At 60.1% G+C, this 55,866-nt stretch carries 52 protein-coding genes, 1 tRNA gene and 2 pseudogenes (2 of these 55 only partly in view); 31 read left to right on the forward strand and 24 right to left on the reverse strand.

Translation table 11 applies throughout. The features are described 5' to 3' along the window. A protein-coding gene (mnmC, locus tag DYL59_RS13615) for a bifunctional tRNA (5-methylaminomethyl-2-thiouridine)(34)-methyltransferase MnmC2/FAD-dependent 5-carboxymethylaminomethyl-2-thiouridine(34) oxidoreductase MnmC1 (protein ID WP_135289652.1) crosses the window boundary here: on the reverse strand, nucleotides 1-34 show its 5' end (the start). The gene continues 1,955 nt to the left of window position 1, outside the view; the window shows 34 of its 1,989 coding nt (coding positions 1-34); it begins with the start codon at nucleotides 32-34; its stop codon lies off the left edge, out of view. A gap of 141 nt (nucleotides 35-175) precedes the next feature. Here mnmC and pap point away from each other — a divergent pair, with 141 nt between their 5' ends. The 3 genes from pap to DYL59_RS13630 all read left to right on the forward strand — a co-directional run bounded on the left by pap (nucleotide 176) and on the right by DYL59_RS13630 (nucleotide 4,134). Next, nucleotides 176-1,693, forward strand: coding sequence for a polyphosphate:AMP phosphotransferase (gene pap / locus DYL59_RS13620; RefSeq protein ID WP_135289653.1), 1,518 nt, complete (start codon nucleotides 176-178; stop codon nucleotides 1,691-1,693). Nucleotides 1,694-1,784: 91 nt separating this feature from the next. Next, a complete protein-coding gene (locus DYL59_RS13625) occupies nucleotides 1,785-2,969 on the forward strand; it encodes a thiolase family protein (protein ID WP_135289654.1) in 1,185 nt (394 codons plus the stop codon). Between the two features lie 208 nt (nucleotides 2,970-3,177). Further along, a complete protein-coding gene (locus DYL59_RS13630; RefSeq protein ID WP_135289655.1) occupies nucleotides 3,178-4,134 on the forward strand; it encodes a DMT family transporter in 957 nt (318 codons plus the stop codon). Here the strand turns inward: DYL59_RS13630 and DYL59_RS13635 are convergent. Then, entirely contained in the window at nucleotides 4,131-5,513 is a 1,383-nt protein-coding gene (locus tag DYL59_RS13635) for a class II fumarate hydratase (protein ID WP_135289656.1), read from the reverse strand. The two genes, DYL59_RS13630 and DYL59_RS13635, sit on opposite strands and share 4 nt — an antisense overlap. Nucleotides 5,514-5,694: 181 nt before the next feature. Here DYL59_RS13635 and DYL59_RS13640 point away from each other — a divergent pair, with 181 nt between their 5' ends. The 7 genes from DYL59_RS13640 to DYL59_RS13670 all read left to right on the forward strand — a co-directional run bounded on the left by DYL59_RS13640 (nucleotide 5,695) and on the right by DYL59_RS13670 (nucleotide 13,388). Continuing rightward, on the forward strand, nucleotides 5,695-6,213 hold the full coding sequence (locus DYL59_RS13640; protein ID WP_058424992.1) for a DUF2059 domain-containing protein: 519 nt from the start codon (nucleotides 5,695-5,697) through the stop codon (nucleotides 6,211-6,213). A 6-nt stretch (nucleotides 6,214-6,219) separates the two neighbouring features. Further along, the gene (locus DYL59_RS13645; RefSeq protein WP_038847405.1) at nucleotides 6,220-6,516 is read left to right on the forward strand and encodes a BolA family protein; all 297 of its coding nucleotides are present in this window, start codon (nucleotides 6,220-6,222) and stop codon (nucleotides 6,514-6,516) included. A 118-nt stretch (nucleotides 6,517-6,634) separates the two neighbouring features. Then, the gene (trhO, locus tag DYL59_RS13650; RefSeq protein ID WP_135289657.1) at nucleotides 6,635-7,576 is read left to right on the forward strand and encodes an oxygen-dependent tRNA uridine(34) hydroxylase TrhO; all 942 of its coding nucleotides are present in this window, start codon (nucleotides 6,635-6,637) and stop codon (nucleotides 7,574-7,576) included. A gap of 36 nt (nucleotides 7,577-7,612) precedes the next feature. Further along, nucleotides 7,613-8,215 (forward strand): DsbA family protein, encoded by a 603-nt coding sequence (locus DYL59_RS13655; RefSeq protein WP_193557550.1) that lies wholly within the window; start codon nucleotides 7,613-7,615, stop codon nucleotides 8,213-8,215. Continuing rightward, on the forward strand, nucleotides 8,208-10,010 hold the full coding sequence (locus DYL59_RS13660) for an ABC transporter ATP-binding protein (RefSeq protein ID WP_135289659.1): 1,803 nt from the start codon (nucleotides 8,208-8,210) through the stop codon (nucleotides 10,008-10,010). Before DYL59_RS13655 ends, DYL59_RS13660 begins: the two co-directional genes overlap by 8 nt. 71 nt (nucleotides 10,011-10,081) lie before the next feature. Beyond that, a complete protein-coding gene (locus tag DYL59_RS13665; protein ID WP_135289660.1) occupies nucleotides 10,082-12,544 on the forward strand; it encodes an EAL domain-containing protein in 2,463 nt (820 codons plus the stop codon). A 79-nt stretch (nucleotides 12,545-12,623) separates the two neighbouring features. Next, nucleotides 12,624-13,388, forward strand: coding sequence for an iron-containing redox enzyme family protein (locus tag DYL59_RS13670; RefSeq protein ID WP_420359285.1), 765 nt, complete (start codon nucleotides 12,624-12,626; stop codon nucleotides 13,386-13,388). A gap of 21 nt (nucleotides 13,389-13,409) precedes the next feature. Here DYL59_RS13670 and DYL59_RS13675 read toward each other — a convergent pair whose 3' ends face one another. From DYL59_RS13675 to DYL59_RS13690, 4 genes are all read right to left on the reverse strand, one after another. Further along, complete coding sequence (locus tag DYL59_RS13675; RefSeq protein WP_135289662.1) at nucleotides 13,410-14,336, reverse strand: GGDEF domain-containing protein; 927 nt, start codon at nucleotides 14,334-14,336, stop codon at nucleotides 13,410-13,412. Nucleotides 14,337-14,644: 308 nt separating this feature from the next. Continuing rightward, nucleotides 14,645-15,919, reverse strand: a complete 1,275-nt coding sequence (locus DYL59_RS13680) for an MFS transporter (protein ID WP_135289663.1) — start codon at nucleotides 15,917-15,919, stop codon at nucleotides 14,645-14,647. Nucleotides 15,920-15,973: 54 nt separating this feature from the next. Further along, entirely contained in the window at nucleotides 15,974-17,128 is a 1,155-nt protein-coding gene (locus DYL59_RS13685) for an acyl-CoA dehydrogenase family protein (protein ID WP_135289664.1), read from the reverse strand. Between the two features lie 69 nt (nucleotides 17,129-17,197). After that, nucleotides 17,198-18,067: an IclR family transcriptional regulator gene (locus tag DYL59_RS13690; RefSeq protein WP_135289665.1), complete on the reverse strand. Its 870-nt coding sequence runs from the start codon at nucleotides 18,065-18,067 to the stop codon at nucleotides 17,198-17,200. Nucleotides 18,068-18,317: 250 nt separating this feature from the next. Here DYL59_RS13690 and DYL59_RS13695 point away from each other — a divergent pair, with 250 nt between their 5' ends. From DYL59_RS13695 to DYL59_RS13705, 3 genes are read left to right on the forward strand one after another with little or no spacing between them, the layout of a single operon-like run. Beyond that, nucleotides 18,318-19,103 (forward strand): enoyl-CoA hydratase, encoded by a 786-nt coding sequence (locus DYL59_RS13695; protein ID WP_135289666.1) that lies wholly within the window; start codon nucleotides 18,318-18,320, stop codon nucleotides 19,101-19,103. 2 nt (nucleotides 19,104-19,105) lie between these two features. Next, nucleotides 19,106-20,635: a 3-hydroxyacyl-CoA dehydrogenase gene (locus DYL59_RS13700; RefSeq protein ID WP_135289667.1), complete on the forward strand. Its 1,530-nt coding sequence runs from the start codon at nucleotides 19,106-19,108 to the stop codon at nucleotides 20,633-20,635. Nucleotides 20,636-20,661: 26 nt separating this feature from the next. Beyond that, the gene (locus DYL59_RS13705) at nucleotides 20,662-21,894 is read left to right on the forward strand and encodes a CaiB/BaiF CoA transferase family protein (RefSeq protein ID WP_135289668.1); all 1,233 of its coding nucleotides are present in this window, start codon (nucleotides 20,662-20,664) and stop codon (nucleotides 21,892-21,894) included. On the opposite strand, the gene lldD is transcribed toward DYL59_RS13705, so the two are convergent. Next, on the reverse strand, nucleotides 21,891-23,021 hold the full coding sequence (lldD, locus tag DYL59_RS13710) for an FMN-dependent L-lactate dehydrogenase LldD (RefSeq protein ID WP_135289669.1): 1,131 nt from the start codon (nucleotides 23,019-23,021) through the stop codon (nucleotides 21,891-21,893). The two genes, DYL59_RS13705 and lldD, sit on opposite strands and share 4 nt — an antisense overlap. 100 nt (nucleotides 23,022-23,121) lie before the next feature. On the opposite strand from lldD, the gene DYL59_RS13715 reads away from it, so the two are divergent. Then, nucleotides 23,122-24,018 carry a LysR family transcriptional regulator gene (locus tag DYL59_RS13715; RefSeq protein WP_135289670.1) on the forward strand — a complete coding sequence of 299 codons (897 nt, stop codon included), beginning with the start codon at nucleotides 23,122-23,124 and terminating at the stop codon, nucleotides 24,016-24,018. Nucleotides 24,019-24,078: 60 nt separating this feature from the next. Further along, nucleotides 24,079-24,154 (forward strand) — tRNA-Asn (locus DYL59_RS13720). A gap of 648 nt (nucleotides 24,155-24,802) precedes the next feature. Here the strand turns inward: DYL59_RS13720 and DYL59_RS13730 are convergent. Next, entirely contained in the window at nucleotides 24,803-25,717 is a 915-nt protein-coding gene (locus DYL59_RS13730; protein WP_135289672.1) for a LysR family transcriptional regulator, read from the reverse strand. Nucleotides 25,718-25,825: 108 nt separating this feature from the next. Between DYL59_RS13730 and DYL59_RS13735 the strand changes: the two genes are divergently transcribed. Next, nucleotides 25,826-26,905, forward strand: coding sequence for a tartrate dehydrogenase (locus DYL59_RS13735; protein WP_135289673.1), 1,080 nt, complete (start codon nucleotides 25,826-25,828; stop codon nucleotides 26,903-26,905). Between the two features lie 71 nt (nucleotides 26,906-26,976). Here the strand turns inward: DYL59_RS13735 and DYL59_RS13740 are convergent, their stop codons facing one another. Further along, the gene (locus DYL59_RS13740; protein WP_135289674.1) at nucleotides 26,977-27,930 is read right to left on the reverse strand and encodes a LysR substrate-binding domain-containing protein; all 954 of its coding nucleotides are present in this window, start codon (nucleotides 27,928-27,930) and stop codon (nucleotides 26,977-26,979) included. Nucleotides 27,931-28,057: 127 nt separating this feature from the next. Between DYL59_RS13740 and DYL59_RS13745 the strand changes: the two genes are divergently transcribed. From DYL59_RS13745 to DYL59_RS13765, 6 genes are all read left to right on the forward strand, one after another. Then, entirely contained in the window at nucleotides 28,058-29,179 is a 1,122-nt protein-coding gene (locus DYL59_RS13745) for an MFS transporter (RefSeq protein ID WP_238340680.1), read from the forward strand. Next, the gene (locus tag DYL59_RS31660) at nucleotides 29,176-29,421 is read left to right on the forward strand and encodes a hypothetical protein (protein WP_238340681.1); all 246 of its coding nucleotides are present in this window, start codon (nucleotides 29,176-29,178) and stop codon (nucleotides 29,419-29,421) included. The genes DYL59_RS13745 and DYL59_RS31660 overlap by 4 nt, the downstream gene beginning before the upstream one ends. Nucleotides 29,422-29,477: 56 nt before the next feature. Beyond that, nucleotides 29,478-31,019: a UxaA family hydrolase gene (locus tag DYL59_RS13750; protein ID WP_135289675.1), complete on the forward strand. Its 1,542-nt coding sequence runs from the start codon at nucleotides 29,478-29,480 to the stop codon at nucleotides 31,017-31,019. Between the two features lie 35 nt (nucleotides 31,020-31,054). Then, a complete protein-coding gene (locus DYL59_RS13755; protein WP_135289676.1) occupies nucleotides 31,055-32,536 on the forward strand; it encodes an NAD-dependent succinate-semialdehyde dehydrogenase in 1,482 nt (493 codons plus the stop codon). Nucleotides 32,537-32,570: 34 nt separating this feature from the next. After that, nucleotides 32,571-33,371, forward strand: coding sequence for a 4-hydroxy-2-oxoheptanedioate aldolase (hpaI, locus tag DYL59_RS13760; protein ID WP_135289677.1), 801 nt, complete (start codon nucleotides 32,571-32,573; stop codon nucleotides 33,369-33,371). Nucleotides 33,372-33,505: 134 nt separating this feature from the next. Beyond that, a complete protein-coding gene (locus DYL59_RS13765; protein ID WP_135289678.1) occupies nucleotides 33,506-33,964 on the forward strand; it encodes an Hsp20 family protein in 459 nt (152 codons plus the stop codon). Nucleotides 33,965-34,016: 52 nt separating this feature from the next. Here the strand turns inward: DYL59_RS13765 and DYL59_RS13770 are convergent. Beyond that, a pseudogene (locus DYL59_RS13770) lies at nucleotides 34,017-34,495 on the reverse strand (cation:dicarboxylate symporter family transporter); the annotation flags it as partial. Between DYL59_RS13770 and DYL59_RS13775 the strand changes: the two are divergent. After that, nucleotides 34,480-35,019: pseudogene (locus tag DYL59_RS13775) on the forward strand (substrate-binding domain-containing protein); the annotation flags it as partial. The pseudogenes DYL59_RS13770 and DYL59_RS13775 sit on opposite strands and share 16 nt — an antisense overlap. Nucleotides 35,020-35,155: 136 nt before the next feature. Here the strand turns inward: DYL59_RS13775 and DYL59_RS13780 are convergent. From DYL59_RS13780 to DYL59_RS13810, 7 genes are all read right to left on the reverse strand, one after another. Continuing rightward, entirely contained in the window at nucleotides 35,156-35,335 is a 180-nt protein-coding gene (locus tag DYL59_RS13780; protein WP_135289679.1) for a hypothetical protein, read from the reverse strand. Next, nucleotides 35,332-36,078, reverse strand: a complete 747-nt coding sequence (locus DYL59_RS13785; protein WP_135289680.1) for a zeta toxin family protein — start codon at nucleotides 36,076-36,078, stop codon at nucleotides 35,332-35,334. The genes DYL59_RS13780 and DYL59_RS13785 overlap by 4 nt, the downstream gene beginning before the upstream one ends. A 370-nt stretch (nucleotides 36,079-36,448) precedes the next feature. Next, on the reverse strand, nucleotides 36,449-37,315 hold the full coding sequence (locus tag DYL59_RS13790; protein WP_135289681.1) for a trypsin-like serine peptidase: 867 nt from the start codon (nucleotides 37,313-37,315) through the stop codon (nucleotides 36,449-36,451). After that, a complete protein-coding gene (locus DYL59_RS13795; RefSeq protein WP_135289682.1) occupies nucleotides 37,315-38,547 on the reverse strand; it encodes a hypothetical protein in 1,233 nt (410 codons plus the stop codon). The genes DYL59_RS13790 and DYL59_RS13795 overlap by 1 nt, the downstream gene beginning before the upstream one ends. Before the next feature lie 319 nt (nucleotides 38,548-38,866). Next, nucleotides 38,867-41,278, reverse strand: coding sequence for a TonB-dependent siderophore receptor (locus DYL59_RS13800; protein ID WP_135289683.1), 2,412 nt, complete (start codon nucleotides 41,276-41,278; stop codon nucleotides 38,867-38,869). Between the two features lie 75 nt (nucleotides 41,279-41,353). Continuing rightward, on the reverse strand, nucleotides 41,354-42,304 hold the full coding sequence (locus DYL59_RS13805; protein WP_135289684.1) for a FecR family protein: 951 nt from the start codon (nucleotides 42,302-42,304) through the stop codon (nucleotides 41,354-41,356). Beyond that, on the reverse strand, nucleotides 42,301-42,822 hold the full coding sequence (locus DYL59_RS13810) for a sigma-70 family RNA polymerase sigma factor (RefSeq protein ID WP_135289685.1): 522 nt from the start codon (nucleotides 42,820-42,822) through the stop codon (nucleotides 42,301-42,303). Before DYL59_RS13810 ends, DYL59_RS13805 begins: the two co-directional genes overlap by 4 nt. 152 nt (nucleotides 42,823-42,974) lie before the next feature. Here DYL59_RS13810 and DYL59_RS13815 point away from each other — a divergent pair, with 152 nt between their 5' ends. Continuing rightward, nucleotides 42,975-43,892 (forward strand): LysR family transcriptional regulator, encoded by a 918-nt coding sequence (locus tag DYL59_RS13815; protein WP_135289686.1) that lies wholly within the window; start codon nucleotides 42,975-42,977, stop codon nucleotides 43,890-43,892. Nucleotides 43,893-43,910: 18 nt separating this feature from the next. Here DYL59_RS13815 and DYL59_RS13820 read toward each other — a convergent pair whose 3' ends face one another. Beyond that, on the reverse strand, nucleotides 43,911-44,555 hold the full coding sequence (locus DYL59_RS13820) for a TetR/AcrR family transcriptional regulator (protein WP_135289687.1): 645 nt from the start codon (nucleotides 44,553-44,555) through the stop codon (nucleotides 43,911-43,913). Nucleotides 44,556-44,678: 123 nt separating this feature from the next. Here DYL59_RS13820 and DYL59_RS13825 point away from each other — a divergent pair, with 123 nt between their 5' ends. Continuing rightward, the gene (locus DYL59_RS13825) at nucleotides 44,679-45,896 is read left to right on the forward strand and encodes an MFS transporter (RefSeq protein WP_135289688.1); all 1,218 of its coding nucleotides are present in this window, start codon (nucleotides 44,679-44,681) and stop codon (nucleotides 45,894-45,896) included. A 94-nt stretch (nucleotides 45,897-45,990) separates the two neighbouring features. Beyond that, nucleotides 45,991-46,782 carry a DNA/RNA non-specific endonuclease gene (locus DYL59_RS13830; protein WP_135289689.1) on the forward strand — a complete coding sequence of 264 codons (792 nt, stop codon included), beginning with the start codon at nucleotides 45,991-45,993 and terminating at the stop codon, nucleotides 46,780-46,782. 3 nt (nucleotides 46,783-46,785) lie between these two features. Here DYL59_RS13830 and DYL59_RS13835 read toward each other — a convergent pair whose 3' ends face one another. The 3 genes from DYL59_RS13835 to DYL59_RS13845 all read right to left on the reverse strand — a co-directional run bounded on the left by DYL59_RS13835 (nucleotide 46,786) and on the right by DYL59_RS13845 (nucleotide 48,280). Next, the gene (locus tag DYL59_RS13835; protein ID WP_135289690.1) at nucleotides 46,786-46,965 is read right to left on the reverse strand and encodes a DUF1289 domain-containing protein; all 180 of its coding nucleotides are present in this window, start codon (nucleotides 46,963-46,965) and stop codon (nucleotides 46,786-46,788) included. Between the two features lie 39 nt (nucleotides 46,966-47,004). Then, a complete protein-coding gene (locus DYL59_RS13840; RefSeq protein WP_135289691.1) occupies nucleotides 47,005-47,166 on the reverse strand; it encodes a DUF2986 domain-containing protein in 162 nt (53 codons plus the stop codon). Nucleotides 47,167-47,239: 73 nt separating this feature from the next. Beyond that, nucleotides 47,240-48,280 carry an alpha/beta hydrolase family protein gene (locus tag DYL59_RS13845; RefSeq protein ID WP_135289692.1) on the reverse strand — a complete coding sequence of 347 codons (1,041 nt, stop codon included), beginning with the start codon at nucleotides 48,278-48,280 and terminating at the stop codon, nucleotides 47,240-47,242. Nucleotides 48,281-48,541: 261 nt separating this feature from the next. On the opposite strand from DYL59_RS13845, the gene DYL59_RS13850 reads away from it, so the two are divergent. From DYL59_RS13850 to DYL59_RS13870, 5 genes are all read left to right on the forward strand, one after another. Beyond that, on the forward strand, nucleotides 48,542-49,051 hold the full coding sequence (locus DYL59_RS13850) for a hypothetical protein (RefSeq protein ID WP_135289693.1): 510 nt from the start codon (nucleotides 48,542-48,544) through the stop codon (nucleotides 49,049-49,051). 100 nt (nucleotides 49,052-49,151) lie between these two features. Continuing rightward, nucleotides 49,152-50,504 carry a hypothetical protein gene (locus DYL59_RS13855; RefSeq protein WP_135289694.1) on the forward strand — a complete coding sequence of 451 codons (1,353 nt, stop codon included), beginning with the start codon at nucleotides 49,152-49,154 and terminating at the stop codon, nucleotides 50,502-50,504. Between the two features lie 503 nt (nucleotides 50,505-51,007). After that, the gene (locus tag DYL59_RS13860; protein ID WP_135289695.1) at nucleotides 51,008-51,874 is read left to right on the forward strand and encodes a hypothetical protein; all 867 of its coding nucleotides are present in this window, start codon (nucleotides 51,008-51,010) and stop codon (nucleotides 51,872-51,874) included. A 214-nt stretch (nucleotides 51,875-52,088) separates the two neighbouring features. Continuing rightward, nucleotides 52,089-52,802 carry a hypothetical protein gene (locus DYL59_RS13865; RefSeq protein WP_135289696.1) on the forward strand — a complete coding sequence of 238 codons (714 nt, stop codon included), beginning with the start codon at nucleotides 52,089-52,091 and terminating at the stop codon, nucleotides 52,800-52,802. 9 nt (nucleotides 52,803-52,811) lie between these two features. After that, nucleotides 52,812-53,309: a hypothetical protein gene (locus tag DYL59_RS13870; RefSeq protein ID WP_135289697.1), complete on the forward strand. Its 498-nt coding sequence runs from the start codon at nucleotides 52,812-52,814 to the stop codon at nucleotides 53,307-53,309. Nucleotides 53,310-53,373: 64 nt separating this feature from the next. Here the strand turns inward: DYL59_RS13870 and DYL59_RS13875 are convergent, their stop codons facing one another. The 3 genes in view from DYL59_RS13875 to DYL59_RS13885 are tightly spaced (at most 20 nt apart) and all read right to left on the reverse strand, a layout consistent with a single transcriptional unit that may run on beyond the window. Further along, nucleotides 53,374-54,624 (reverse strand): flavin-containing monooxygenase, encoded by a 1,251-nt coding sequence (locus tag DYL59_RS13875; RefSeq protein ID WP_135289698.1) that lies wholly within the window; start codon nucleotides 54,622-54,624, stop codon nucleotides 53,374-53,376. 20 nt (nucleotides 54,625-54,644) lie between these two features. Beyond that, complete coding sequence (locus tag DYL59_RS13880; RefSeq protein WP_135289699.1) at nucleotides 54,645-55,091, reverse strand: type II 3-dehydroquinate dehydratase; 447 nt, start codon at nucleotides 55,089-55,091, stop codon at nucleotides 54,645-54,647. Nucleotides 55,092-55,104: 13 nt separating this feature from the next. After that, nucleotides 55,105-55,866, reverse strand: partial view of an NAD(P)H-quinone oxidoreductase gene (locus DYL59_RS13885; RefSeq protein ID WP_135289700.1) — the 3' portion only. The gene runs 219 nt beyond the window's last position; 762 of the gene's 981 nt are visible here — the last part of the coding sequence; its start codon lies beyond the right edge, outside the window; it ends in the stop codon at nucleotides 55,105-55,107.

Raw genomic sequence — 55,866 nt, forward strand, 5'->3', positions numbered from 1 at the left:
CCCAGTCGAGCTGGGCGTGGGTGATGGGGTTCATGGGCGGCTCGGTAAAGACAAGGCCGCCATTCTAGCCGATCAATGGGCGATGAATTGACCCACGGCAAGGGCGGGTGGAATTTCCTCCCGCGTGTCGGTGCCTAATCCGCTAGTCTTGAGCCATCTTGAAACGGAGCTGCCCATGTTCGAATCCGCCGAAATCGGTCACGCCATCGACAAAAACACCTACGACGCCGAGGTGCCCGCCCTGCGCGAAGCCCTGCTGGAGGTGCAGTACGAACTGCAACAGCAGAAGCGCTTCCCGGTGATCATCCTGATCAACGGTATTGAAGGCGCGGGCAAGGGCGAGACCGTCAAGCTGCTGAACGAATGGATGGACCCGCGCCTGATCGAGGTGCGCACCTTCGATCAGCAGACCGACGAAGAACTGGCCCGGCCCCCCGCGTGGCGCTATTGGCGGCAACTACCGGCCAAGGGCCGCATGGGGATTTTCTTCGGTAACTGGTACAGCCAGATGCTGCAAGGGCGGGTGCATGGGCAGATCAAGGACGCCCGTCTCGACCAGGCCATCGCCGGTGCCGAGCGCCTGGAAAAGATGCTCTGCGATGAAGGCGCGCTGATCTTCAAGTTCTGGTTTCACCTTTCCAAGAAGCAAATGAAGGCGCGTCTCAAGGCCCTGGCCGACGATCCGTTGCACAGTTGGCGCATCAGCCCGCTGGACTGGCAGCAGTCCCAAACCTACGACAAGTTCGTGCACTTCGGCGAACGTGTGCTGCGCCGCACCAGCCGTGACTATGCGCCCTGGCATGTGATCGAAGGCGTCGACAGCAACTATCGCGAACTCACCGTGGGCAAGCTGTTGCTCGAAGGCATGCAAAACGCCTTGAAACTGCCTAAAGGCAAGGCCAGTGGCATGAACCCGGCGCCGTTGATTGCCTCGGTGGACAAGAAAAGCCTGCTGGACAGCCTCGACCTGACCCAGCGCCTGGAGAAGGACGATTATGAGGAACAACTGATCACCGAGCAGGCGCGTTTTTCCGGCCTGATGCGTGACAAACGCATGCGCAAACACGCCTTGGTCACGGTATTCGAAGGCAACGATGCGGCGGGCAAGGGCGGTGCCATTCGCCGGGTGGCAGCGGCGCTGGATCCGCGCCAATACCACATCGTGCCGATTGCTGCGCCCAGTGAAGACGAGCGTGCGCAACCTTACTTGTGGCGGTTCTGGCAGAAGATCCCGGCGCGGGGCATGTTCACTGTGTTTGACCGTTCGTGGTACGGCCGCGTGCTGGTGGAACGCATCGAAGGCTTCTGCACCGCGGCGGACTGGATGCGCGCCTATGGCGAGATCAACGACTTCGAAGAGCAACTGCGCGATGCGGGGGTGATCGTGGTCAAGTTCTGGCTGGCCATCGACAAGCAGACCCAGCTGGAGCGCTTCCAGGCCCGTGAAAACATCCCGTTCAAGCGCTTCAAGATCACCGAAGACGACTGGCGCAACCGCGACAAGTGGGACGACTACCGCGCGGCCGTGGGCGATATGGTCGACCGCACCAGCACCGAGATCGCGCCCTGGACGTTGGTGGAAGCCAACGACAAGCGCTGGGCGCGGGTCAAGGTGCTGCGCACCATCAACCTGGCGTTGGAGGAGGCGTTTGCCAAGTCCGACAAGCACGACAAGAAAGGCAAGAAGAAGTAGGCCTATATGCGGGGTGAATGATCGTCGCGGTTGGAATCAGCTGGATCTATGCTCGATCCATCTCCCAACAACGACAAGATCGAGGTAGCCCATGCGTGAAGTAGTGATCGTCGACAGCGTGCGAACCGGCCTGGCCAAATCCTTTCGCGGCAAGTTCAACCAGACCCGTCCGGACGACATGGCGGCCCATTGCGTCAACGCGCTGCTGACCCGTAACGGCATCGACCCGGCGACGGTGGAAGATTGCATCGTCGGTGCGGGCTCCAACGAAGGTGCCCAGGGCTACAACATCGGTCGCAACGTGGCGGTGCTGTCGCAGTTGGGCACGGGCACGGCGGGCATGACCCTCAACCGCTTCTGCTCCTCGGGCTTGCAGGCCATTGCCATTGCGGCCAACCAGATCGCTTCGGGTTGCAGCGACATCATCGTCGCCGGTGGGGTGGAGTCCATCAGCCTGACCATGAAAAGCGTCAACACCGACAACCTGATCAACCCGCTGCTTAAAGAACAGGTGCCGGGCATCTATTTCCCTATGGGCCAGACTGCCGAAATCGTCGCGCGTCGCTACCACGTCAGCCGCGAAGATCAGGACCTGTACGCCCTGCAAAGCCAGCAGCGCACCGCCCAAGCCCAGGCAGATGGCCTATTCAATGACGAAATCGTGCCGATGGCGGTCAAGTACAAGGTCGAGGACAAAAACACCGGTGAGGTACAAGTGCTCGATGGCGTGGTAGACCGCGACGACTGCAACCGCCCCGACACCACCCTGGCCAGTCTGCAGGGCTTGAAGCCGGTGTTTGCCGAGGACGGTTCGGTGACGGCGGGCAACTCCTCGCAACTGTCGGACGGTGCGTCCATGACCCTGGTGATGAGCCTGGAAAAAGCCCTGGAACTGGGGCTCAAGCCCAAGGCGTTTTTCCGCGGCTTTACCGTGGCCGGTTGCGAGCCGGACGAGATGGGCATCGGCCCGGTGTTCTCGGTGCCCAAGCTGCTCAAGGCCAAGGGCTTGCAGGTGGCGGATATCGATTTGTGGGAGTTGAACGAGGCGTTTGCGTCCCAGTGCCTGTATGCGCGCAATCGCCTGGAGATCGATAACGCCAAGTACAACGTCAATGGCGGCTCCATCTCCATCGGGCACCCGTTCGGTATGACCGGGTCGCGGCAGGTGGGGCATTTGGTGCGGGAGCTGCAACGGCGCAATCTGCGCTATGGCATCGTGACCATGTGCGTGGGAGGTGGTATGGGGGCGACGGGGCTGTTTGAGGCTGTGCGCTAAACCCGCTGAAGAAACTGGATCAAAATGTGGGAGCGGGCTTGCTCGCGAATGCGGCGTATCAGTCAATATCTCTAGCGACTGACACCCTGCATTGGCGAGCAAGTCGAATCGTCGTACCGCCCCTCCCACATTTGAACTGTGTCGTATCGCGAATCGTGCGCTGCCCCTAGAATGCCCGTACAACTTCCTCTGGCTTTTTGGGGCACTCATGCACATCTCCTCCGGCCGCTGGGTCTACGGTTTTCTCCTGACCCTGCTGACCGCGTTCCTCTGGGGCATCCTGCCGATCAAACTCAAGCAGGTGCTGCAGGTGATGGACCCGATCACCGTCACCTGGTTTCGCCTGACCGTCGCTGGCGGCTGCTTGTTCATTTACCTCGCGCTCACCAGGCGCTTGCCCAGCCGCAAGGTACTCGGCCCCAAGGGCGGTTGGCTGGTGGGCATGGCGGTGTGCGGGCTGGTGGGCAACTACGTGCTGTACCTGGTGGGCCTGCAAATGCTCAGCCCCGGTACGGCGCAGTTGGTGGTGCAGATGGGGCCGATCTTTTTGATGATCGCCAGTGTGTTCGTGTTCAAGGAACGTTTCAGCCTGGGGCAGGTGCTGGGCCTGGTGGTGCTGATCCTGGGGTTCGGTCTGTTCTTCAACCAGCGTCTTACGGAGCTGCTCACATCCCTGGGCACCTATACCGCTGGCGTACTGACGATCTTGCTCGCCACCTCTATCTGGGTGTTCTACGCCCTGGGCCAGAAGCAATTGCTGACGGCGTGGAATTCGCTGCAAGTGATGATGGTGATCTACCTGTGCTGCGCCGTGTTGCTCACGCCCTGGGCCCACCCGCTGGAAGCCCTGGACTTGAGCCCGTTGCAAGGCTGGCTGTTGCTGGCGTGCTGCATGAATACCCTAGTGGCCTATGGCGCGTTTGCCGAAGCGCTGGCGCATTGGGAGGCCTCGCGGGTCAGCGCGACCCTGGCGCTCACGCCGCTGGTGACTTTTGTCGCCGTGGCGCTGGCCGCGTGGCTATGGCCCGACTATGTGCAGGCCGAAGAGATCAACGCCCTGGGCTATGCCGGGGCGCTGGTGGTGGTGCTGGGGTCGGCGATGGTGGCGCTGGCCCCGTCATTGATAGCCGGGCTCAAGGCCCGGCGGTTGCGCATGGCGTCCTAGGCGCCGAGCATGTTTTCCGGGCGCACCCACTGGTCGAATTCGGCGTCTGTGAGGTAGCCCAGCGCCAGTGCCGCCTCCCTCAGGGTCAACCCTTCGGCATAGGCCTTCTTGGCGATCTCGGCGGATTTGTCGTAGCCGATATGGGGGTTGAGCGCGGTGACCAGCATCAGCCCGCGCTCCAGATGGTCGGCCATTTGCACAGCGTCGGGTTCGAGCCCCGCCACGCAATGTTCCTGGAAGTTGTTGCAGCCATCGGCCAGCAGGCGGATCGACTCCAGCAGGTTGTGGATGATCACAGGCTTGTACACGTTGAGCTGCAAGTGACCTTGGCTGGACGCAATACCAATGGTCACGTCATTGCCCAATACCTGGCAGGCCAGCATCGACAGCGCTTCGCACTGGGTGGGGTTGACCTTGCCCGGCATGATCGAGCTGCCTGGCTCGTTGGCCGGCAACTTGACCTCGGCCAACCCGGCGCGCGGGCCGGAACCCAGCAGGCGCAGGTCGTTGGCGATTTTCATCAGGGCCACGGCCAGGGTTTTCAGGGCGCCGTGCAGGGTCACCAGGGGTTCATGGCCCGAGAGCGCGGCGAATTTGTTGGGTGCGGTGACGAACGGCAACCCCGACAGCGCGGCCAGTTCGGAGGCAATTGCCTCGCCAAAACCGTGGGGCGCATTGAGCCCGGTGCCGACGGCGGTACCGCCCTGGGCCAGCTCGCACACGGCGGGCAGAGCACTGCGCACGGCGCGCTCGGCATAATCAAGCTGGGCGATAAAGGCCGAGAGTTCCTGGCCGAAGGTGATCGGCGTGGCGTCCATCATGTGGGTGCGGCCGGTCTTCACCAGTTTCATATGCCGCGCCGCCAATTCGGCCAAACCGCCGGACAGTGTGGCGATGGCCGGCAGCAAGCGTTGATGCACGGCCTGCACCGCCGCGATGCTCATGGCGGTGGGGAAGCAGTCGTTGGAACTCTGGGAGCGGTTCACATGATCGTTGGGGTGCACCGGGCTCTTGCCGCCGCGGGGGTTGCCCGCCAGCTCATTGGCGCGGCCGGCGATCACTTCATTGGCGTTCATGTTGCTTTGGGTGCCGCTGCCGGTCTGCCAGACCACCAGGGGAAACTGGTCGTCGTGCTGGCCGGCAAGTATTTCGTCGGCGGCCTGTTCGATCAGGCGGGCAATGTCGGCGGGCAAGTCGCCATTGCGATCGTTGACCCGTGCGGCGGCCTTCTTGATCAGGGCCAGGGCGTGCAACACCGCCAGCGGCATGCGCTGCTCGCCGATGGCGAAGTTCACCAGCGAACGTTGGGTCTGGGCGCCCCAGTAAGCGTCATCCGGGACGGCGACTTCTCCCAGGCTGTCGGTTTCGATACGGCTCATCGGGCACACTCCTTCAGGTTCGTTTGCGCAGTTTAGGCCGTGATCGGCCGGGTGGGTTCCGTAAAAGACTTTTCATCGGCCAATCCAGGCCCGACAAGGCGCGGGGTTGAGCCATAAGGTTTTTTAGGCGCAGAATGGGCGCCCTTGGGGTCTTACCTCGCCTGCTAGAAAAGGAAACTCGATGACTCGTCTTCGTGCCATCTGTACCGCGGTTGCTCTGGTTTGCGCCAGCGGCCAGGTTCTTGCCGATACCGCCAGCCACAACGCCAGTGCCGAAGCCTTCCTTACCCTGGCCCATGCCGACAAGCTGGGTACCCCGGTGTACATGCAAGTGCAGCAAATGTTCGCCCAGCGTTTCGAACAGACCAAGGCGCCTGCTGCCAAGCAGTCCGTGCTGGACAGCTACCAGGCCAAGGCCAACGCCGCCCTGGACCAGGCCATTGGCTGGCCGAAGCTGAAACCGGACATGGTCAAGCTCTACACCACCAACTTCAGCGAATCGGAACTCAAGGACCTGGTTGCCTTCTACCAGTCGCCACTGGGCAAGAAAGTCCTGGAAAAAATGCCTCAACTGACCCAGCAATCGGCCCAGATGACCCAGGCCAAGCTGGAAAGCGCCGTGCCGGTGGTGAACAAGCTGTTGGAAGACATGACCAACGAGCTCACGCCTAAAGCCGCCGCCCCGGCCAAGAAGAAGTAAGCAGGAATGACCATGCAACAGCGTATCGAAACGGCGCTTGCCGCCCTGGGCACCGACCACCTGAGCGTGCTGGATGAAAGCCATATGCACAGCCGTGGGTTGCAGACCCACTTCAAGGCCGTGCTGGTCAGCCCGCAGTTCGAGGGGCTCAACCGCGTCAAGCGCCACCAGAAGGTCTACGCCACCCTGGGTGACCTGATGAGCGAATTTCATGCGCTGGCGCTGCATACCTACACGCCTGAGGAATGGGCGAAAATCGACGCAGCCCCGGCCTCGCCGACCTGCGCCGGCGGACATGATTGATGAGCGGGTGTCTCTGACACCGGGCATTTGTTAGAATCCGCAACGCGCCGCTTAGCCGGCGCGTTTTTTTTGCATCCGGTTCACCCTTTGCGAGGGTAGCCACCTGGAGAGAACACCCATGACCCAACCAATCGTCGTGGCGGCACTGTATAAGTTCGTCACCCTCGAAGATTACGTCGCCCTGCGCGAGCCACTGCTGCAGGCGATGGTCGACAACGGCATCAAAGGTACCTTGCTGATCGCCGAAGAGGGCATCAACGGCACCGTGTCCGGCAGCCGCGAAGGCATCGATGGCCTGATGGCCTGGCTGAAGAACGACCCACGCATGGTCGATATCGACCACAAAGAATCCTACTGCGATGACCAGCCGTTCTACCGCACCAAGGTCAAGCTCAAGAAAGAGATCGTGACCCTGGGCGTTGAAGGCGTCGACCCAAACAAGAAAGTCGGCACCTATGTAGACCCGCAGGACTGGAACGCGCTGATCAGCGACCCCGAAGTACTGCTGATTGACACCCGAAACGACTACGAGGTGTCCATCGGCACCTTTGAAGGCGCGATCGACCCGAAAACCACCAGTTTTCGCGAATTTCCCGACTATATCAAAGCCAACTTCGACCCGGCCAAACACAAGAAAGTCGCCATGTTCTGCACCGGCGGCATTCGTTGTGAGAAGGCGTCGAGCTACATGCTCAGTGAAGGTTTCGATGAGGTCTACCACCTCAAGGGCGGCATCCTGAAGTATCTCGAAGAGGTGCCGCAGGAGGAGACCAAATGGCAGGGCGACTGCTTTGTTTTCGATAATCGCGTGACCGTGCGCCACGACTTGAGCGAAGGCGACTACGATCAATGTCATGCCTGCCGCACACCGGTGAGCATCGAAGACCGTGCGTCCGAGCACTATGTGGCTGGCATCAGCTGCCCGCACTGCTGGGACAAGCTGCCAGAGAAGACCCGTCGCAGCGCCATCGACCGTCAAAAGCAGATCGAACTGGCCAAGGCCCGCAACATGCCGCACCCGATTGGCTTCAATTACAAGCAATCCCCTTCCGAGGCCTGAGCCATGTCCGCGCGCCTGCTCTATGTAATGGACCCGATGTGTTCCTGGTGCTGGGGCTTCGCTCCGGTGGCCGAGGCGTTGGTGGAGCAGGCCCAGGCGGCCGGCGTGGAACTGCACCTGGTGGTGGGCGGCTTGCGCACCGGCAGCGGTGCGGCCCTGGAGCCGACCACCCGGCGCTACATCCTTGAACACTGGCAGGCGGTCACCGACGCTACCGGTCAGCCGTTCAAGCGCGAAGGTGCACTGCCCGACGGGTTTGTGTATGACACCGAGCCTGCGTGCCGTGCCATCGTGACGGCGCGAAGCCTGGCGCCGGATTGTGCGTGGAAACTGCTGGGGCTGATCCAGCGCGCGTTTTATGTCGAGGGGCGCGATGTGACCCTCGCAAGCGTGCTGGTGGAACTGGCCGAGGCGGCGGGTATTCCGCGTATCGAATTTGCCGGGGCCTTCGACCGGGCTGAGCAGCATGCGGCGACGGCGGCGGATTTCACATGGGTGCAGGACCTGGGTATCGCCGGTTTTCCGACGCTGTTGGCCGAGCGCAATGGCCAACTGGCCCTGCTGACAAACGGCTACCAGCCGCTGTCCGAGCTGTCGCCTCTGCTGGGCCGATGGCTGGAGCGAGCGACCTGTGCATGAACCTGCCCAACGCACAGACCGACTGACCTGGGCGGAAATTCGCCGCCTGGCCCTGCGCCATAAAAAATCTTTGTGGATCGCCAATGGCGTCGCCGTGCTGGCGACCCTGTGCAGCGTGCCCATCCCCCTGCTGTTGCCGTTGCTGGTTGACGAAGTGCTGCTGGGCCACGGTGATGCCGCGCTCAAGGTGATGAACCACGCATTGCCCCTGGGTTGGCAGAAAGCCGCCGGCTACATCGGCCTGATGTTGTTGGTGACCTTGCTGCTGCGCTGCGGCGCGCTGGTGTTCAACGTGGTGCAGGCGCGGTTGTTTGCACGCTTGGCCAAGGACATCGTGTACCGCATCCGCGTACGCCTGATCGAGCGACTCAAGCGCATCTCCCTGGGCGAATACGAAAGCCTGGGCAGCGGCACGGTGACCACCCATTTGGTCACCGACCTGGATACGCTGGATAAATTTGTCGGCGAAACCCTCAGCCGCTTCCTGGTGGCCATGCTGACCCTGGTGGGCACCTCGGCGATCCTGGTGTGGATGCATTGGCAGCTGGCGCTGCTGATCCTGCTGTTCAATCCGCTGGTGATCTACGCCACGGTGCAGCTGGGCAAGCGCGTCAAGCATTTGAAGAAGCTGGAAAACGACAGTACCTCGCGTTTCACCCAAGCACTCACCGAAACCCTGGATGCCATCCAGGAAGTGCGCGCCGGCAACCGCCAGGGCTTTTTCCTCGGACGCCTGGGCCAGCGTGCCCAGGAAGTGCGTGACTATGCGATCCACTCGCAATGGAAAACCGACGCTTCCAGCCGCGCCAGTGGTTTGTTGTTCCAGTTCGGCATCGACATCTTCCGTGCAGCGGCCATGCTGACCGTGCTGTTTTCCGACCTGTCCATCGGCCAGATGCTCGCGGTGTTCAGCTACCTGTGGTTCATGATCGGCCCGGTGGAGCAACTGCTGAACCTGCAATACGCCTACTACGCGGCGGGCGGGGCGCTGGCGCGGATCAACGAGTTGCTGGCCCGCGCCGACGAGCCGCAGTACGCCGGTGGCATAGACCCGTTCACCGGGCACCAGACCGTGGGTATCGAAGTGCGTGGCCTCAACTTCGGCTATGGCGAAGACCGGGTGCTGAACCAGTTGAACCTGGCCATTGCGCCGGGTGAGAAGGTCGCGATTGTCGGCGCCAGCGGCGGCGGCAAAAGTACCCTGGTGCAACTGTTGCTCGGGCTGTATACGCCCCAGGCCGGGAGCATCCGTTTTGGCGGTGCAACCCAGCAGGAGATCGGCCTGGAGACCATCCGCGAAAACGTCGCGGTGGTGCTGCAGCATCCTGCCCTGTTCAACGATACCGTGCGCGCCAACCTGACCATGGGCCGTGAGCGCAGTGACCAGGCCTGCTGGCAGGCACTGGAAATTGCCCAGCTGGATGCTACCGTCAAAGCGCTGCCCTTGGGCTTGGACAGTGTGGTGGGGCGTTCCGGTGTGCGCTTTTCCGGTGGGCAGCGCCAGCGCCTGGCGATTGCGCGCATGGTGTTGGCAGAGCCAAAGGTGGTGATCCTCGATGAAGCCACGTCGGCCCTGGATGCGGCCACCGAGTACAACCTGCACCAGGCGCTGGCGCGGTTTCTCAGTGGGCGTACTACACTGATCATCGCGCACCGTCTGTCGGCCGTTAAGCAGGCAGATCGAGTATTGGTGTTTGACGGCGGTCACATTGCTGAGGACGGCGATCATCAGCAACTGATTGCCGATGGCGGACTTTACGCCAAGCTCTATGGACACTTGCAACAAGTGCGTTGATCTGGCCTAGGCTGAGCTATCGGAAGCGGATTTTCGCGTGCGTATCCAGCAGTGCATGTGCAAGGGACTTCATGAAGCAAAAGCGGACTCTCGGAACGCCTCGGCTGTTGGGCATTGTGTGGCCCTTTATCGCCGTGGTGCTGTTCCAGGCATTGTTGGGGTGCGTCAGCCTGTACATGCTCTCGGCCGTGCGCGGCTATGTGGCCGGCGAAAGCCTGTGGTCCAAGGGCCAGAAAGACGCCATCTATTACTTGACGCTCTACGCCGACAACCGCGACGAAGCCACCTACCTTAAATACCAGCAAGCCATCGCAGTGCCCCAGGGCGGGCACGAGCTGCGTATTGCCCTCGACCAGCCGACGCCTGACCTGGCGGCTGCGCGCCAGGGAATTCTCAAGGGTGGCAACCACCCCGATGACGTCTCCAGCCTGATCTGGCTGTACCTCAACTTTCGCCATTTCAGCTACCTGGAAAAAGCCATCGCGCTGTGGACCGTGGGCGACGGTTATCTGGTGCAGTTGGATGACTTGGCGCGGGAGATGCACCAGTCGATCATTCGCGATCAAGTCAGCGCCAATGATGTGCGCCAATGGAAAGCCCATATCATTGCCATCAACGAGGGCGTCACCCCGGCCGCCAAGGCCTTCAGCGATGCCTTGGGGGAAGGCTCGCGGATGATCCTGCGATTGCTGTTGATCACCAACCTGGCCACGGCCCTGGGGCTGATCGTACTGGCGTTGTTGCGCACCCATAAGCTGCTGACCCAGCGCCATGCCTTCGCCGATGCCTTGCAAGAGGAGAAGGAGCGGGCGCAGATCACCCTGGAGTCGATTGGCGATGGGGTGATCACCACCGATGTCGACGGCGCCATTACCTACATGAACCCGGCGGCCGAGGCGCTGACGCACTGGAATTCCGCCCAGGCCCTGGGCTTGCCCCTGGCCGCCTTGTTCAACCTGCTGGACGACACCGCCCAGCCCGACGGATTTACCCTGATCGAACGTATCGTCAAAGGCCAGCTCAATGGCGGCAGCGAGCATTCCAAGACCATCCAGCGCCTGGACGGCAGCACGGTATCGGTGACCCTGGTGGGGGCGCCGATCCGCAGCGCGGGTAAGGTCACAGGGGCGGTGCTGGTATTGCACGACATGACCCAGGAGCGCCAATACATCGCCAACCTGTCGTGGCAGGCGACCCATGATGCCCTGACCGGCCTGGCCAACCGCCGTGAATTCGAGTATCGCCTGGAGCAAGTGCTGCACCCGGCGGGGTTGGCGCAGGGCGGGCGGCATGCGTTGATGTTCCTGGACCTGGACCAATTCAAGCTGGTCAATGACACCTGCGGTCACGCCGCAGGCGACGAGTTGCTACGCCATATCTGCGCGCTGCTGCAATCGGACCTGCGCGAGGGCGACACCCTGGCACGCCTGGGGGGTGATGAGTTCGGCATCCTGCTGGAGAACTGCCCGGCGCCGGTGGCGGAGAAAATCGCCGAGAGCCTGCGCCACACCGTGCAAAGCCTGCATTTTGTATGGAAGGGCCGGCCGTTCATGACCACCGTCAGCATTGGCCTGGTGCATATCTCTCAGGCCCCCACCACCTTGGAAACCTCGCTGCGGGCCGCCGACATGGCGTGCTACATGGCCAAGGAAAAGGGCCGCAACCGTGTGCAGGTGTATCACTCCGACGACTCGGAACTGTCCCTGCGCTTTGGTGAAATGGCTTGGGTGCAGCGCTTGCACATGGCGCTGGAAGAGAACCGGTTCTGCCTGTACGCCCAGGAAATTTCACCCCTGGGGCATACCGACGGCGGCCATGGCCACATTGAAATCCTGCTGCGCCTGCATGACGAGGCGGGCCGGATTATCTTGCCGGACAGCTTTATCCCGGCGGCCGAGCGTTACGGCTTGATGACGTCGCTGGATCGCTGGGTGGTCGAAAACGTATTCAGGCTTATTGCCCAATGCATGCAGGAACGTCCGGGCGCTTCCATGGCGATGTGTGCGATCAATCTGTCAGGCATCACCATTGGTGATGAAGACTTCCTTGGGTTTTTGCGTGAGAAGTTTCTTACTTACAATATCCCACCGCAGATGATCTGTTTTGAAATTACCGAAACCAGTGCGATTGCAAACTTAGGCAGTGCGATCCGCTTTATTAATGAACTCAAAGCCTTAGGTTGTCATTTCTCGCTGGATGACTTTTGTGCCGGTATGTCCTCATTCGCCTATCTCAAACATTTACCTGTAGACTTCCTGAAGATCGATGGAAGTTTCGTAAAGGATATGCTGGACGACCCGATTAACCGCGCGATGGTCGAAGTGATCAATCACATCGGCCATGTCATGGGTAAGCGCACAATTGCAGAGTTTGTCGAGACACCGCAAATCGAACAGGCGTTACTCGAAATTGGTGTGGATTACGCTCAGGGCTACCTGATTGAACGACCGCAATTGTTTACCTTTGATAGTTTGCAGTGTCGACCTGTGCGACCGCAGCCTTTGCTGTTCAAGGCGCCCGGCACATTCCGCTGAAACATTTGCTGGTCTGTACAATCACACTTAAAAAGGAGCCTTAACAGTGATCGACACATTCATCAGAACCGGCCCGCTTATGGAAGCCTCTAGTTACCCTGCCTGGGCGCAACAATTGATCCAGGACTGTAGCGAGAGCAAGCGCCGCGTTGTCGAACACGAACTGTACCAGCGCATGCGTGACAACACGCTCAGCGCCAAGACCATGCGCCACTACCTCATCGGTGGTTGGCCCGTGGTTGAACAGTTTGCCTTGTACATGGCACAGAACCTCACCAAGACCAAGTTTGCCCGCCATCCTGGCGAGGACATGGCGCGCCGCTGGCTGATGCGCAATATTCGGGTGGAACTGAACCACGCCGACTATTGGGTGCATTGGGCCCGTGCCCACGGTGTGAGCCTGGAGGAGTTGCAGGCCCAGAACGTGCCGCCCGAGCTGCACGCCCTGAGCCATTGGTGTTGGCATACAAGCTCTGCCGATTCGCTGATCGTGGCCATTGCCGCGACCAACTATGCAATCGAGGGGGCGACTGGGGAATGGTCTGCCGTGGTGTGTTCCACCGGCGTTTATGCGGCAGCCTTCCCCGAGGAAGACCGCAAGCGTGCAATGAAGTGGTTGAAGATGCACGCGCAGTACGATGATGCCCACCCGTGGGAAGCCCTGGAAATCATCTGCACCCTGGCCGGGATGAACCCCACCAAGCAGTTGCAGGCTGAGTTGCGCCAGGCCGTGACCAAGAGCTACGACTACATGTACCTGTTCCTGGAGAGCTGCATGCGCCTGGAGAAAGAAAAAATCCCGGTGCCGGTGCGTGAGCGCCAGCGGGTTGCCAGCGAGGCATGATGTAAATGGAGGTGGCGGGGCTTACCCCGCCATTGCCAAGCGGTTGCGACCTTCGCGCTTGGCCACGTACAGGGCACTGTCCGCCCGGCGTAGCAGGCTTTCGGCAGACTCGGCAGCCAGCAGGGTCGAGCAACCCAGGCTCACCGTCAGTTCGATCCGTGTCCCATCCGCCCAGTAATCCTGGGCCTGCGCCGCCCGGCGCAGGCGTTCACCGACCATGGCCGCGGCATCGCGACCGGTGTTGGACAGCAGGATCAGAAACTCTTCCCCGCCAAAGCGAAACACCATATCCACATTGCGCAGCTGGCTCTTGATTGCCCCGGCAACGGCGCGCAATACCGCGTCGCCCGCGGCGTGGCCGTGAGTATCGTTGATCACCTTGAAGTGGTCGATGTCCAGCATCAGCAACGACAGCGGATTAAGGTGCCGGCGCGCCATGTCGATTTCCCGTTGCAGGGTCTGGTCCATGGCGATGCGGTTGCCGGTCTCGGTCAACGGGTCGCGCAGGGCGCTGCGGGTAGCGGCGCGGTAGAGCAGGGCATTGCGCATGGGGTACAGCAGCGTTGCCAGCAAGGATTCAAGCTGGCCGAGTTCCTCTTCCAACAGGCGCTGGTTACGGCGAAAGATCAGCTCGCCCAAGTGCTCGCCTTCATGGCTCAGGCTGTAGCTCACCGAGTGGTGGCCGCGATGGCCGAACTCCAGGCGCAGGTCGCTGGCATCATGGCGATATTGCAGGGCATCCAGAGGCACCAGGCGCTGGACCTCACGGAAGAACACGCCAAGGATACGCTCTGGCTCCAGGCTGGTTTGCAGTTGCATGCCCAACTGCTGACGCAGTTGGAGGCTCGTGATAGGGCGGCGGGGGAGGAGGGATGGCTGACCAAACCCCAGGCGTTGCAATTTGGCACTGTCAAAGTCAATTGCGTTGGTCTGGGTTGGTGTTTTCATAAGCAAACGGCCTCTAAGCACTTAACTGTCTTACAGGCTCGATGAGAGTGGCGAGTGCCAAGCGTCTTACTGTTCCGTCAGTTCCGTAAAACATTGGTTACAGTCTAGACCGCTTTGCAACGGGTTATAACCCCTGGGCACTGCCGACCGTCTTGTCATCGCGTAACCTGCTTGCCAAATGTTAGAGCGAGATCCATGCCAAAACCTTTAAATTCGATAAAAGTCCTTATAAATCAAGCGACTGTTTTTACTGCTAAAAACAGTCGCTGAACCATGGCGCCAGTTATTTGGCAAGTTAAACCAGGTGCTTACTGTTTTTGCGGATCGAACTGTTTATCGCGAATAAACAATGCCGGTATCACTGCGCAAATGAAGTAGGCGCCGCCCATCACCAGAAAGCCCATGCCGATGGAGCCATGGGACGCCAGGAAACCAATGGCCGCCGGCGCCACCGCCGCACCAATACGGCCGATGTTGTAGGCCCCCCCCACGGCCGAGCCGCGAAACTTGGCTTCGAAGCTTTCAGTCATGTACGTGGCGTTGACGCCATAGGGAATCCCGTAGAGAAAGCCAAACACCACCAGCATCCACAGGATATTTTCCGGGCTCTGGAACAGCACGATCACCGGCAGGAACACCGCCGTGCCGAGGGCGCCGAACGCAAACACGCTGCGGCGTCCCAGGCGGTCGGCGGCCAGGCCGGCGAGGATCTTGCCGAAAATCATCGCGGCGTAGGTGCCGACCATATAGCTGGTCATCGACTTGAAGTTCATCCCCAGTTCGCTTTCCAAGTAGGACGGCATCCAGTTGTTCACGCCGTAGTAACCGAACTGCAGGAAGCCTGCGGTCAGGGCCCAGAGCAGGAACATGCGGCTGGCCTTGGGGTCGCTGAAGATCAGCTTGAACATGCCGTCGGGTTTTTTCTTCAGGGCGTTGCGGGTGCCGCTGGCTTTGTCTTTTGCGCGTTCGGCCTGGGCGGTGATCCAGGCCTGGGGTTCCGGTACCAGGCGTTGCATCAGCACGGCGAGGATCACCGGGATGATCGCCACGTAGAACAACCAGCGCCAGCCGTGCTCGGGCAGGATCCAACCGGCCAATAACGTGGCCACGATGTAGCCCACCGACCAGCCAGCCTGCAGGGTGCCCAGCACGGTGGTGCGGTAGCGGGTGGGCACGTATTCGGCCATCAGGGTGTTGCACGCCACATACAGCGCGCCCAGGCCAAGGGAGGCGAAGAACCGGGTACTCGCGAACTGCCAATAGCTGTGGGTCATGCCCAGGACGGCCGTGCCCACGGAAAACAGCACGATGCTCCACACCACGGTTTTTACCCGGCCAAAACGGTCACAGGCCCAGCCACCGTAGATGCCGCCGATGGCCATGCCCGCCAGGGTAAAGCTGCCCAGGCTGCCGGCCTCGACGCTGGTCAGGCCGAACTCGGCCTTCAGGCTGCTGAGGCTGTAGGACAGCAACATCAAGTCTGCGCCATCGATCAACAGCCCGAGGAAGCAGAAGATGAACACGATAATCCACAGTTTGCTTTTTGCAGGCGACAACGCGCCCGCCGATGTGGCGACTTCCATAGCGATACCTTGTTGTAGTTGTTAGGGCATTGGGTATGGGTGGAGCGATGAAACCTAGCGTTGCGCCGCGCGAATCATGTTGCGGGCAATCACCAGTTGCTGGATCTGCGTGGTGCCCTCGTACAGGCGGAACAGGCGCACATCCCGGTAGAAACGTTCGATGGCGTACTCGCTGATATAGCCAGCGCCGCCATGGATCTGTACGCAACGGTCGGCGACCCGGCCGCACATTTCGGTGGCGAACATCTTGGCGCACGAGGCTTCGGTGCCGATGTCCTGGCCGTCGTCACGCTTGCGCGCGGCGTCCAGCACCATGCAGCGGGCGGCGTAGATCTCGGCCTTGCTGTCGGCGAGCATGGCCTGGATCAGCTGGAACTCGGCAATGGGTTGGCCGAACTGCTTGCGGTCGATGGCGTAGTGCAGGGCATCGTTGAGCATGCGCTCGGCGGCGCCCACGCTGACGGCGGCAATGTGCAGGCGGCCTTTGTCGAGCACCTTCATGGCGGTCTTGAAGCCCACGCCTTCCACGCCGCCGATCAACTGGCTGGCAGGGACGCGCACGTTGTCGAAGATCACGTCGCTGGTATGGGCGCCTTGCTGGCCCATCTTGTGATCGCGCTTGCCCAGGGACAGGCCGGGGGTGTCGCGCTCGACGATAAAGGCGCTGATCCCGCCGGAGCCGCGGATCGCCGCGTCGGTGCGCGCCATTACCGTGAAAATCCCGGCATGGGGGGCGTTGGTGATAAAGCGCTTGGTGCCGTTGATCACGTAATGGTCGCCATCGCGCACGGCGGTGGTCTTCAGGGAGGCGGCGTCGGAGCCGGAGTCGGGTTCGGTGAGGCAGAACGAACTGAGCAACTGGCCACTGGCGAGCAACGGCAGGTAGTGCGACTTCTGTGCGTCGGTACCGTCCAGCAGGATGCCAATGGAGCCGATGCCATTGTTGGTGCCGAAGTAGGAGCGGAAGGCCGGGGAGGTGCGCCCCAGTTCAAAGGCGATGGTCACCTCTTCTTCCATGGTCAGGCCCAGGCCGCCGTAGGCTTCGGGAATGGTCAGGCCGAACAGGCCCATGTCCTGGAATTGGCTGACGATATCGGCCGGGATTTCATCGGTCTGGGCGACTTCGTTTTCCCGTGGGATCAGCGCTTGGTCGACAAACTGCGCAATGGCGTCCACCAGGATATGAAGGGTTTGTGCGTCTCGGATCATGTGCAGTCCTCAGCGGCCCGTTTGGCGGGCCTGTTATCGTCAATCTGCCGAGGCCATGCACCTGTGCTGCTAGCGGGCGGCGGCCTCGATATTGTTCACCATGTGCTTGAGGCGTGGGCCGATGTCGTCTTCGAGTTTCTCCCGGGAAAGGTGAAAACTCGGTCCGCCACAGTTGAACGCCAGCAAGCCGTGTTGTGCATGCAGCATGGGCACGGCGATGGCGTTGACATCGCGGTGCCACTCACCGATCGACATGCAATAGCCGAAGTCGGTGTAGTCCCGGAAGGCGCGTTCCAGCCCCTTGCGGATGGTCGGCCAGTCCTCCAGATGACGCTGGCGGATATGGTCGAGGATGAACTCCCGCTCGTTTTCCGGCATCGCTGCCAGGCAGGCGCGGCCTGCGGAACTCAAGTGCAACGGCAGGCGCGTGCCCACTTGGCGGCGCATGGTCATGTTCGCTTCGCCCTGGACCACGTCCAGGTACACCGCGTCCAGGCGATCCCGGGTGGCCATCGCGACGGCTGCCTGGGCGTACTTGGCCATGGTCTCCATCAACGGGTGAGCCACGGCTCGCACCGACAGGTTCGACAACATCGCGTAACCGAAGGCCATTACCCCCACATCCAACTGATACCGGCCCGACTGCGGCAGGTACTTGAGATAACCCAGGCGCGTCAGGGTGTGGGTCATGCGGGTGATCGTCGGCTTTGGTAGCCCGGTCTTGCGTGCCAGGTCCTGGTTGCCCAGTACGCTCTCGCTCGGCGTGAAACAGCGCAGCAGTTCCAGGCCGCGTGCCAGGGCGGTGACAAACTGGCGGTCCTTGTCCTCCTCCTCATCGTTATTCATCGGGTCAATCAGCAAGTGCTCGAAGGCGTTGTTGCTTGCAGGCAATTCGGTGCTGCCCGTGTCCGGGTTTCGACGGCGCATGTTAAGCCTCATTTTTTTATAAAATCAACAAAACAAAATCATATTCCGCACAGCGAAACTAATCAACGATTAGCCGTTAGTTTTTTATATGGGATAAAACGCGATAAAACAGTGGGTTATTGAGTGTTTGAACATGGTTTAAGGTTTTTACGTTTACACCCGCCAGGTCGGTACTTATGATCATGGCTAAATACGGAATGTTATTTCGCATAGCGAAACTAGCGATAATCCCACTAATAAGAACCTCGCAGCAGGAGTGAATGTGACCAGCGCAGACCAACCCGTGGTGACCCTCGACGTCCAGAGCAATGGCGTGGCCGTGGTGCGTATCCAGCGCCCCGAGGTGAAAAACGCCCTCAATACCCAGGTTCGCGAATTGCTGGCTGAGCACTTTCGTGCATTGGCCCGGCGCCGGGATGTGCGGGCCATTGTGCTGACCGGCGGTGAGCAATGCTTTGTGGCCGGTGCCGATATCAACGAGTTCGCCCATGCCGGTGCAATTGATATGTACCGCCGCCACACCGAATACCTGTGGGAAGCCATCAGCCGCTGTCCCAAGCCGGTGATTGCAGCGGTCAATGGGTTTGCCCTGGGGGGCGGCTGCGAGTTGGCGATGCATTGCGACCTGATTGTGGCCGGCGAGTCGGCGCGGTTTGCCCAGCCGGAAGTGAAGTTGGGCTTGATGCCCGGCGCGGGCGGCACCCAACGCTTGGTCCGTGCGGTGGGTAAGTTCCAGGCCATGCGCATTGCGCTTACCGGGTGCATGGTCAGCGCGAACGAAGCCCTGGCTATCGGCATGCTCAGCGAAGTGGTCAGCGATGACCAGACGCTGCCCCGTGCGTTGGCGCTGGCCGCGCAGATCGCCGCGCTGCCGCCGCTGGCGGTGGAGCAAATCAAGGAAGTGATGCTGGCCGGGGCCGACCTGCCGTTGGAAAGTGCCCTGGTGCTGGAGCGCAAGGCGTTCCAACTGCTGTTCGATTCCAAGGATCAGAAGGAGGGCGCCGCTGCGTTCTTCGAAAAACGCGCACCTGAGTACCGGGGGGAATAACTATGACGGTCTCGATCAACACCCTGGGACTGGTGGGCACCGGCGTCATGGGCGCCGGTATCGCGCAGATCGCGGCCCAGGCTGGTGTGGTGGTACGCCTGTTCGATGCCCGCGAGGGCGCCGCACAAACTGCCCGCGACGGCCTTGCCGCTACGTTTGCCAAGCTGGTGAGCAAAGGCAAGATCAACCCGTTGGCGATGGATGCGGCATTGACCAACCTGCAGGTCACCGAGGCCCTCGATGGGCTGAAGGACTGCGACCTGGTGGTGGAAGCCATCGTGGAAAACCTCGACGCCAAGCGCGGGCTGCTCAAGCAACTTGAAGCCATCGTCAGCCCAACCTGCATCCTCGCCACCAACACGTCATCGCTTTCCATCACCGCCATCGCCAGCGGTTGCCAGCATCCCGAGCGCGTTGCCGGGTTGCACTTTTTCAACCCGGTACCGCTGATGCGTGTGGTGGAGGTCATCGACGGCCTGGCAACCGCGCCGCAGGTTGGCGATGCCCTGCTGGCGCTGGTGGCGCGCACTGGCCATCGTGGCGTGCGGGCCAAGGACACCCCGGGGTTTATCGTCAACCATGCCGGGCGCGCCTACGGCACCGAAGCCCTGAAGATGCTTGACGAAGGCATTGCCGAGCGGGGCGAGATCGACCGTATCCTGCGCGATGGTGCCGGGTTCCGCATGGGGCCGTTGGAGTTGCTGGACCTGACGGGGCTGGACGTCTCGCACCCGGTGATGGAGTCGATCTACAACCAGTTCTACCAGGAGCCGCGCTACAAACCCTCGCCCCTGACCCGGCAGATGCTGGTGGGCGGGCGCTTGGGGCGCAAGACCGGCCACGGCTTCTATCAGTATGAAAACGGCCAGGTCATCCATGGCCCGCAGCCCCAACCGTTGCCCTCGGTGCACACCATGCCACCTTTGTGGATCGCCGCCGAAAACCATGAGGACTATGAGCGCCTGAGCCGTTTAGTGATCGACCTGGGTGCCGATCTGGAAAGCGCGGCGCAACCTTCGCCCCAGGCGCTGTGCCTATTGGCACCCTACGGCCGCGACGCCACCAGTGCCTGCGTGCACTTTGATACCGATCCGGCACGCACCCTGTGCATCGACCTGCTGACGGACCTGGCCCGCCATCGCACGCTGATGCAAAACCCGCTCACCGCGCCGGCCATGCGTGACGCCGCCCATGCCTTGCTGGCGGCTGACGGCGTAGGGGTGACAGTGATCAGCGACAGCGTCGGTTTTGTGGCCCAACGGACGTTGGCGATGGTGGTCAACCTGGCCTGTGATATCGCCCAGCAACGCATTGCCAGCGTCGAGGATATCGACCAGGCCGTGCAATTGGGCCTGGGCTATCCACAGGGGCCGTTGGCCTGGGGTGATGCCCTGGGGCCACGGCGCATGCTGACGATTTTGCAGCGCATGAGCGAACTCACCCACGACCCGCGCTACCGCCCCAGCCCCTGGTTGCGGCGGCGGGCGATGCTGGGTGTTTCCCTGCGCCATGAAGAGCCGACAGTCGGCTGATTTCCCTACCTCACAGGACAAGAACAATGGGTGCTTTGACAGGTTTGCGGGTATTGGATTTAAGCCGAGTGCTGGCCGGCCCCTGGTGTGGGCAAGTGCTGGCCGACCTCGGTGCAGAGGTGATCAAGATCGAACGGCCCGCCAGCGGCGATGACACCCGTGGCTGGGGACCGCCGTGGATGAAGACCGACGCGGGCGAGTCCTCTGGCGAGGCTTCGTACTACCAGTCCACCAATCGCGGCAAGCTGTCGGTGGCCATCGATATAGCCACCCCCGAAGGCCAGGAATTGGTACGCGCGCTGGCGGCCAGTTCCGATGTGTTGATCGAGAACTACAAGGCCGGTTCCCTGGCGCGCTATGGCCTGGATTACGCGACCTTGGCCGAGGCCAATCCACGCCTGGTGTATTGCTCCATCACCGGGTTCGGCCAGACCGGCCCGCGTGCCGAAGAACCCGGCTACGACTTCATCATCCAGGGCATCGGCGGCTTGATGAGCATCACTGGCGAGCGCGATGATTTGCCCGGCGGCGGCCCGCAAAAAGTCGGCGTGGCGTTCTCCGACCTGATGACCGGCCTGTATTCCACGGTGGCGATCCAGGCCGCGCTGCTCAGCCGTGAACGCACCGGCGTTGGCCAATACATTGATATGGCGTTGCTGGATGTACAGGTCGCCACATTGGCCAACCAAAGCATGAACTACCTGGCGTCGGGCAAGGTGCCGCAGCGTTTCGGCAATGCCCACGCCAACATTGTGCCGTACCAGGTGTTCCGCGCCGCCGACCGTGACTTCATCATCGCCTGTGGCAACGACAGCCAGTTTGTTGCCCTGTGCCAGAGCATCGGCCTGGCGCACTTGCCGGATGACCCGCGCTTTCGGCGCAACGCTGACCGAGTGGCCCATCGCGAAGCAATCGTCGAATTGCTCTCGGCGCACTTTCTCGGCCGCAGTGCGGATGAATGGGTGGCGTGCATTCACGCCTCGAAAGTGCCGGTGGGCGCGATCAATTCCATCGCCCAGTCCCTGGAAGAGCCCCAGGTGATCGCGCGCAACCTGATGGTCAAGATCCCTCACCCCAAGAACCCGGATTTCGCCATGGTCGGCAGCCCGATCAAAATGTCTGGCACGCCGGTGGAGTACGTGCGGCCAGCGCCGATGCTGGGGCAGCACACCGACGATATCCTTGGGCAACGGTTGGGCCTGTCAGCGGAGCAACTGGCCCAACTCAAGGCGCGTGGGATCGTCGAGCAGCAGGGTTAGACCAGGGTCGAGCGGTCGATCTGCGCGATGGAGGTGACCCCGGTGAGGGTCATGGCCACGCGCATTTCCTTGGCAAAGATGTCCAGCAGGTTTTCCACGCCGTGCTGGCCATCTGCGGCCAACGCATAGGCGGTAGCGCGCCCCAGCAGGCAGGCTTTGGCGCCCAGGGCGAGCATGCGCACCACGTCCAGCCCTGAGCGAATGCCCGAATCCACCAGCACCGTGAGGTCATCGCCCACTGCTTCGGCAATCGCCGGCAAGGCTTTGGCGGTGGACAGCACGCCGTCCAACTGACGGCCGCCATGGTTGGAGACCACGATGCCATCGGCGCCGAAACTCACGGCGTCCTTGGCGTCCTGGGGGTCGAGGATGCCCTTGATGATCATCGGGCCTTTCCAGAAGTCGCGGATCCACTCCAGGTCTTTCCAACTGATGGACGGGTCGAAATTATTCGCCAGCCAGCCGATGTAGTCTTCCAAGTGGGTGGGTTTGCCCAGGTACTTGGAGATGTTGCCCAGGTCGTGGGGGCGGCCCATCAGGCCCACGTCGAAAGCCCATTGCGGCTTGGTCACGGCTTGCAGCATGCGCCGCTGCGCCGCGAACGGGCCGGACATGCCCGAGTGGGCGTCACGGTAGCGCGCGCCGGGCGTGGGCATGTCCACGGTGAACACCAGCGTGGTAATACCGGCGGCCTGGGCGCGTTCCAGTGCGTTGCGCATGAAGCCACGGTCCTTGAGCACATAGAGTTGGAACCAGATCGCCTGGGCACTTTGCGAGGCCACTTCTTCAATCGGGCACACCGACACCGTCGACAGGCAGAACGGAATACCTTTGTTCGCCGCCGCCTTGGCCGCCTGCACTTCACCGCGTCGCGCATACATGCCGGTCAGGCCCACGGGGCTGAGGATCACCGGCATGTCCAACGCCTGGCCAAACAGCGTGGTCTTGAGGCTCAGGCTGTCGACATTACGCAGGATGCGCTGGCGCAGGCTGATCTCGGCCAGGTCCGAACTGTTCGCCCGCATCGTGTGTTCGGCATAGGCGCCGCCATCGATGTAGTCGAACAGAAAGCGCGGCAGCTTGCGCTTGGCGGCTGCGCGGTAGTCGGAGGCGGACGAGATGATCATGAACGGTATCTCCACAAGGCAGGGCGGATCAGCATAGGTAAAAATCTGGCATGATAAAAACAACTTTTATCGCTAGCAGCCAGTCGCAAAAGGAATACGGATGAACCTCAGAACATTACGCGCCTTTGTCGAAGTGGTGCGCCAGGGCGGTTTCTCCCAGGCTGCCGACGTGGTGTCCCTGACCCAGTCCACCGTGAGCAAGGCGGTCAAAACCCTGGAAGACGAACTGGGCACGCCGTTGCTCAACCGCCTCGGCCACCGCAACGAACTGACCGCCGCAGGCGAAATCGCCTACCGCCGTGCCCAAGTGCTGCTGGCTGAACACAACGACTTGGTGGCCGAGATCAACGACCTGCGCGGCCTCAAACGTGGCCAACTGCGCATCGGCCTGCCGCCGGTGGGCTGCGGCGTGCTGTTCGCGACCATGTTCGCCACCTACCGCAGCCGTTACCCGGACATCGACATTGAACTCACCGAATACGGCAGCAAAAAACTACGGGAATGCCTGGAGGCCGGGGAGGTGGACCTGGCAGCGCTGCTGCTGCCGGTGGACGAAGGCTTCGACTACCAGCCCGTGCGTAATGAACCCTTGATAGCCGTCTTGCCCAGCAACCACCCTCTGGCCCAGCGCAAGCGCATCGACTTCACCGACCTTGCGGACTCGCCGTTCATCCTGTTCGAAGCGGGTTTTGCCCTTAACGCCAAGATCCTCGCGGCCTGCGAGCGCAAAGGCGTCACGCCCCGCGTCGCCGCCCGCAGCGGGCAGATCGACTTTATCGTCGACCTGGTCACCGCCGGCCTGGGCGTGGCCTTCCTCCCCCGGATGCTCGCGCACAAACACCAGCACGCTGGCATCGCCCTGATCCCCCTCGACGAACCCCACACCGACTGGCACATCGCCCTGGCCTGGCGCGCCGGCGCCCACCTGCCACCGGCGGCTCTGGCGTGGCTGGAATTGGCTAAGGAACAACAACTTGCAACCAGCCAGCCGCTTTAAACGCACCGATTGCTAGAGAAAGCTTGACTTCCCCTTTTTAATCAGTAACATACGGCGCATTCCGCGATAGCTCAGTTGGTAGAGCAAATGACTGTTAATCATTGGGTCCCTGGTTCGAGTCCAGGTCGTGGAGCCAGATAGAGAAAAGCCTGCAGAGATGCAGGCTTTTTTTTGCCTTGGATTTGACCGGGGTAATCGAAGCATAGGTATCTACACAACTATTGGACTTGACCAACCCCGAAGATCTGGCTCTGGCTCTGGCTCTGGCTCTGGCTCTGGCTTTTGATTTGGCTTTTGATCTTGATCTTAGGCGCCCCGTTAAACCACGCTGGCCGAACGCAGGCTTGAATTCGTGGGTAACCCGGCAGGACGCCGGGTTAGCCGCCCCGCGCCATGGATGGCGCGTGGCGGCGGCCCACGGATTCAAGCCGGAGTGAGGGAATGCCGAGCCTAGGCGAGGCACCGAGTGGTGGGGCGAAGCGTTTTGCTTACTTTTGCGCTCTTCAAAAGTGAGCCGCTGTAAGAGCGGAACCAATAGCCGCCGTTACCCAAATAACGGATATGTACCCCGACCCAAACGTTCCAGCGCCATACGCAAAGCTATCGCAGGCAAGCCAGATCGCACATTAGACCGGCGTATATCCGATAAAACTTGGCCGCCTGCCACATAGCCTTCGCGAGCAAGTCGAATCGTTGCACCGCCGCTCCCACAGGTCCAGCGCCACACTCAAAGTTGTGTAGATACCTATGGCAATCAAAGCGCACAGCGTGACCAGCCCAGTCCTCACTCACTAAGAGCCGCAAACGGCAAACGTTCCGCCAGCGCCTGCGCAAGGTAACGGGCGAACACCGAGATGCGCTGGGGGATGTGCCGCCGATGCTGATACACCGCAAAAATGTCAGCCTGCGGTGCCTGGTGGTCGGTGAGCACCGCTTGCAGGCGGCCGCTTTCAAGATACTGCTGAACATTCCAGCGCGACCGCAAAATCAAGCCATGCCCGTCCAGCGCCAGGCTCAACGCAACTTCACCATCATTGCTCGACAGCGTGCCGCTGACCTTGTGTGAGTAATCCTGGCCATCCTTACTGAAGCGCCAGATCGCATAGTCGCTGCCGAACTGGCGCAGAACGATGCAGTTGTGCTGCGCCAGATCCGCCACACGGGTCAGTGCCGGCATCGCTTCAAGGTAGGCCTTCGATGCGCAGAGGATGCGTGGGTTTTCCAGCAGGCGAATGCCGACCAACCGCGAGTCCGGCGGCTCGCCCATGCACACGCCGATATCGAATTGATCGTCCAGCATGCTCAGTGGCTGGCTGGTCAGCTCCAGGGAAATTTCAAGCTCCGGATGCAGCCTCGCGAAGCTCGATACCACCGGTGCGAGGTGCTGGCGCCCGAAACCCAGCGTGCCATTGATCCGCAACCGGCCTTGCAAGGTCGGCTGACGGCTGCTCAGCGCGCTCTCCAGTTCTTCGAGCTGGCGCAGAATCGGGCGACTGCCCTCCAGGTACTGCGCCCCTTCGGGGGTCAGCGACAATCGGCGTGTGGTGCGCAGTAATAATTGCACCCCGAGCCTGGCTTCCAATTGGCTCAGTCGTTTGCTCACGGCAGGCAGCGACAGCCCCAGATGGCGTGCCACTTCAGTCAGGCTGGCGCGTGTAGCCACCTGCTGAAAGAAGCTCAGGTCATCGATCATGCTCATGGATTCTTTCCTAAAAACTAAGAATGGATTTACAGCAAGACTAATTATTAATCCAAGCGCACTGCATACACTGAACTCCACGCCCCAATCAACCCAGGAGTCAAATTCATGAGCAAATCCCAGTACAAAATTGCAGTGATCCCCGGCGACGGCATTGGCAAGGAAGTGATGCCCGAGGGCGTGCGTGTGCTCGACGCCGTGGCTGCCCGGTTCAACCTGGAACTGCAATGGGACTGGTTCGATTTCGCCAGCGCCGATTACTACCTGGCTCACGGCAAGATGATGCCCGACGACTGGTTCGACATCCTCAAGGGCTACGACGCGATCTACTTCGGTGCCGTGGGTTGGCCAGATGTGGTGCCTGACCACATTTCTCTGTGGGATTCGCTGCTACAGTTCCGTCGTGAATTCGACCAGTACGTGAACCTGCGCCCCTGCCGTCTCATGCCTGGCGTCAAGGCGCCACTGGCGAACCGCAAGCCCGGCGACATCGATTTCTGGGTGGTGCGCGAGAACACCGAAGGTGAGTACTCCAGTGTCGGTGGCAAAATGTTCCCCGGGACCGATCGCGAAATCGTGCTGCAGGAAACCGTGATGACCCGCGTCGGTGTCGACCGTATCCTCAAGTTCGCCTACGACCTGGCGCAAAGCCGTCCGAAAAAGCACCTGACCTCGGCCACCAAATCCAATGGCATCGCGATCACCATGCCTTACTGGGATGAGCGCGTGGTGGAAATGGGCAAAAAGTATCCTGACGTCAACGTCGACAAGTACCACATCGATATTCTCACTGCGAACTTCGTCCTGCATCCGGACTGGTTCGACGTGGTGGTGGCCAGCAACCTGTTCGGCGACATCCTTTCCGACCTGGGCCCTGCATGCACCGGCACGATTGGCATCGCCCCCTCGGCCAACATCAACCCGGAGCGCAACTTCCCGAGCCTGTTCGAACCGGTGCATGGTTCGGCGCCCGACATCGCTGGCAAAGGCATCGCCAACCCCATCGGGCAGATCTGGTGCGGTGCGATGATGCTCGAACACCTGGGCCATCCCGAAGCCGGCGCCGCCGTGCTGACCGCGATCGAAACCGTGCTTGCGATGGGCCCGGAGCAGGCGCCATTGACCGCCGACATCGGTGGCACCGGCAACACTGAATCGCTGGGCAAGGCCATCGCTGCTGCGGTCTGACGCCGACAATAGCGTGCAATCTCCCATTCCCTCGGGAGATTGCTGCGCGCATACAACCGTCCCCTGTGTATTCACTCAGGCGCGGTCTCACCTCCAATGTCCAGCGCCTGTTCGTGCAGCGCAGCGATGAGGCTGCTCGCAACCGGGGTTCTCAGCCCGTTGCGTAGCAGGATGATGCCCACCGGCGGCAGCTCAATCGGCACCTCCAGCGGCAAGGTGTAACCCAGGCCTACCGACTCAAGGTACTGCGCGACTTTAGTGGCGAGGAAACACACGCAGCCTCTTTCCCGCATAAACGCCATCATCACCAAAAAGGACGAGGTTTCGATGACGTCAGCGGGTGGTTGCAGTTTATGTTTGTAGAACATCTGGTTGAGCTTGACGCGCGAGGAGGCCCACGCAGGGGGAACGACCCAGGGCAGCGTCGCCAGATGATGCCAAGTGGGTTTGGCCACGGCGGCCAGTGGATGATCGGCGGCGACCACGACGCGCATGGTGTCGGTGTATAACGCCTCGGTTTCCAGGTCTGGAGAGCTGTAGCCCGGCTCCAGCCGGCCCACGATGAAATCGAGCTCGCCGGTACGCAGCCTCGGCAGCAGGCGCGTGAGATCACCTTCCTCGATTGATACCGTGGTGTGTGGCGAGCTGAGCTTGAGGCGGCTGACTGCGCCTACCAACAATCCCGGCGTGGCGACCACCATTGCGCCGACACGGATACGGCCGGCGCCGCCGCTGGCGACGGAAGCGATGTCGTCACAGGTACGGTCAAAATCCACCAGCACCGAACGCGCAAATCGGACCACTTGCTCGCCATAGGCAGTCGGTCGGGTGCCTCGCGTTGAACGGATGAACAACTCAAGCCCGAACATCTTTTCGATTTCCGCCAGCGATTTGCTGACGGCAGGCTGGGTAAGCGACAAAAATTCCGCTGACCGGCCTAGATGACGGAATTCATCCAGCGCCACGACGAGCTGCAGATGCTTTAGCTTGAGGTTGGAGCGCAAAACTCTATCAATGTCGCTCACCTGCTTTATCCCCGGTCGAAGACGCTTAGATGTCAAAATGGTTATGAAGTATGTCTGCTTATTCATTGTTCAGCAATGAAGCCGCGAGTCAGTATCCAAGAACAAAAACAATGATCGGAGACAAGCAATGCGCACTCCTATGCCTACAAAACCGTTAAATGACACCGTGGTGAAGCAAGGCAAAAAATCCAACGCTCGTTGGGTTGTGGCCGCCCTGATGTGGTTTGCCATCGCCATCAACTACATCGACCGCACCGTGCTCTCGGTCGCCGCTCCCGAGCTCATCAATGAGTTCAGCCTCACCCCCGAAATGATGGGGATCGTCTTGTCTGCGTTTTTCTGGTCTTACGCGCTGCTGCAAATCCCGGCTGGCTGGGTGGCTGACAAGTTTGGGCAGAAAATGGGGCTTGGGATCGCCGTAGGTTCATGGTCGCTTGCCACAGCGGCGACAGGGCTTGCGACAGGTTTTGCATCCCTGGTTGGCCTGCGAGTGGCACTGGGCGTCGGTGAAGCCGGCGCTTATCCGGCCAATGCCGGGATCGCGTCAAAATGGTTCCCGGACAAGGAACGGGCAACCATTTCCGGGCTGTTCGACAGTGCCTCGAAATTCGGCGGTGCCGTGGCAATGCCGCTCATTGTGATGCTGATGATGACGTTCGACTGGCGCATGACGTTTGTGATCGTGGGCCTGGCCGGTTTGGTCTGGAGCCTGATCTGGTGGTGGTATTTCTCGGATACCCCAGAGAAACACCGTAGCGCCAACGCCGCCGAGGTCGAGTACATCCGAGGCGGGCAGACCCAGCAGCACGGTGTGGATAACACGATCCCGATGAAATGGTACGAACTGCTCAAGTACCGCAATATCTGGGCGATGTGCCTGGGCTTCTTCACCATCAACTACATCTCCTACTTCTTCATCACCTGGTTGCCCACCTACCTTGTAAAAGAGCAGGGGATGGGCCTGCTGAAAATGGGCCTGGTCGCCTCGCTTCCGCTGATTTGCGGCCTGTTCGCCGAGATCGCTGCCGGCTGGCTGTCCGACAGGGTGGTCCACAGCGGGCGCCTGTCGTTAACCGCGACACGCAAACTGTTTCTGATCGTGGGTCTTTCAATGGCGCTGTGTATCGGTCTGGCGCCGTTGACCACCTCGGGCTCACGGTATTGCTGCTGTGCATCGCCAAGGCCGGAACCACCGTCGCGGCCTCGCAAGTCTGGGCGCTGCCGGGTGACGTTGCGCCCAAGAACATGACCTCCACCGTCGCCGGATTGCAGAACATGGTGGCGAACTTCGGCGGCGTACTGGGGCCGGTGATCACCGGGTTTATCGTGGCCTCGACCGGCTCGTTCAAAATGGCGTTGGTCTTCTCGGCAGTGCTCGGAATGCTGGGCATCTTGAACTACGCCCTGCTGCTCAAGAAGGTCGAACCCATCGTCGCGCCCATGCCGACCGAGCCTCAGCACGGCCCTGCCTCTATCGCCGCTAAAGCCTGAAGCGCCGCTGCGTTTCAACGACACCGATGCCGTAATCTGGATGCCAGGACTGTTTTATGACGACTACCACGCCCCATGCCACTCACAGACTCATACGTCTGCATGCCAATGACAACGTGCTCATCGCTCGCCATTTGATCGGCCTTGGGGACGAGCTGACTGAACTGGGCGTACGCAGCCGGGCGCAAGTGCCGGCCGGGCACAAGATCGCAGCGCAGGACATCCTGTGCGGTGAGCCCGTGCGTAAGTACGACACCATAATCGGTGTAGCGTCGCGCACTATCACCAAGGGCGAGCACGTTCACTCCCACAACATCGCACTCATCGATTTCGATCGAGACCCAGGCTTCTGTGAGGATGTGCGCCCGGTGAACTACGTAGCCCCGGAGAAACGCGCGACGTTCATGGGGATCGTACGGGCAGACGGCCGCGTTGCCACGCGCAACTTCATTGGGCTGCTGTCGTCGGTGAACTGCTCGTCAACCGTGATCAAGAAGATCGCCGAACACTTCACGCCCGAGCGGCTCGCCGCCTACCCGAATGTCGATGGCGTCGTCGCATTCGCTCAAACGAGTGGGTGCGGCATGTCGTCCCCCAGCCCTCACTTCGACCTGCTGCAGCGCACCATTGCCGGGTACGCGCGCCATCCCAACCTGGCGGCCGTGCTGATCGTCGGGCTGGGTTGCGAGCGCAACCAGGTGGCCAACCTTGTCGATTCCCAGCAGTTGGTGCCCGATAGTCACCTGCGCACATTCGTGATGCAGGACACCGGCGGCACGCGTGAAACCATCGCTCAGGGTATTGCGGCGATCGAAGCGATGCTGCCCGAAGCCAACGCAGTCAAGCGTGTGCCGGTGAGTGCGGCGCACCTGAAGATCGGGCTGGAATGCGGCGGTTCCGATGGCTTTTCCGGCATCACCGCCAACCCGGCATTGGGCGCCGCGATGGACATTCTCGTGCGGCATGGCGGCACGGCCATTCTGTCGGAGACGCCTGAGATCCACGGTGTGGAGTTCATGCTCACGCGTCGTGCGGTCAGTGTCGAGGTGGGCCAAAAGTTATTGGACCGGCTGGCCTGGTGGGAAGAATACACACGCGGTCAGAACGGGCAGTTCAATGGTGTCGTCGGCCCCGGTAATCAGGCTGGAGGTCTGGCCAATATCTTCGAAAAATCCCTGGGGTCTGCCATGAAAGGCGGCACCACGCCGTTGCAGGCGGTGTACGAGTATGCCGAGCCGATCGACAAGGCGGGGTTCGTGTTCATGGACTCACCGGGCTACGACCCTGTCGCGGCAACCGGTCAAATCGCCAGTGGTGCAAACCTCATTTGCTTCACCACGGGCAGGGGCTCGATGTTCGGGAGCAAGCCTGCGCCGACGATCAAGCTCGCCAGCAATACCCCGATGTTCACCCGTCTGGAAGAGGACATGGACATTAACTGCGGGCTCATTCTTGACGGTGAGTTGTCGGTTGAGCAGATGGGAGAACGCATCTTCGAACACATTCTGCAGGCGGCTTCAGGCGCCTCGACCAAGAGCGAATTGTTGGGGCTTGGGGATCACGAGTTCGTGCCCTGGCACCTGGGCATCGTCAGTTGATCCAACCCCTTTGCACACCCTTGAGGAACCTCGACATGAACCTGAAACTGACTCGCACTGACCTGATTCGAACGCAGAATTTCATTGGCGGCCAATGGCACACCCGAGATCCAGAGGCGCTGTTGACGGTCACCAACCCGGCTGACGACAGTTATATCGCCCAAGTGCCCGACAGCAACGCGATTGACGCCCGTGCCGCCGTCGATGCCGCTCATTCGGCGTTTGCCGCTTGGCGCAGCACCCCAGCCAAACAGCGCGCGCAACTGATCAAACGCTGGAACGCGCTGATCCTGGAACATCAGGAAGACCTGGGCCGTCTCATCTCGCTGGAGCAGGGCAAGCCGCTGGCCGAGGGGCGGGGCGAAGTGGTCTACGCCGCCAGTTATGTCGAGTGGTTTGCCGAGGAAGCGACGCGCGCTTACGGCGATGTGATCCCAGCGCCGGTCTCGGGTCGGCGCATGACGGCAATCAAGGAGCCCGTTGGCGTGGTCGCCGCGATCACCCCCTGGAATTTTCCGGCGGCGATGATTGCCCGCAAGATCGCGCCCGCACTGGCCGCCGGTTGCACCGTGGTCTGCAAGCCCGCCGAAGACACGCCACTGACGTCCCTTGCGCTTGTGCGCCTGGCTGAGGAAGCAGGCTTTCCGCCAGGCACACTGAACATCGTCACCGCTTCGCGCGAGCGTACACCCGAAGTCGTCAACGCTTGGCTGGCTGATTCGCGGGTACGCAAGATCACCTTTACCGGGTCAACGCCCGTGGGCAAACACCTGGCCCGAATGTCCGCCGACACCTTGAAAAAGTGCTCACTCGAACTGGGCGGCAATGCCCCCTTCATCGTGTTTGATGATGCGGACCTCGACGCTGCCGTGGACGGCCTCATGGTTTCCAAGTTTCGTAATGGCGGCCAGACCTGCGTGTGCCCCAATCGGATCTATGTGCAAAGCGCGGTTCACGATCAATTCGTTGAAAAGCTGGTGGCCAGAGTCAGTGCGCTGAAGGTTGGGCCAGCCTCCCACAGCGATTCTCAGATTGGTCCGATGATCAACGCGCGCGCCATCGACAAGATCGCACGCCACGTGGATGACGCGGTTGCAAAATGCGCTGCAATCGCCACCGGCGGACGACCTGTGCGCGACGCTGTGGCCGACGGTCCCAACTACTACGCGCCGACCGTGTTGATCAATGCGACCGCGCAGATGGAACTCTGTAATGAAGAAACCTTTGGCCCCGTGGCGCCCATCTTCCGCTTCACGACTGAAGCGCAAGTGATCGAACTGGCCAACGACACGCCGTTCGGGTTGGCGGCCTACTTTTACACCCAGGACGTCAAGCGCGTCTGGCGCGTCGCCGAGGCGTTGGAGTCGGGCATCGTGGGCATCAACGAAGGGGCGCTCGCCGCTGAGGCCGCACCCTTTGGCGGGGTCAAAGAGTCGGGGTATGGCCGTGAGGGTTCACGCTACGGCCTGGAAGACTACATGCACATCAAATACCTGTGCCAGGGCGGCCTGAACTAGTTCCGACAAAAACAACAGAGGAGTAGAGACCATCATGGCAAACCCGTTCAAGACCGCGCTTTCGCGAGGCGATAAGCAGATTGGCCTGTGGCTTTCGCTGGCCAATGCCTACAGTGCCGAAATTTGCGCCACAGCCGGCTTCCAGTGGGTGTTGATCGACGGTGAGCACGCGCCAAACGACGTGCGCAGCACACTGGCACAGCTGCAGGCCATTGCGCCTTACCCGTCCCACCCGGTGGCCCGCACGGTCGATGGCAACCCCGCAATGATCAAACAGCTGCTCGACATTGGCGTTCAAACATTGCTGGTGCCCATGGTCGATACCGCCGAGCAAGCCATCGCCCTGGCGGCCGCGACCCGCTACCCGCCGCAAGGCACAAGAGGCGTCGGTGCAGCGGCCGCGCGGGCTTCGCGTTGGGGCGGCCACACCGACTACCTGGAGACGGCCAATGACGATGTCTGCTTATTGGTGCAGGCTGAATCCAGGGCTGCACTGGAGAACCTCGAAGCCATCTGTGCCGTCGACGGCGTGCATGGCGTGTTCATTGGGCCAGCTGATCTAGCCGCATCAATGGGGCACCGTGGGCATCCTGAACACCCTGAGGTGCAGCAAGCGATAGAGCGCGCCATACGCACCATTGTTGCCAGTGGCAAAGCCGCTGGCACGCTGACCGGCGATGCCAGACTCGCTCGGCACTATCTCGAGTTGGGCGCCAGCTTCGTCGCGGTGGGGCTGGATCTGACCCTGCTGGCACGGGCAACCCGTGGGCTGGCAAACGACTTCGGTCTTGGTGCCGTATCGGCATCCCCCGCTAGCGGTGCCTCACCCTACTGACAGCTTATGTAGCCATACCGCCGCTTGTAGTTTTGGCCCTTGAATTTTTCTGCGCTGAACCTACATAGGCGGTACGCGATGCCACATTCGGGTCGCGAGTTAAATCACTTGGAGAACACTCAGGAGATTTTGCTATGGCTACTACTTCTTCGTTGGCACCTCTGTTTCGCCACTCCGTTGGCTTTGACCGGTTCAACGACCTGTTCGAATCGGCGCTGCGCAGCGAGGCCGGTACGGCTTACCCATTGCACAACGTCGAGAAGCTGAGCGATGACCACTATCGGGTCGTCATCTCGGCCGCTGGCATGGCGCAGGACGACCTGGACATCCAGGTGGAAAAAGGCGTGTTGACCGTCTCCGGCAGCAAGCGTGAGCAAAGGGATGACATCACCTACCTGCATCAGGGGATCGTACAGCGTGCATTTCGCTTGTCGTTCCGCCTGGACGACCACATCGAAGTGCAGGGCGCACGGCTTTCCAATGGCCTGCTGAGCATTGATTTGCTCAGGGCTGTACCGGAGGAGGCCAAGCCAAAACGCATTGCGATTGAGGGTGGCGAAAAAGCTGAACCCAAATCGATCAGCGAGCAGTAACCTGAAATGAACAAAGGCGCTCTTCGGAGCGCCTTTGTTCGTGTGCCAGAGCCTAGCGTGTGTAATTTGCCTGGGCGCCCAGCTCGGCCCCACGCCCCTCCCACTTGGCAATCACCAACGGCGCCAACGCATTACCCAGCACATTCAATGCGGTGGTCGGCATTTCCATCAACCGATACACCCGGCGATAAACGCGATGCCTTCCAACGGCAAGCCCGCACTGGCCAAGGTGGCTGACAGGATCACAAACATAAACCCTGGCACGCCAGCTGCGCCCTTGGAGGTGAGCACCATGGTCACCACCAGCAGTGCCTGGTCACCCAGGCTTAGGTCGATGCCGTACAGCTGCGCCACAAACAAGGTGCCGATGCCGAGGAACAGCGAGGCGCCATCCAGGTTGAACGAGTAACCCACCGGCACCACAAAGCTCACCAGCGAAGGCGGTACGCCGTAGGTTTCGAGCTTTTTCATCAGTGGCGGCATCACCGACGCCGAGCTGGCGGTGGAGAAGGCCAGTATCAGCTCATCCTTGGGTGGAGCTCAGCAGCGAGTTGTTTCGCAAGCTGGAAAGCGACCAGTTGGACCTGGTGATCGTGCCCGACGTGTACAGCGACCCGCGCTTTCACAGCACGCCGCTGCAACGCGTGGAAAACGCCTGGATGTGTTCCCCTGGGCTGATCCCGGACGCCGACCCCATCAGCCTGGAAACCCTGGCCAGCTACACCGTGCTCACCCAAGGCTCGCAGTCGGGCACGGGGATGATCTACGAACGCTGGCTGGCCACGCACAACATCCAACTGCCGCGCACCCTCACCAGCCACAACCTGCTGGTGCAGGCAGGGCTTGCGTTGTCGGGGATTGGCGTGAGTTACCTGCCGGTGGGGTGCCTGTCCCATTTGATCGAACAAGGCACCTTGCGTGCCCTCGTCACCCAGCCGGCGTTGCCGGATATCCAGTACGTGGCGTTGCACCGGGTGGACCGGCAGTTTGGCCTGAACCAGGACGTGGCCAGGTTGGCCCAGGCGTGCTGTGATTTTTCACGGTTGTTGTTCTAGAGCAAATGGCTGTTAATCATTGGCCCCAAGGTTTGAGTACAGGTCGTGGAGCCAGACAGAGAAAAGCCTGCAGAGATGCAGGCTTTTTTGCATTTATTTTTTCAGTATTTTGAGTTCTCTGACCCAAAAGCGAAATTCAAGAGCCCTGAGCGCAAGCCCGTGCGGCCTTGATTGCGTCGGCTTTTTGCACAACCTCACGTTGGGAGGTGTTGGCCTTATCGATGGCGCCCATCAGAATTTCGCGGCGGGTGTCGGCAGGCGTGTTGGTGAAAAACTCAGTTAAGGCGCTGGTTTTCCTGATATTTTTTGTGCTCATTGGTTACGTACCTCTGTTAACAGCTTTACAAGCTGTACCTGATCATAGGTTTGGGGAATCAGGGCGTCAATTCTATCGCCAGTTGCGTCGAGTTCGGCCCACTGGCCACCACCGTCAAAGTTTTTAATCAGTAGATCGATATGGACTTGGTTCCCATAACAGCGCTTTAGCTCGATGACGTTGTTTCTTGCGGCAACGAACTGCCTGGCGAACTCTTGCAACGGGATATTTCGTCCCTCTGTGAGCTCTCTAGCCTGAACAAACTGCCATGCCAGTTCAGGGCGCTGGTATACATAAAGAATTTGGGCGTTTCTGCGGTTTCCCAATACGCGGTCGACGTTTCGCCTGGCTACCTCAAGGTTGGCCATGGTTCCATCCAGAATGAATGACAACCGTTTGTCGAAGGCTCGGTCTAGAACTTTTTCAAGGATCTTCGTCACTGCGCGTTGAAACAGGTATGAGTTGCCACCGTCGTAACCAGGAATAAGACAACGGAACTCGTCGGGATCGATGCGCAGCACTCGCTTGGAGTCCAGGCTTAGATTTCGCGCGTCCAAGTCCTCCGCGAGGGCCTTGGACACTTCTGTTTTGCCGGCACCAGGTGAGCCTGCCATGAATACCGTAAACGGCACCTCTTCACTGAGGTACATCTCGGTATCCGCGATATGCCGAGCCAAGGCAGCGCGATTATCTCTGGCGAATTCGAAGGCCGCTTGCTCAATGGCCAATTCTTGCGCTGTCATGCTTGACTAAGCCCCATGTATTTCTGGAAGTGAAATTACAGCATCAGTTTCCGGGGCGTGGGCATGAGATGTGTTTCACGATCATTACGAGGTCGTATTGTCTTGCCTTGAAGCCTGATTCAGCGCGTCTGGGCTTCATCGAGTGGTTATGACTAACAGCTAGCAAATGACTGTTAATCATTGGGTCCCTGATTCGAATCCAGGTCGTGGAGCCAGATAGTGAAAAGCCTGCAGAGGCGCAGGCTTTTTTTGTCTTGGATTTTTCGGTGTTCTGAATTCTCTGAACCAAGAGCGAAATTTAAAAGCCTTGAGTGCAAGCCCGTGCGGCCTTGATTGCATCGGCTTTTTGCACGAACTCACGGTATCGCAATTATCGTATCCAACTGCTGAAGAGGTCGTAGATCTCGTCGTTTATACGGATACCCTGGTTGCGATCATCTGCGCCATAGGCGTGGACGGCCAATGCGACTCGCCGGCTTTGGGCGTCGAACTGGAACACCGGGCTGCCACTTTGGCCCGGCTGAGTATCCAGCCCATAGTAGAGCGTGTCTGCATCGACGCTATCGATACGTCCTGCGTTGAACCACTGAGTGCCGATACGCTTATCAGCCGGATAGCCGGCGGTGTTGACGATCAGGTCGACCAGATCCTTGTCGCTGTACGATGCGATACCAAACCATCCCAGGCGCTTACCTAGTGGCTTTTGCAGCCAGACGACTCCGACATCTTGATGCTGGTTACCCGACTCGTACCACCCTTGGTGAACCCTGAAGTCGCCAGCCACATAATAATCAAATGGAGCCACATCCCCATCCCTACCTGGGACGACCGTAATGCGTGTGGCTCCATTATTAGTCTCGGGATTGAATAGGTTGTGCCCCGCAGTGATTACGGTATGAGGACCGGCAAGCCAACCGGTGCCCAACAGTTGCCGACCTGGGTGCACACCCTCTACCACTAATTGACAGATACAGCGCCAGGGAAGGGCTGTGGTGCTCGGAGTGGGCGTTCGATCATCATTGCCAAAAAACGATTGCGCAAAAGCAATCCCATGGGATGAATAATCGCGTAGCGACTCTTGCCGCAATCGAGCCGGTAAAAGGCGCCGACGAAACTGCTGGGCCATTACCCGTGAAGCATTGAAGTCGGCGACCGGTTCAAGGCGTCCTCCATTGTTACTCTGAATCATGAAGTCGGGGCGAAACCGAGGCGCCGTTAAGGCAGAAGGCTCTTTCATTAGTGTCCCCCTGAGACGTCTGTCCCGATATCACCATCATTGGACTGGGTCTGTCTCATACCTGCTGGCGGTGCATTCTGTACCGGGGGACTCTCCGTGTGCAGTCCGCCAAGCGCATCGCTGGCCTGCGGTGATCCGACGGTGAGAGTTGCCAGCGCCGAACTATTGGTTCCAGAACCGAACAGCACGGCTTCCGCCTTTGCGCCATTTTTAGCTAGCAACGCTTTATCGAGGTCGGATTTGGCGTTGATTTCTGCAATCTTGGCATTTGCCAAGGCAGTTTCTTTGCCACTCAAGTCTATTTTGAGTTGAAGAACCTCACCGACGGCACCGAATACAGCCTTGGCGGCATCCACCGGTGCGCTGGCAACGGCCAGTGCGGAACTTGGTCGATCAGTCGTGACCGACTGCAGTACACCATCTTGCAACTTGATGTCGTGCGTGCTCTTTACAAACGCCCAACGTTCAACGGGTAGAACATAGGTCGGCGAACTATTTGGAAGTAACGCCAGAGCGGTGTTGGACTCACCATTTGGGCCTGTAAGTTTCAGTATGTAAGGGAGGTTCTGGCGGTAACACAGGCCTACATTGCAGTTCACCGCCTCACCTGAGGTCGACGCCGGCGTGGCGGAGGCAGCGTTCAGTTCAACCCCGAATGCTCGCCCGTTAACGACCTGTGCCAACTGCCTGACGGCCGTGCATTCGGTTGAGTCTGGTGTGCTGCATGAGAGCGCCTGGCGAGTCCTGAGGTAGCCGATAGCCGCTCGGTTTAGATCGACATTGAGCGTTTTTACGCCCTCGCTTGGGTCCAACAGGCCGCGGTAGACCAAGTTTGGGGCGGCCCCCGTGTCCGCAGCTTCGGCCCTGATAGCGCTGACAAGTTTTACGATCGTCGAAAGGGATTGGTCCGTTGATTCGACTTTTACAGCTTGCAGCAGTCCCGTGTTTGCACCGACGGTAACCTGAACATTGTCGCTACTGAATGGATTAGCAGAACGCTCAAGGACAAACTGCTTTGTCGGATCGCCAGTAACCAGCGGCTCCTTCACCGACAAAGTAAAAGCGCCGGACCGCTCAGTCAGTTCCACCGGCAGCAAGGCTTTGGGGAGCATATAAGCTACGCCTGAACTTCCTGGGCTTTTTGAAGAGCTTTTAACAATGGAGCCACATGCGGTAAGCGTTAGTACCAAGGCGAAAGCGGTGGCTGTCGCCTGATAAGCTGATCGAGTCATGATTGCGCTCTCTGTGAAGTCAAAATCGAACGGGGAATCTGTTCAACCCAGCTGTGCCACCGCATCAACTCAAATGGACTTCTGACGCATAACTTCTCGCAAAGTCGAGCTTATATTTTTGTTAGCAATGTAACGCGCAACAAAACTCCCCCTGAATGGTGCGCTGTCGGTGAGCCTAGCAGCAAAAAATGCTTGCGCCAGTACTGCGAAATAGTCCATTGGCGCAGCTCAACAGACGGTTTATTGCAGGCTTATTTCTATCGGGGCTCACGGTCCTCCCTCCTTTGAAATGTGTTGCCTGCGCAATGCGCCATCACGCTTACCAGCGATAAGTCAGCGAGCTGACCAACTGCCGCTCATCCCCATACCGGCAAATCGCAAACTCGCAGTAGGTATAGCGCTTGTTGGTGACGTTGTTGGCGTTGAGCGCAACCTCCCAATGCGGGTCGATCTCATAGCTGGCGCGGGCGTCGTACAGGGTGTAGGCAGGCATTGATGACGGCACGCCGGAAGCCTGGGTGGTGCCTTTATAACGCGCGCCGCCGCCGATGCGCAGCTGTGGCACGCCGAGTGCCGCCAGGCGGTAGTCGGCCCACAGGGCGGCCTGATGGTAGGGGGTGTCTTCGCTGCGCTGGCCGATTTCGCTGGCAATATCGCTTTTGGTGATACGTGCGTCGATGTAGGCATAGGACGCGATCAGGCTGAGGTTGGGGGTGACTTCAGTCTTGGCTTCCAGCTCGAACCCTCGGGAGCGCACTTCGCCAACCTGCACCGAGAAATTGATATCGGTCCGGTCCTGGCTCAGTACGTTTTTCTGCTCCAACTGGTACACCGCCGCACTCAGCAGGGTGGCACTGCCTTCGGGTTGGTAGCGGATTCCGATTTCATACTGCCGGCCTTCGGTGGGCACAAAGCTTTGCTCGGCTTTGTTGGTACCTGCCACCGGAAAGAACGATTCGCTGTAGCTGATGTACGGCGCCAGGCCATTGTCGGCCTTGTACACCAGGCCTGCGCGCCACGTGGTGGCTTCATCGCTTTTACCGCTATCGGCCCCGTTGCGAAACAGTTCGGTGTGCTGGTCCGCCCAGTCATGCCGCCCGCCCAACAGCAGGATCCAACGCTCATCGAACTTGATCTGGTCCTGGAAGTAGATGCCTTTTTGCAGCGTGTCGATCTGCGAGCCCCGGTCGGTGGCGGGGTTTTTGTTTACCACCACCGGCTGGCCGTATGGGTAGGTCGCCAGGTTCAACGACGGTGCATTGCCACGGAAGTTGTGGGAGTCGTAGCTGGTGTCATAACCATCGAAGCCCAACAGGAACGTGTGCTGCCAGTCGCCGAACTGCCATTTGCTCTCGATGTTGGTATCGCTGGCCAGGCCCCGCGAGCGTTCTTCGCGATCGCTGTATTGGCGGCGCAGGATGCCCGTGGTTTGCGCGGTACCGATGTTGGTGCCAGCGATGTTGACCTGCAGGTAGCGCCAGGTCACCTCCGATTGGTAGTAACGCAGCTTGTGGCTGATGCGCGTGTGCTCATCGAAGCGGTGCTCGAACTCATAGCCGAGCGCCGACATCTCGCCGTTCATTTCGTCGTAGTCCGGCTCGCCGATAAAGTCATGGCGGCCGATCTGAAACCTGCCGCTGCCCACGCCTTTGGTGAGCTGATAGGGCAGGGGCGCGGAGAAGCCGGTCTCGGTCTTCTGGTAGAACGACAGCAGGGTCAGCGAGGTGTCGTCATCGGGCCGCCAGGTGAGGGCCGGGGCCACATAGACCTTGTCGTTGTTGATGTGGTCGGCGGCGGTGTCGCTCTTGCGGTCCAGCAGGGTCAGGCGATAGCTCAGGGTATCGCTGTCGCCCACGGGGCCTGTGAAGTCGGCGGACAGCTGCTTGCGGTTGTTCTGCCCGGCTTGCAGGTTGATCTCATGGTAGGGCGTTTGGCTTGGGCGTTTGCTCACGGTGTTGATCAAGCCGCCCGGCGACAGCTGGCCATACAGCACCGATGCCGCGCCGCGAATCACCTCGGCGCGTTCCAGGCCGTAGGGTTCCTGCACGCCGTCATAGGAGTTGTTTTGCAGGCGCAGGCCGTCACGCAGGGAGCCGCCGGTGGCCGATTCCACATCGAAGCCGCGAATGCGAAAGCGGTCGGAAGTGCGGTTGAAACTGGTGGGTTGGCTGGTAAAGCCCGGCGTGAGGTCGAGGGTTTGCGACAGGGTTTCCGATTGCCGGTCGCGGATCTCGTCACTGGTGACCACCGACAGCGATTGCGGGGTCTCGATGATCGGCGTGTCGGTCTTGGTGGCGCTGAGGTTGCGCGTGGCCACGTAACCCTTGACGTGCTCGGTGCTGCTTTCTTCGCTCAGGCCGGTGACCGACGTCGGGCCCAGTTCCAGTGAGCCACTGGTGTTGAGCGCCACCAGCACATAACCGTTGGCACCTTGCACCGCCTGCAAGCCGCTGCCGTTGAGCAATTGGGCGAAGCCCTGGGCCACTGGGAACTCACCTTGCAAGCCGCCGGTGGTGCGGCCCGCGACAGTCTGGCTGTCGAACAGCAGCGCCACATGGGCCTGCTGAGCGAACTGGTTCAACGCCGGGCCCAGGGGGCCGGCAGCGATGGCATAACGCGCCGCTTCCTGTGCGGCCACCGGGCTGCTGATGGCCAGGCTCAGGGCCGTCAGGCTGGCCAGGTTGATAGCCAGGGCGAGGGGCAAGGGGGAACGCTTGAGGTGGCGCGACATGGAAGAAATTCCTGTTATTTGAGGTGCTTTCTTCCTTGACGGGGCAGTGGCCAAAAGCGGAACCGGTACGCGAAACTATTTTTCCTGGCGTTCGATCTGCAGCCACAACGGGCTGAACGTGCGGATGCGCACCGGCAGGCCATCGGCAATCAATTGCAGGGCGCGGCGCGGGTTATCCAGCGGCAGTACAGCCGATACCCGCAGGTCGGCCAGTTGCGCGCGGTCGAACTGCACATGCCCGCCGTATTGGCGCGCCAGTTCGTCGAGCACTTCGGGCAAGGGCCGGTCCTGCACCACCAATTGACGATGCTTCCAGGCGTCGTCGGTGCTGCGCGGGTCGATCTTGCCCAGCAGTGTCACCGCGTCCGGGGTGATGCGTGCCTGTTGGCCAGCGCTGACCTTCAGGTCGTCGTGGTGGCCCGCGTCGCTGGCGGCGACGGTGGATTCGAGCATGCTCAGCAAAGTGCCGTTCGCCTCGCGCTTGACGGTGAAGCGCGTACCAAGGGCGCGCATCTGCCCGTCGTCGGTGACCACTGTAAAAGGCCTTGCGCCATCGTGGGCCACTTGCACCAGGATCTCGCCGCGCAGCAACCGCACCTGGCGTTGCTGGCCGTTGAAGGTCAGGTCCACGGCGCTGTTGCCGCTCAGGGTCAGTTGCGAGCCGTCTTCCAGGCTGACCTGTTGCCAGTGCGCAGGCGCAGTGCGTTGGTCGGCCAGCAGGTAGCCGGGCGGATAAGCCCGTAGCGCCAGGGCCACCGGCAAGGCCACCAACAGGCCCAGCAGCACGCGACCGGCCGGGTTGCGACGGCGAACCCGCGCCGCTTCCAACGCGGCCTGCACGGGCGCCTGTTGGGGCCGTAAGGCTTGCAGGCGCCCGACAAAACCTTGCAAGCGCTCAAAGGCTGCGCCGTGGCGAGGATCGGCGGCTATCCAGCGTTCCAATTGCTGCTGCTCACGTTCGCTGAGGTTGCCCTCGTTCAGGCGGATCACCCAGTTGGCGGCTTGTTGGTCGAGGTCGGCGCTCATACGTCCAGCGCGTGGTTGCAATGCATCAGGGCGTTCATCAGGTGCTTGCGCACCATGCGCTCGGAAATCCCAAGGCGGCTGGCGATTTCGCTTTGGCGCAGGCCTTCGAGGAAGTACAGCAAGAACGCCTGCCGCGCATTCACGGCCAGGCCGTCGAGCACGAAGGCGATCTGTTCCAGGGCTTCAAGGGTAACCAGGATCTGTTCCGGGGATTGCTGGCAGTGCTCCATCATCTCGATGGTCAGCGCCAGTTCCCGCAGGTAGGCGTCTTCCAGTTGGCGACGGCGCGCGCGGTCGATAATCAGGTGGCGCGCCGTGGTGGTGAGGAAGGCGCGGGGTTCGCGCAGGCTGCCTAGCGCGTCGCGGGACGCGAGGATTCTTACAAAGGTATCGTGGGACAAATCCGCAGCGTTAGCGGGGCAACCGAGTTTTTTACGCAGCCAGCCGAACAACCAGCCATGGTGCTCGGCGTAGAGCGCATGGACGACCTGGTTCAGGTGAAGTTCGCTGGCCGACATGGAGGGTAAGTCTGCGGATAAGAATTATTCGCAAGATTAGCGGTGTGCCATCAGCGAAAGCAAGCGTGGCCAGCACGGGTTGCTGTATTTGTGCCGTCAAGGCTGATAAACAGGCTGAGTCCTTGTTGGTCCCCTACGCGGTGTAATCAATCATGAAGCGCCATTTTGAAGATTTGCAGCTGGGCAGCATCGAGTTGTTCTGCCTGGCCGCCGAAGCCAGCAGTTTCACCGCCGCCGCTCAGGTCGCTGGTGTCACCCCGGCGGCCGTGAGCCGCAGTATTTCGCGCCTGGAAGAACGCTTGGGTGCGCGTCTGTTTGTGCGCACTACCCGCAACATTGCGCTCACCGACAGCGGCCGGACTTTTTTCGAGCAATGCCGCCAGGGGCTGACCCAACTGGTGGAAGCCCAGCAGGCCGTGATGGGCGCCCAGTCCGTGCCCTCGGGCCTGCTGCGTATCAGTATTCCGACCACCTACGCCCACCATCGCCTGTTACCGCTGTTGCCGAAGTTTCGCGCGCTGTACCCGCAGGTGACGGTGGATATCCATATCAGCAACCGCAATATCGACTTTGTCGCGGAAGGCTATGACCTGGCCATCCGCGTGCGTGCCCAGCCAGACTCCTCATTGATTGCGCGGCTGCTGGAAGACGGCGAACTGGTGGTGGTCGCGGCACCGTCCTATCTGCAACGCGCTGGTGTCCCACAGGTGCTGGAGGATTTACCTGCGCATGAATGCATCCAGTACGAACTGCCGAGCAATGGCCGGCGCATCCCCTGGTTGTTCCAGGTGGACGGCAAGACGTTGGAGTTTGCAGGGCAGGCGGGTTACAGCTGTTCCGACGATGTGCTGGGCGGCGTCACCCTGGCCAAGCATGGGGCGGGGTTGTTCCAGACGTACAAATTCATTGTCGAGCAGGAACTGGCGGATGGCAGCCTGGTGGAAGTGTTGAAACCCTTTGGCGGCAGGTCGCGACCGTTTACGTTGCTGTATCCCCACGGGCGGTATTTGCCCCATCGGGTGCGAGCGTTTGTGGATTTCCTGCTGGCGTGCGTTCAGCAACAGGCTTGAACCCCCTAGCCACAAGGGTTAGTTGCCTGGGACAGGCCGAATGGGTGGGGCAATGGATGCCGCGACGTCCCAGGTCATCAGCAACTGCGTGATCGCGGCATCGATGGTGGCGTGCGGCACGTTGTCCCGCGCCAGGATCGAAATGCCTTGCAGGAAACTGTCATACACCGTCGCCAACACCACCGGGTCAAGGGTGTGGGGCAACTGCCCGGCACCCACCCCACGGGCCACACACGCGATGATCCCGGCCCGGGTGCGCAGGCGCGACTGGTTCAAGCCCTGCGCCACCCGCGCATTGTCCGGGCTGGGGGCACTCATCGCGCCCAGGGCCACCATGCAGCCTTTGGGATGGCCGTCTTCACACTGCATGCGCGCCGACTGGCGCAGGGCGGTTTCGATGGCCTGGCGCGGCGCGAGGGTTTCATCCCACAGGCATTCGGTGACTTGGGCGTAGGTCGACAAATAGCGCTGCACGCACTCATCGAACAGCGCCTCCTTGGAACCGAACGCAGCATAAAAACTCGGCGCGGAGATACCGCCCCCCAGGCCGGCCTTGAGTTGGGCGAGTGAGGTGGCGTCGTAGCCGTATTGCCAGAACAGGTGCAGGGCCTGGTCCACGGCGTGGTCACGGTCGAAATTACGCGGGCGGCCCATTTGTGCCATGTGAGATCTCCGGTGGGGGAAGCGAGATAAATACTAGTCGATACAGAAGTCGTTGACAACGTGCCACGGACGCCCTCAACATTTGTATCGATCAGTATTTAAATCCCATCCTAGGAGCTTCCCGTGACCCCCTCACTCACCTTATCGGCGTCATCCGAGCGCCTGCCCATCGGCGCCTTGCTCGCGTTGGCCATGACCGGCTTCATCTGCATCGTCACCGAAACCCTCCCTGCCGGCCTGCTGCCGTTGATCAGCGAGGGTTTGGCGATTTCGCCGTCGATGGCTGGGCAGATGGTCACCGCGTACGCACTGGGTTCGGTGCTGGCGGTGATCCCGATGACCATCGCCACGCGTGGCTGGCGCCGACGCAATGTGCTGCTGCTGACCATCGTTGGCTTCCTGCTGTTCAACTCCATCACGGCGTTGTCGTCCCATTATGGCGTGACGCTGGTGGCGCGCTTCTTTGCCGGTGTGGCGGCTGGGTTGGCGTGGAGCCTGCTGGCCGGTTACGCCCGGCGCATGGTTGCGCCCCACCAACAGGGCAAGGCGTTGGCCTTGGCGATGGTGGGCACGCCGATTGCGCTGTCGTTGGGGGTGCCGCTGGGCACATGGCTGGGTGGCCTGGTGGGTTGGCGGACTACCTTCGGACTGATGTCGGCGCTGACGCTGGTGCTGATTGTGTGGGTGCTGGTGAAGGTTCCGGACTTTGCACCCCAAGCCGCGCACCAGCGCCTGTCCCTGGGCAAAGTGCTGACCACGCCGGGCGTACGGCCGGTGCTGGCGGTGGTGATTACGTGGATGCTGGCCCACAACATCCTGTACACCTACATCGCACCGTTCGTGGCGCCGGCGGGGTTGGCAGACCGGGTTGACCTGGTGCTGCTGGTGTTCGGCATCGCTGCTTTGGCGGGGATCTGGCTCACGGCCAGGCTGGTCGAGCCGCTGCTGCGTAAAACCGTGCTGGTCAGCCTGGTGACCTTCGCGGGGGTGAGCCTGGTATTGGGCTTGTTGGGCAGCAATCCACTGGTGATTTACCTCGGCGTGGCCATCTGGGGCTTGAGCTTTGGCGGCGCCGCGACCTTGCTGCAAACTGCCTTGGCGGATGCGGCCGGCGACGGCGCAGATGTGGCGCTGTCGCTGAATGTGGTGGCGTGGAACAGTGCCATTGCCGGCAGTGGCGTGGTGGGAGGGGTGTTGTTGGAGACCTGGGGCGTGGCGTCCTTTCCCTGGGCAATGCTGCTGTTGATCGGCGTGTCGCTGGCCATTGCCTGGGGGGCGCGCGCCCATGGGTTCACACCGGGGGCGCGTAGTGCGGATAATCCTACGGTGGTCGGGCACTAATCTGACAAAGGCCGGTCAATAAACCCTGCAATATCATCCACTTGGCTCCGCATGTCGGAGCCTGCCGCTTTACTCCCCATCGAAGATTGAATGCATGCACCTTCGCAACATTGCCGTAGGGCTGTCGGCCCTTGTGTTGTTCTCCACCGGCGCCCATGCCCGGGCCGTGGCAGACCTCTACTCCCATCAGGAAAAACAACTGTCGTTCGACAGCTGCGCCCAACTGTTCCCCGCTGCCAACCCGATCAAGACCGCCACCGTGCCGGCCAGCATGAAACCCCTGGCGCTGTGTTCCGATCACTTTGCGGTGCTCTATTCGCAAACCAGCAAGACCCCGCTGGTGGTGGTCGAACGCCTGAATGCCGCACAGCTGAAAGACGCCAAGGGCGAGGAACGCACCAACCAGTTCTACGCCGACCCGCGCATCCCCAAGGGCGGGCGCGCCGAACTGAGCGACTATCGTGCCCAGCACATGGACCGTGGCCATCAGTCCCCGGCCGCCGACGCACCGAATGCCAACGCCATGGCCCAGTCATTTGCGCTGTCGAATATGGTGCCCCAGGACCCAACCAACAACCGCAAGATCTGGAGCAAGGTCGAAGCCGATGTGCGCAAGTTTGCCGTGCGTGCCGGTGGTGATGTGTATGTGTTCACCGGGCCGCTGTTCGACAGCGGCTACAGCACCATCGGCGACAACAAGGTGTGGGTGCCGACGCGCCTGTTCAAGCTGGTGTATGACGCCACGTCCAAGCGGGCCTGGGCCTATGTGCTGCCCAACGCGCAAACCCGCATCCAGAAACCGATGGACTACGACAGCTTCGTGAAAAGCACCGGCCTGAAATTGCTGGGTAATCTGCCGGTATCGGGCTCGGTAGGGCGCGGCTGATCGTTACTTGGCCTTTTTCAACGCCTTGAGTCGCTGCGTTGCGCGTTGCACGGCGGCCATTTTTTCGGGGCGTTTCATGCGTTTCCATTTGCGGATGTCGTCCTTGCTGCGCCCGCAGCTCACGCACAGGTCGCCGCTGAGTTGGCAGATGGAAATGCACGGGTTTTCGATGTCTTTAGCCAAGGGGGCACCAGTTCGGTTGGACGGGTCGCTGAAGATTCCTCAGCTCTCGGCAGGCGGCACCGGGCTTTCGGTGGACTGGGCTTCGAGTTTCAATCGGTCCGCCTTGCTGATGTACCTGTCCTTGGATTTGGGGGCCAGTTTGGCGCTGGCCTTTTTGGCTTTGGCCTTGAACAGTTGCTGCAGTTTCTTTTGGCGGTTCATGGGTTTTTTACCGGGGTTGTGAGTGCCCGGATGATACCAGCTTAAGCAACTGCCGCCGTTGCCTGGGGTGCTGTTAACGTCGATCTGCGTGCAGGGCCGGTGGGCGTGCCAGGAACTCAGTGATCAACCCCACGACCTGCTGCTGGATCACTTCCCGCGGCCGCGCGCCTTTGCCATCGTGGCAAATCATCCCGTCCCCGGGCGAACTCTCTTCAATCAACGCCTCACCCGTCGGCTTGCAGATGGCCATAAAGCTGAAATGGGTGGCATCGGCGAGCTTCAAATACTGTGTTGATGCGTTCGGCAGGCGCCGGGCCAGGTCGTCGGACTCAAGCTCTGCCGGCAACTCCGGCGCCGTGACGCCCGCTGCCAGTACCAGCACCGGCACGGGCATCGCGGCCAGGCTGGCATCGGTCATGCCGCGCGACAGGCCCAGGTCCAGGGACACCACGGCGGTGATGCGCTTGTCGCTCAAGTCTGCCGCCACCTGGGCGCTGTCGGGGTTCATCTTCTGGTAGGCCTGGCAACCGGACAGTTGCGCATGGGTAGCGCAGTCCTTGGCGAACAACACCGGGTCGAAGCGCGCACCACCGATTTGCAGCACGGTCCAGCCACCGAGGGAATGGCCCACGGCAGCAATCGTGTGCTTGGCCACCGCGCCAAAGCGCTTGGGCTGGGCAAGCACCGCATCAATGGCCCGGCTCAAGTCCTTGGGCCGTTGCCACAACTGCGCGGCGGCTGCGGGGCTGCGATCCTTGCTGGTAGTGCCGGGGTGGTTGACCGCCGCCACGATGTAACCCTGATGGGCCAACGCACTGGCCAACCACACCTGGTTACCCCAATTACCGCCGTTGCCGTGGGAGATCACCACCAGCGGGTGTTCGCCGCTGGCCGGTGGCGCATCTGGCACACCGAGGGCGCCGTAGAACACCGCGTCGTCGCGGATCAACGCTGGCTTGGCGGTGGTAGCGGCGGGGTACCACACCACCATCTGCAACGGGCGTTGATTGTTCGGATCGGGGAGGGTGGTGTTCTGGAAGCCGATAGGGAGGGTGTCGGCGAATACGGGCGCGCAGAGGAATGCCAGGAACAGGGCGGCGAGGCGGGTTCTCATTGTTCTTATCGTCCTTGAAGTGAGGCGCGCAGCATGCCCGCAAATAGCCGATTTGGGTAGAGGGGAGGCGGGACTAGGAAGTTACTTGCAAGTTCCTACTTGTGAGTCTGACAGAGTTGTCCTTCGTGATTTTAGGAAGTGGGTGGGTTTATTTGGTTAATGATTCGTGCAAGGGTAGGGGTGTGACTCTTACAGTTGGTTTGGTTTGGTTTGGTTTGATTTGAAATTGGAGATTTAACTTCTGATTTGAAGGTGGTGATTATGAAAAGCTCGACTGTGTCAATCATCGATATGAGGGTAAAGTTTTTTTGGCTCGCGTTACTCTCTGCCTTAATGATTTTTGAAGCGGGTTCTGCTTTTGCGGGTGAGGAGACGATTACTAAGTCGAAGGCGCCTGACGCCGTATTGATAGTGTCTATTTCCAATGTTGAACCGGGTGTGGGTTTTTCTCGGTTTAGCATTTTAGGTGTGGACATTCCTCGCGCAGTTAGCCTTAAGCAAAAACAGTTGCTGGGGATTCTATGGAGTACCACTTATTATCCTGGAATACTCAATGATACCGTGGAGCTTTGCTACTACCGCCCCTATAGTTCTGAGCGCAGTTGTGTGCCCATTCAGCCTAACTCATCGGGGGAGGTTATGTATTTTAACGACCAGCCCTTTGACCGTGGTTCTGTGGTTGAGATCAGGCATCATGTGCTAGGAGGTGAGCGTCCCTATGCTCGTCCCGCCGGCATCGACTCTGTGACCTTTCGATATCGTTACCAATAAGCTCTCAAACGCCCAAGGCCTTTTGGGTGGTAAGTATTCTCTATGTGGAATTAAGGGATTCAAAACTGAAATTCACACACCTATTGCAAGGTGAATACTCATGACGACAATCAATACTTATACATTGGTATCTAACGGTAATGTGGCAAGTAAAACCGTTGGTGCGGCATTACCCGCGGCCATGCCGGATGATGACAATGTGAATGCGTCCGTTGCTTCAACTAATAGCGACGACACTGCCACCGTCTCGATTCTGGCCCGTCAACTGAGCGATGCGGCAACACGGGCCCAAGCGCGTGTGGGACAAAGGGGGACCGACCCACTTGACCCAATAAAAGACGACAAGTATTTCGCCAACAAAGTGCGGCATGATGCAGAAACACCAACGACTAATCACGCAGAACTCTTGGCGCGCGCCCGCCAGGCGACGGGTTTTGTCAACGGCGCTGACAGCAACCCGTTTAAAGGGCTAACGCGTGATCAACTCAATCTGATTGCCCACGATGAGGGCGGCGCTTTTACGATTAATGAACGACGTGCAGCGTGGGAGGCCGTGCAATCGGCGACCGCTCCTGAGGTTTTGAGTCCGAAAGCGGCTGCCGTCAACGGTCGTGAAATCTTGATTTCGCGTTATTTTGGTGGCAGCGAACCGCCCGTGGCGCTCCCGCCTGCGACGTTGTACAACGCCTCTTTGAGGCCTGGAAATTTTCTCAACCATGATGATCGTGCCTTGATCGCGGATATGTATGCTTTTGCCCAGGCGGAGGGTGCGGATCTGTCATTCGTCGATCGGTTGGCCAATACACTGGGTAACTTCCGTAATTACAGCGACGGGCGTCAGATGCTCAGTAGCAATACCGGCAGTTATGACTCGGATGGCTACAAGGTGACGTTTGACTTCACGCCAGAGGACAGCGCAATCGCTTCGCGCATCCTGAACGGTTCGGCGATCAACAGCACCCGCCTTGATCCGGGATTTGTTCGCTATATTCTGGATCCGGGTTTCGGAGCGCTCCTACACGCGGGGGGCATACCCTTCCTGGAGCGGATGGTGAACAAGTTCTCCGGCGAAGGCGCAGATCAGCCACCGCTCGGCAGTGAATTTTCCACCCTGGATTGGGGCAAGGTTGGGAATCATGTCATCCGCACCGTTCACAAGGACATACGGCTCCCGGCCTCTACAGCGCTCACCGAAGTCGTCAATGGCCTGCGCACGCTGACCAAGCAAGCCAAGGACGCCGGCTACAGCCTCGACGAAACCACCGGTGATGTACGCCTCTTGCCGCGCAGGCTTGGCAATCGCACAGCGCAAGCCACTGAGGAAGCATTAGCGGTGCGCCGGGTGAGAGTTCGCTCATTGGTGGAGGTCATCGCCAGCAGTCGCGGCCCTCTCGGAATACAACCCAAATGGGTGAGCAGCCTGTTCCAGGTTTTGCGCAATTTCAAATCTTGAATGTTCGCGACGAGTCGCGCCCTATAGTGCTGGATAGCCCTCATGCCTTAACCAAGTTCCATCGTCCTGGAGGTAGCTGACAAGCACCACCCGGCACGGGAGGGTGCGCGATTGTAGGGTTGCCTAAATTCCAGGTGTGTAAAAAGCCAGGGTCAGGAACGTGTTTTAAGCCGAAGTGCAATGAATAAAGGAACGCTAACTTAATACGTTAAGCGTGACGTTGTTTCATTGGTGAGAATTATAAGGGCGGCTTGTTTCACGAAAGAGACAGTCTGTCATTCTCCGAATAGCCAGTGATGTATCTATAGCAATTAACTATAACCGGCGCGTGGCGTAAACGTCTGGCCACTGCTAAATCTACATGGCGTACTGCTACAAATAGCCAGGCGAATAATAGCCCTGCTTAATGACTGGCGGGCCTCTCTAAACTTGCTGTGGGAGGGAAAGAGGTTTCATCCTGCGCCGCCAAATGGCGGCCGATTGCAAGCGCGGAGATTAATCAAATGGTGGGAGACTTCGGGGCTGAAACGGACAGTCATGTGCAAGATCCATCGCTTATTGCGTCAACCTTCAATGCTTTTGATGCGCGCTTGAAGTTGCTGGAAACGCCCAAGGAGACCAGCCTGCTCGAAAAATTTCAAAAACGAGGGAGCTTATTGGCGTTGATGATAGGCATCCTGTTAAGTGCAGTGTCAGTCTTCAATGTGTTCTGGACCCAGCCCAAGGAAAGCGCGCTTAAAAATATGGCAGAGTTCAATAAGACCGTCAGTGCCGTATCGAACTTGCGGCAGTCCATGCTTCAGGTCAATTACCAGTCCAACAACGAGGAGATGAAAGTTGCATTGAATTCCATGGTAACACCGCAGGTGCTGATCAACATTCAATACGCGACGTCGTTGTTACCCGAGGTCGGGGATTCGGCCGGTATTCCTCAATTGATCGTTTTGATTGCTGAAGCCATGAACTTCTATGACTGGGACAGTGCCGAGAGGCTGGTGAACGAAGCGGTTTCACGTAAATCGATACCGACCTTGCAGGCCGAAGCGCTGCGCTACAAAGCGAGGCTCATGTTTCTTAGAGGTCGGGCACAGGACGGACGAAATGCGTTCGAACAAGCCGTATTGGCGATCCGTAATGAACCAGGTTGGGGGATCAACGGTATGAGGGCATCCCTGGTCTCGGATTGGGTAGTTGCCGAAGCGTTGTTTGGTGACTGCAATTTGAGCTCAGCGCGCGTTCAGCAATTTGTCGAATTCGTTACCCAGCCACAGATCCAAACCCCCACAAAGCTGGGGTTGATTGCAGCCCTTAGATCCCAGCTGAGTCAACAGAACCGATGTGTGATGCCCGGAGAGTTGAGTGCCCTTTAACAAGCAGCATTTGCGCCCTTTGGAGCCAAGCATGAACAGAAGAGAAGCCCTACGCTTTTTGCCCTTTTTATCCGCGGCTTACCTGGGGGTGACAAAACAGTCGTGTGCTCACGCGGCATGGCCTGGGCAAGACCACCGCTCCGATCAGACCGACGGCCACTCTCAAGGCGCAGACTCGGGTTGGCCATCCGCCCCCATAGGGCAACCTCAGACGATGTCCGCCCTAATCGGAAGCACCCGTGGATGTTCATTTCAGGGCAGCGCTTTGAACAATGGTGGGTTGTCGAACATATTGATTCCTGACCAGCAAATTCCCGCTCAGTTGTTATCCAAGGCACATGCGTTCAATGACCTGCTGAAACACGTCTACCAGCTTTCACCCGGGCTGGGGTTTATCAATGACGCGACGGCGCTTAATGCGTTCGCCGTTGCGCAAAACCTGCTGCCTTCGAGTCAAAACGGAACCATCTTACTGGGGTGGCACCTGCTCAACTCGGAGTATCAGAAAAGCCCGGCAACCTGGGAGGGGGCGGCGATTCTCATTCATGCCCATGAATTTGGCCACATTGCACAGTTCAATTACTTTGGGGCCATGCCCGTTACGTTGATGGAGCTGCAGGCAGATGCGCTGGCGGGGTGCGTTATGGCACATCGGTTCATTATGGATTCGATGAGTAACATGTCGTTAACCTACGTCCAATCCATGCACCGCGCGCAACAGAAGATGGGGGACTTTGCCCATGCATCAAACTCCGTTTTCAGCATGGGCGGATACGACTTCAATGATCCCAATTTTCATGGAACCCCCCAGCAACGGTTGCTTGCGTTCAGGTTTGGTTTTCAGATGATCGCTCAAAGCACTGCGCCCCAGCCCATCCCGCAAATAATGAAATTTACGCGGCAGTTTGCTCAGCAATTACTCTCGTAGAGGTGAGATATGAAGGTGATCGGACTGGTGTTGTTGTGTGCATCGGTGAGTGTTCAGGCGGATGTGTGCAGTGACCTGAAGCAAGTAGTCGATAAACTGGGCAGCGGTTTCTCGGATTGGCGGGGTGCGTACGATTCGGCGTTCAATGAGTACACCTCCACCTATCGTTTACCCGGCGCTGGAGAGTGCATCATCAACCCCGGCGAATTTCCCGAGTACACCTGTACATGGGATGTGCCCAGTAGCGCGCAAATGGACTCTCAGTACAAAGGCCTGGTCGACACTATTGGTGGTTGTGCAACTTTGTTCCCTGACAAGATCAAACGGTCGACATTCAATAGGCCTGCAAGGGTCTCAAAATATTATAAGTACAACCCGTCGCAGTCGAATAAGTTCACGTCTGAAAATGCACCGTTCGACGTATCGGCTCGAACCCAAAGTGGTACCCGAATTAAAACGGGGGAGACGTTTTATTCTATCGGTGTGACGGTGGAAGCGAACGAATAAGCGCCGACCACTGAGCACTCAGTGATCGGTTGATTTGCAAAAACAGGTATGACGAAGCAAGGCGTCAAGCCTTGCTGTAGTTCATATAGTCATTCTGCAAAACGATATGGTCCGCCACGTATTTAGCGTCGTGCCACACCCCATAAATAAACGACGACGCCCGGTTCACCAGATTCGGCAGGCCCAAAAAGTAGATCCCGCTCTGCGCCGAAATCCCACGCTTGTGGAACGGCTCGCCTTTTTCATCAAACGCATCCACCTTCAACCAGCTGAAATCAAACTTGAAACCGGTGGCCCACAGGATGGTGGTCACCCCGGCGGCTTCCAAATCCAGGCTCAGGATCGGCTCCACCAGGCACTGCGGATCGGGCAACAACTCCCACGCAGACGGCTCCAGTGGAAACGGCAACCCGTTGGCCTCGATATAGGCATCGGCATCGCGCAGCACATCAAAGTACGCCCGATCCCCTTCGGCGACGTTTTCGGCCAGGCCCGGTTGGAACGTCATGACCCCTGCGTTCCAATCTTGGGTAACACCCACCAGGTTGATGCCCTGATGCGCTAACCGGCGAAAGTCCACGGTCTTGCCGCCTTCATAGCCACTGACCGCGAACGCCACGTGCTTTTTCTTCGGCTGGATTTTCACTTCATCCCACAACCCCAGCGCCCCCAGCCACCAGCAGTAATCACGGCCACGGTAGGCGCGGGGAGGGCGGTAGTGTTCGCCGACGGAGAGGTACACGGTCTTGCCAGCTTTTTGCAGCTCCTCGGCGATCTGCGAACCGGACGCGCCGGCGCCGACCACCAGTACGGCACCTTCGGGCAGTTGGCCGGGGTTCTTGTAGGCCGAGGAATGCAGCTGATGCAACGGCGCGTTGGTGGGCACGATGTTGGGAATGGACGGGCGCTGGAAGGGGCCCGTCGCCGCCACCACGTTGGCGGCGTCGAACTCACCGGCTGAGGTGCTCACCTTGAAGCCTGGGCGGCCAACGTGGCGCTCCACCGCGTGCACTTCCACGCCCGTGCGTACCGGCGCCTGGAATTTGTCGACGTAGGCTTCGAAGTAATCGGCCATGCGTTCCTTGGGCGGGAACGCTTCGGGGGAGATGCCTTCGAATTTCAGCCCGGGAAATCGGTCATGCCAGGCCGGGCCGTTGGCGACCAGTGAGTCCCAACGCTCCGAGCGCCAGCGTTCGGCGATGCGGTGGCGCTCCAGCACGATGTGCGGCACGCCCATCAGGGACAGATGCTCGCTCATGGCAACGCCGGCCTGGCCTGCGCCGACTACCAGGGTGTTGATTTTTTCGATGGACATAAGCGTTTCCTGAAAAGTGATTAGGCGTTCTGGCCCAGCATCTCGGCCACCGCCGTCAGTGCCAGTTCGTAACCCAAGGCCCCGAGCCCGGCGATCACACCGGTAGCGGCCTTGGAGATGTAGGAGTGATGCCGGAAACTCTCGCGCTTCCAGATATTGCTCATATGGGCTTCAATGATCGGGCCGTCGAACGCCAGCAGCGCATCGAGGATCGGCACCGAGCTGTAGCTCAAGCCCGCAGCGTTGATCACGATGGCGTCGGCGTGCAGGCGTGCTTCCTGGATCCAGTCCACCAGCACGCCTTCGTGGTTGCTCTGACGAAAGTCGAGGCTCAGGCCCAGGGTGGCGGCCAGGTCCTGGCAGCGCGTTTCGATGCTGGCGAAGCTTTCACTGCCATAGGTGCCGCGCGAGTCCAACCCGTAGAGGTTGGCGTTGGGCCCGTTAAGGAAAAACACGCGATGGGACATGGGGCGCTCCAGGTTATTGCGCGACGGTCAGCACGACTTTGCCGACATTGGCATTGGCTTCCAGCAAGCGATGGGCATCGGCGGCCTGGGATAGCGGCAGTTGTGCGTGGAGCTGTGGCGCGACCAAGCCGGACGCCAGCCAGGGCAGCATCCGCGAGCGAATACACACCGCCAGCCGGGCTTTTTCAGCGTGGCTTTTGGGGCGCAACGTCGAGGAGGTGAGGCTCAGGTTCTTGCGCATCAGCACCTGTAAATCCAAGTCGATGTTGGCGCCCTGCAGGAACGACAAACTCACATGCCGCCCGCCCATCGCCATCGTCGCCAGGTTGCGTGCCACGTAGGGGCCGCCGACGTTATCCAGCACCACCTCCACGCCGCGCCCGTCGGTGCAGTCGTTGACCACACAGACGAAGTCCTCGACATGCCGATCAATCGCGCGCCACACCCCCAGCGCCTGCAACATCGCCACCTTCTGCGGGCTGCCGGCGGTGGCGATCACCCGCGCGCCGGCGGCATGGGCACACTGCACGGCAAAGCTGCCGACGCCGCTGGCGGCACCGTGGATCAGCACCGTGTCGCCGCTGCGCAGGCGGCCCAGTTCAAACAGGTTGTGCCATACGGTGAAGGCCGCTTCCGGCACACCTGCGGCGCTTTCCAGCGACAGCCCGACAGGCACCGGCAGGCAATGGGCAGCCTGGGCCACGCAATACTCGGCGTAGCCACCGCCATTGAGCAGCGCCATCACGCGCTCGCCCACCACCCATTCATCCACGCC

This window comes from Pseudomonas kairouanensis (genome assembly GCF_004682055.1).
Taxonomy (GTDB): Bacteria; Pseudomonadota; Gammaproteobacteria; order Pseudomonadales; family Pseudomonadaceae; genus Aquipseudomonas; species Aquipseudomonas kairouanensis.

Excerpts from the sequence above, each read along its gene's own strand:
- DYL59_RS13665 (WP_135289660.1), top strand. The coding sequence starts at position 10,082 with ATGAAGCAAAAGCGGACTCTCGGAACGCCTCGGCTGTTGGGCATTGTG.
- lldD (WP_135289669.1), bottom strand. The coding sequence starts at position 23,021 with ATGATCATCTCGTCCGCCTCCGACTACCGCGCAGCCGCCAAGCGCAAG.
- DYL59_RS13640 (WP_058424992.1), top strand. The coding sequence starts at position 5,695 with ATGACTCGTCTTCGTGCCATCTGTACCGCGGTTGCTCTGGTTTGCGCC.
- DYL59_RS13880 (WP_135289699.1), bottom strand. The coding sequence starts at position 55,091 with ATGTCCCATCGCGTGTTTTTCCTTAACGGGCCCAACGCCAACCTCTAC.
- DYL59_RS13860 (WP_135289695.1), top strand. The coding sequence starts at position 51,008 with ATGGTGGGAGACTTCGGGGCTGAAACGGACAGTCATGTGCAAGATCCA.
- DYL59_RS13690 (WP_135289665.1), bottom strand. The coding sequence starts at position 18,067 with ATGAGGCTTAACATGCGCCGTCGAAACCCGGACACGGGCAGCACCGAA.
- DYL59_RS13635 (WP_135289656.1), bottom strand. The coding sequence starts at position 5,513 with ATGAGCCGTATCGAAACCGACAGCCTGGGAGAAGTCGCCGTCCCGGAT.
- DYL59_RS13800 (WP_135289683.1), bottom strand. The coding sequence starts at position 41,278 with ATGTCGCGCCACCTCAAGCGTTCCCCCTTGCCCCTCGCCCTGGCTATC.
- DYL59_RS13820 (WP_135289687.1), bottom strand. The coding sequence starts at position 44,555 with ATGGCACAAATGGGCCGCCCGCGTAATTTCGACCGTGACCACGCCGTG.
- DYL59_RS13790 (WP_135289681.1), bottom strand. The coding sequence starts at position 37,315 with ATGAAAGAGCCTTCTGCCTTAACGGCGCCTCGGTTTCGCCCCGACTTC.
- DYL59_RS13755 (WP_135289676.1), top strand. The coding sequence starts at position 31,055 with ATGAACCTGAAACTGACTCGCACTGACCTGATTCGAACGCAGAATTTC.
- DYL59_RS13630 (WP_135289655.1), top strand. The coding sequence starts at position 3,178 with ATGCACATCTCCTCCGGCCGCTGGGTCTACGGTTTTCTCCTGACCCTG.
- DYL59_RS31660 (WP_238340681.1), top strand. The coding sequence starts at position 29,176 with ATGACCTCCACCGTCGCCGGATTGCAGAACATGGTGGCGAACTTCGGC.
- DYL59_RS13785 (WP_135289680.1), bottom strand. The coding sequence starts at position 36,078 with ATGACAGCGCAAGAATTGGCCATTGAGCAAGCGGCCTTCGAATTCGCC.
- DYL59_RS13845 (WP_135289692.1), bottom strand. The coding sequence starts at position 48,280 with ATGAGAACCCGCCTCGCCGCCCTGTTCCTGGCATTCCTCTGCGCGCCC.
- DYL59_RS13645 (WP_038847405.1), top strand. The coding sequence starts at position 6,220 with ATGACCATGCAACAGCGTATCGAAACGGCGCTTGCCGCCCTGGGCACC.
- DYL59_RS13745 (WP_238340680.1), top strand. The coding sequence starts at position 28,058 with ATGCGCACTCCTATGCCTACAAAACCGTTAAATGACACCGTGGTGAAG.
- DYL59_RS13780 (WP_135289679.1), bottom strand. The coding sequence starts at position 35,335 with ATGAGCACAAAAAATATCAGGAAAACCAGCGCCTTAACTGAGTTTTTC.
- DYL59_RS13625 (WP_135289654.1), top strand. The coding sequence starts at position 1,785 with ATGCGTGAAGTAGTGATCGTCGACAGCGTGCGAACCGGCCTGGCCAAA.
- DYL59_RS13865 (WP_135289696.1), top strand. The coding sequence starts at position 52,089 with ATGTCCGCCCTAATCGGAAGCACCCGTGGATGTTCATTTCAGGGCAGC.
- DYL59_RS13875 (WP_135289698.1), bottom strand. The coding sequence starts at position 54,624 with ATGTCCATCGAAAAAATCAACACCCTGGTAGTCGGCGCAGGCCAGGCC.
- DYL59_RS13705 (WP_135289668.1), top strand. The coding sequence starts at position 20,662 with ATGGGTGCTTTGACAGGTTTGCGGGTATTGGATTTAAGCCGAGTGCTG.
- DYL59_RS13840 (WP_135289691.1), bottom strand. The coding sequence starts at position 47,166 with ATGAACCGCCAAAAGAAACTGCAGCAACTGTTCAAGGCCAAAGCCAAA.
- DYL59_RS13680 (WP_135289663.1), bottom strand. The coding sequence starts at position 15,919 with ATGGAAGTCGCCACATCGGCGGGCGCGTTGTCGCCTGCAAAAAGCAAA.
- DYL59_RS13795 (WP_135289682.1), bottom strand. The coding sequence starts at position 38,547 with ATGACTCGATCAGCTTATCAGGCGACAGCCACCGCTTTCGCCTTGGTA.
- DYL59_RS13805 (WP_135289684.1), bottom strand. The coding sequence starts at position 42,304 with ATGAGCGCCGACCTCGACCAACAAGCCGCCAACTGGGTGATCCGCCTG.
- DYL59_RS13765 (WP_135289678.1), top strand. The coding sequence starts at position 33,506 with ATGGCTACTACTTCTTCGTTGGCACCTCTGTTTCGCCACTCCGTTGGC.
- DYL59_RS13700 (WP_135289667.1), top strand. The coding sequence starts at position 19,106 with ATGACGGTCTCGATCAACACCCTGGGACTGGTGGGCACCGGCGTCATG.
- DYL59_RS13815 (WP_135289686.1), top strand. The coding sequence starts at position 42,975 with ATGAAGCGCCATTTTGAAGATTTGCAGCTGGGCAGCATCGAGTTGTTC.
- DYL59_RS13810 (WP_135289685.1), bottom strand. The coding sequence starts at position 42,822 with ATGTCGGCCAGCGAACTTCACCTGAACCAGGTCGTCCATGCGCTCTAC.
- DYL59_RS13850 (WP_135289693.1), top strand. The coding sequence starts at position 48,542 with ATGAAAAGCTCGACTGTGTCAATCATCGATATGAGGGTAAAGTTTTTT.
- DYL59_RS13830 (WP_135289689.1), top strand. The coding sequence starts at position 45,991 with ATGCACCTTCGCAACATTGCCGTAGGGCTGTCGGCCCTTGTGTTGTTC.
- DYL59_RS13730 (WP_135289672.1), bottom strand. The coding sequence starts at position 25,717 with ATGAGCATGATCGATGACCTGAGCTTCTTTCAGCAGGTGGCTACACGC.
- DYL59_RS13735 (WP_135289673.1), top strand. The coding sequence starts at position 25,826 with ATGAGCAAATCCCAGTACAAAATTGCAGTGATCCCCGGCGACGGCATT.
- DYL59_RS13655 (WP_193557550.1), top strand. The coding sequence starts at position 7,613 with ATGTGTTCCTGGTGCTGGGGCTTCGCTCCGGTGGCCGAGGCGTTGGTG.
- DYL59_RS13670 (WP_420359285.1), top strand. The coding sequence starts at position 12,624 with ATGGAAGCCTCTAGTTACCCTGCCTGGGCGCAACAATTGATCCAGGAC.
- DYL59_RS13715 (WP_135289670.1), top strand. The coding sequence starts at position 23,122 with ATGAACCTCAGAACATTACGCGCCTTTGTCGAAGTGGTGCGCCAGGGC.
- hpaI (WP_135289677.1), top strand. The coding sequence starts at position 32,571 with ATGGCAAACCCGTTCAAGACCGCGCTTTCGCGAGGCGATAAGCAGATT.
- DYL59_RS13750 (WP_135289675.1), top strand. The coding sequence starts at position 29,478 with ATGACGACTACCACGCCCCATGCCACTCACAGACTCATACGTCTGCAT.
- DYL59_RS13870 (WP_135289697.1), top strand. The coding sequence starts at position 52,812 with ATGAAGGTGATCGGACTGGTGTTGTTGTGTGCATCGGTGAGTGTTCAG.
- trhO (WP_135289657.1), top strand. The coding sequence starts at position 6,635 with ATGACCCAACCAATCGTCGTGGCGGCACTGTATAAGTTCGTCACCCTC.
- pap (WP_135289653.1), top strand. The coding sequence starts at position 176 with ATGTTCGAATCCGCCGAAATCGGTCACGCCATCGACAAAAACACCTAC.
- DYL59_RS13855 (WP_135289694.1), top strand. The coding sequence starts at position 49,152 with ATGACGACAATCAATACTTATACATTGGTATCTAACGGTAATGTGGCA.
- DYL59_RS13685 (WP_135289664.1), bottom strand. The coding sequence starts at position 17,128 with ATGATCCGAGACGCACAAACCCTTCATATCCTGGTGGACGCCATTGCG.
- DYL59_RS13675 (WP_135289662.1), bottom strand. The coding sequence starts at position 14,336 with ATGAAAACACCAACCCAGACCAACGCAATTGACTTTGACAGTGCCAAA.